The sequence below is a fragment of the Burkholderia sp. HI2500 genome (assembly GCF_002223055.1).
In the GTDB taxonomy this organism is placed as follows: domain Bacteria; phylum Pseudomonadota; class Gammaproteobacteria; order Burkholderiales; family Burkholderiaceae; genus Burkholderia.
Genome location: NZ_NKFL01000004.1, coordinates 797,659 through 855,329, shown reverse-complemented (window position 1 = coordinate 855,329; position 57,671 = coordinate 797,659). Strand labels below are relative to the sequence as shown.

Annotated in this window: 52 protein-coding genes and 1 pseudogene (1 of these 53 running past the window's edge); 22 read left to right on the top strand and 31 right to left on the bottom strand. The window is 66.9% G+C overall.

The window, feature by feature from the left end:
* The 5 genes from CFB45_RS06600 to CFB45_RS06580 all read left to right on the top strand — a co-directional run.
* On the top strand, positions 1–644 hold the 3' portion of the coding sequence (locus CFB45_RS06600; protein ID WP_089424973.1) for an MFS transporter. It extends 562 nt beyond the left edge of the window; the window shows 644 of its 1,206 coding nt (coding positions 563–1,206); its start codon lies beyond the left edge, outside the window; its stop codon occupies positions 642–644.
* A gap of 594 nt (positions 645–1,238) precedes the next feature.
* Positions 1,239–1,724, top strand: coding sequence for a Csu type fimbrial protein (locus CFB45_RS06595; RefSeq protein WP_373452675.1), 486 nt, complete (start codon positions 1,239–1,241; stop codon positions 1,722–1,724).
* 15 nt (positions 1,725–1,739) lie between these two features.
* Positions 1,740–2,459 (top strand): fimbrial biogenesis chaperone, encoded by a 720-nt coding sequence (locus CFB45_RS06590; RefSeq protein ID WP_089424971.1) that lies wholly within the window; start codon positions 1,740–1,742, stop codon positions 2,457–2,459.
* A gap of 7 nt (positions 2,460–2,466) precedes the next feature.
* Positions 2,467–4,851 (top strand): fimbria/pilus outer membrane usher protein, encoded by a 2,385-nt coding sequence (locus CFB45_RS06585; protein ID WP_089424970.1) that lies wholly within the window; start codon positions 2,467–2,469, stop codon positions 4,849–4,851.
* A complete protein-coding gene (locus tag CFB45_RS06580; RefSeq protein ID WP_089424969.1) occupies positions 4,848–5,810 on the top strand; it encodes a Csu type fimbrial protein in 963 nt (320 codons plus the stop codon). The genes CFB45_RS06585 and CFB45_RS06580 overlap by 4 nt, the downstream gene beginning before the upstream one ends.
* Before the next feature lie 35 nt (positions 5,811–5,845).
* Here the strand turns inward: CFB45_RS06580 and CFB45_RS06575 are convergent, their stop codons facing one another.
* The 4 genes from CFB45_RS06575 to CFB45_RS06560 form a co-directional block, all read right to left on the bottom strand.
* Positions 5,846–6,133 carry a hypothetical protein gene (locus CFB45_RS06575; RefSeq protein WP_144025167.1) on the bottom strand — a complete coding sequence of 96 codons (288 nt, stop codon included), beginning with the start codon at positions 6,131–6,133 and terminating at the stop codon, positions 5,846–5,848.
* 104 nt (positions 6,134–6,237) lie between these two features.
* Positions 6,238–7,260 (bottom strand): histone deacetylase family protein, encoded by a 1,023-nt coding sequence (locus tag CFB45_RS06570; protein WP_089424967.1) that lies wholly within the window; start codon positions 7,258–7,260, stop codon positions 6,238–6,240.
* Between the two features lie 40 nt (positions 7,261–7,300).
* Positions 7,301–8,572 (bottom strand): Zn-dependent hydrolase, encoded by a 1,272-nt coding sequence (locus CFB45_RS06565; RefSeq protein WP_089424966.1) that lies wholly within the window; start codon positions 8,570–8,572, stop codon positions 7,301–7,303.
* Between the two features lie 31 nt (positions 8,573–8,603).
* Entirely contained in the window at positions 8,604–9,914 is a 1,311-nt protein-coding gene (locus CFB45_RS06560; RefSeq protein WP_089424965.1) for an MFS transporter, read from the bottom strand.
* A 188-nt stretch (positions 9,915–10,102) separates the two neighbouring features.
* Between CFB45_RS06560 and CFB45_RS06555 the strand changes: the two genes are divergently transcribed.
* Entirely contained in the window at positions 10,103–11,059 is a 957-nt protein-coding gene (locus CFB45_RS06555) for a LysR family transcriptional regulator (RefSeq protein WP_069256256.1), read from the top strand.
* Between the two features lie 58 nt (positions 11,060–11,117).
* Here CFB45_RS06555 and CFB45_RS06550 read toward each other — a convergent pair whose 3' ends face one another.
* The 4 genes and pseudogenes from CFB45_RS06550 to CFB45_RS39350 all read right to left on the bottom strand — a co-directional run.
* A complete protein-coding gene (locus CFB45_RS06550; RefSeq protein ID WP_089424964.1) occupies positions 11,118–12,188 on the bottom strand; it encodes a porin in 1,071 nt (356 codons plus the stop codon).
* Between the two features lie 160 nt (positions 12,189–12,348).
* Positions 12,349–13,779, bottom strand: coding sequence for a purine-cytosine permease family protein (locus tag CFB45_RS06545; RefSeq protein ID WP_089424963.1), 1,431 nt, complete (start codon positions 13,777–13,779; stop codon positions 12,349–12,351).
* A 303-nt stretch (positions 13,780–14,082) separates the two neighbouring features.
* Positions 14,083–14,760 (bottom strand): SOS response-associated peptidase family protein, encoded by a 678-nt coding sequence (locus CFB45_RS06535; protein WP_089424962.1) that lies wholly within the window; start codon positions 14,758–14,760, stop codon positions 14,083–14,085.
* A 60-nt stretch (positions 14,761–14,820) separates the two neighbouring features.
* Positions 14,821–14,997 (bottom strand): annotated as a pseudogene (locus CFB45_RS39350) (GNAT family N-acetyltransferase); the annotation flags it as partial.
* On the opposite strand from CFB45_RS39350, the gene CFB45_RS06530 reads away from it, so the two are divergent.
* Positions 14,911–15,198 (top strand): hypothetical protein, encoded by a 288-nt coding sequence (locus CFB45_RS06530; RefSeq protein ID WP_256978222.1) that lies wholly within the window; start codon positions 14,911–14,913, stop codon positions 15,196–15,198. The pseudogene CFB45_RS39350 and the gene CFB45_RS06530 overlap by 87 nt on opposite strands.
* A 24-nt stretch (positions 15,199–15,222) precedes the next feature.
* On the opposite strand, the gene CFB45_RS06525 is transcribed toward CFB45_RS06530, so the two are convergent.
* Entirely contained in the window at positions 15,223–15,852 is a 630-nt protein-coding gene (locus CFB45_RS06525) for an NAD(P)H-binding protein (RefSeq protein ID WP_089424961.1), read from the bottom strand.
* Positions 15,853–15,978: 126 nt separating this feature from the next.
* The gene (locus CFB45_RS06520; protein ID WP_242808678.1) at positions 15,979–16,290 is read right to left on the bottom strand and encodes a helix-turn-helix transcriptional regulator; all 312 of its coding nucleotides are present in this window, start codon (positions 16,288–16,290) and stop codon (positions 15,979–15,981) included.
* 39 nt (positions 16,291–16,329) lie between these two features.
* Between CFB45_RS06520 and CFB45_RS06515 the strand changes: the two genes are divergently transcribed.
* Positions 16,330–16,899, top strand: coding sequence for an alpha/beta fold hydrolase (locus CFB45_RS06515; RefSeq protein WP_242808679.1), 570 nt, complete (start codon positions 16,330–16,332; stop codon positions 16,897–16,899).
* Between the two features lie 18 nt (positions 16,900–16,917).
* Here CFB45_RS06515 and CFB45_RS06510 read toward each other — a convergent pair whose 3' ends face one another.
* The 4 genes from CFB45_RS06510 to CFB45_RS06495 form a co-directional block, all read right to left on the bottom strand.
* Positions 16,918–17,982: a porin gene (locus CFB45_RS06510; protein WP_254600320.1), complete on the bottom strand. Its 1,065-nt coding sequence runs from the start codon at positions 17,980–17,982 to the stop codon at positions 16,918–16,920.
* Between the two features lie 238 nt (positions 17,983–18,220).
* Positions 18,221–19,672, bottom strand: coding sequence for an aldehyde dehydrogenase family protein (locus tag CFB45_RS06505; protein ID WP_089424958.1), 1,452 nt, complete (start codon positions 19,670–19,672; stop codon positions 18,221–18,223).
* 29 nt (positions 19,673–19,701) lie between these two features.
* A complete protein-coding gene (locus CFB45_RS06500; protein ID WP_089424957.1) occupies positions 19,702–20,493 on the bottom strand; it encodes a class II aldolase/adducin family protein in 792 nt (263 codons plus the stop codon).
* A gap of 143 nt (positions 20,494–20,636) precedes the next feature.
* Entirely contained in the window at positions 20,637–21,593 is a 957-nt protein-coding gene (locus tag CFB45_RS06495; protein ID WP_241025879.1) for a LysR family transcriptional regulator, read from the bottom strand.
* 211 nt (positions 21,594–21,804) lie between these two features.
* Here CFB45_RS06495 and CFB45_RS06490 point away from each other — a divergent pair, with 211 nt between their 5' ends.
* Entirely contained in the window at positions 21,805–23,475 is a 1,671-nt protein-coding gene (locus tag CFB45_RS06490) for a GMC family oxidoreductase (RefSeq protein WP_089424955.1), read from the top strand.
* A 67-nt stretch (positions 23,476–23,542) separates the two neighbouring features.
* Positions 23,543–24,490, top strand: a complete 948-nt coding sequence (locus CFB45_RS06485; protein ID WP_089424954.1) for an MBL fold metallo-hydrolase — start codon at positions 23,543–23,545, stop codon at positions 24,488–24,490.
* A 46-nt stretch (positions 24,491–24,536) separates the two neighbouring features.
* On the opposite strand, the gene CFB45_RS06480 is transcribed toward CFB45_RS06485, so the two are convergent.
* The 8 genes from CFB45_RS06480 to CFB45_RS06445 all read right to left on the bottom strand — a co-directional run bounded on the left by CFB45_RS06480 (position 24,537) and on the right by CFB45_RS06445 (position 30,886).
* Complete coding sequence (locus CFB45_RS06480; protein ID WP_089424953.1) at positions 24,537–25,100, bottom strand: DUF924 family protein; 564 nt, start codon at positions 25,098–25,100, stop codon at positions 24,537–24,539.
* Between the two features lie 83 nt (positions 25,101–25,183).
* Positions 25,184–25,453 (bottom strand): hypothetical protein, encoded by a 270-nt coding sequence (locus CFB45_RS06475; protein WP_089424952.1) that lies wholly within the window; start codon positions 25,451–25,453, stop codon positions 25,184–25,186.
* A gap of 11 nt (positions 25,454–25,464) precedes the next feature.
* Positions 25,465–26,841 carry an aldehyde dehydrogenase family protein gene (locus tag CFB45_RS06470; protein WP_089425878.1) on the bottom strand — a complete coding sequence of 459 codons (1,377 nt, stop codon included), beginning with the start codon at positions 26,839–26,841 and terminating at the stop codon, positions 25,465–25,467.
* 60 nt (positions 26,842–26,901) lie between these two features.
* The gene (locus CFB45_RS06465) at positions 26,902–27,219 is read right to left on the bottom strand and encodes a nuclear transport factor 2 family protein (RefSeq protein ID WP_069353673.1); all 318 of its coding nucleotides are present in this window, start codon (positions 27,217–27,219) and stop codon (positions 26,902–26,904) included.
* A gap of 99 nt (positions 27,220–27,318) precedes the next feature.
* The gene (locus CFB45_RS06460) at positions 27,319–28,092 is read right to left on the bottom strand and encodes an SDR family oxidoreductase (protein WP_089425877.1); all 774 of its coding nucleotides are present in this window, start codon (positions 28,090–28,092) and stop codon (positions 27,319–27,321) included.
* Positions 28,093–28,186: 94 nt separating this feature from the next.
* Positions 28,187–29,086 carry an SDR family oxidoreductase gene (locus CFB45_RS06455; protein ID WP_069353672.1) on the bottom strand — a complete coding sequence of 300 codons (900 nt, stop codon included), beginning with the start codon at positions 29,084–29,086 and terminating at the stop codon, positions 28,187–28,189.
* Positions 29,087–29,138: 52 nt separating this feature from the next.
* Positions 29,139–29,876, bottom strand: coding sequence for an SDR family oxidoreductase (locus CFB45_RS06450; protein ID WP_089424951.1), 738 nt, complete (start codon positions 29,874–29,876; stop codon positions 29,139–29,141).
* Positions 29,877–30,034: 158 nt separating this feature from the next.
* Positions 30,035–30,886 (bottom strand): oxidoreductase, encoded by an 852-nt coding sequence (locus tag CFB45_RS06445; RefSeq protein WP_174975752.1) that lies wholly within the window; start codon positions 30,884–30,886, stop codon positions 30,035–30,037.
* 388 nt (positions 30,887–31,274) lie between these two features.
* Between CFB45_RS06445 and CFB45_RS06440 the strand changes: the two genes are divergently transcribed.
* The gene (locus CFB45_RS06440; RefSeq protein WP_089424950.1) at positions 31,275–32,636 is read left to right on the top strand and encodes an AraC family transcriptional regulator; all 1,362 of its coding nucleotides are present in this window, start codon (positions 31,275–31,277) and stop codon (positions 32,634–32,636) included.
* Positions 32,637–32,766: 130 nt separating this feature from the next.
* Here CFB45_RS06440 and lpdA read toward each other — a convergent pair whose 3' ends face one another.
* The 5 genes from lpdA to CFB45_RS06415 form a co-directional block, all read right to left on the bottom strand.
* The gene (gene lpdA / locus CFB45_RS06435) at positions 32,767–34,158 is read right to left on the bottom strand and encodes a dihydrolipoyl dehydrogenase (RefSeq protein WP_089424949.1); all 1,392 of its coding nucleotides are present in this window, start codon (positions 34,156–34,158) and stop codon (positions 32,767–32,769) included.
* Between the two features lie 7 nt (positions 34,159–34,165).
* The gene (locus CFB45_RS06430; protein WP_089424948.1) at positions 34,166–35,494 is read right to left on the bottom strand and encodes a dihydrolipoamide acetyltransferase family protein; all 1,329 of its coding nucleotides are present in this window, start codon (positions 35,492–35,494) and stop codon (positions 34,166–34,168) included.
* 1 nt (position 35,495) lies between these two features.
* A complete protein-coding gene (locus CFB45_RS06425) occupies positions 35,496–36,536 on the bottom strand; it encodes an alpha-ketoacid dehydrogenase subunit beta (protein WP_034197866.1) in 1,041 nt (346 codons plus the stop codon).
* 2 nt (positions 36,537–36,538) lie between these two features.
* A complete protein-coding gene (locus CFB45_RS06420; protein ID WP_089424947.1) occupies positions 36,539–37,771 on the bottom strand; it encodes a 3-methyl-2-oxobutanoate dehydrogenase (2-methylpropanoyl-transferring) subunit alpha in 1,233 nt (410 codons plus the stop codon).
* Positions 37,772–38,254: 483 nt separating this feature from the next.
* The gene (locus CFB45_RS06415; protein WP_179255041.1) at positions 38,255–39,286 is read right to left on the bottom strand and encodes an alcohol dehydrogenase catalytic domain-containing protein; all 1,032 of its coding nucleotides are present in this window, start codon (positions 39,284–39,286) and stop codon (positions 38,255–38,257) included.
* Between the two features lie 84 nt (positions 39,287–39,370).
* Between CFB45_RS06415 and CFB45_RS06410 the strand changes: the two genes are divergently transcribed.
* On the top strand, positions 39,371–40,324 hold the full coding sequence (locus CFB45_RS06410) for a LysR family transcriptional regulator (protein WP_089424946.1): 954 nt from the start codon (positions 39,371–39,373) through the stop codon (positions 40,322–40,324).
* Between the two features lie 28 nt (positions 40,325–40,352).
* Here CFB45_RS06410 and CFB45_RS06405 read toward each other — a convergent pair whose 3' ends face one another.
* The gene (locus CFB45_RS06405) at positions 40,353–40,847 is read right to left on the bottom strand and encodes a hypothetical protein (protein WP_089424945.1); all 495 of its coding nucleotides are present in this window, start codon (positions 40,845–40,847) and stop codon (positions 40,353–40,355) included.
* A 248-nt stretch (positions 40,848–41,095) separates the two neighbouring features.
* Here CFB45_RS06405 and CFB45_RS06400 point away from each other — a divergent pair, with 248 nt between their 5' ends.
* Positions 41,096–42,568: an HD domain-containing phosphohydrolase gene (locus tag CFB45_RS06400; protein ID WP_089424944.1), complete on the top strand. Its 1,473-nt coding sequence runs from the start codon at positions 41,096–41,098 to the stop codon at positions 42,566–42,568.
* A gap of 61 nt (positions 42,569–42,629) precedes the next feature.
* Here CFB45_RS06400 and CFB45_RS06395 read toward each other — a convergent pair whose 3' ends face one another.
* The gene (locus CFB45_RS06395) at positions 42,630–43,340 is read right to left on the bottom strand and encodes a response regulator (protein ID WP_197523792.1); all 711 of its coding nucleotides are present in this window, start codon (positions 43,338–43,340) and stop codon (positions 42,630–42,632) included.
* Between the two features lie 373 nt (positions 43,341–43,713).
* On the opposite strand from CFB45_RS06395, the gene CFB45_RS06390 reads away from it, so the two are divergent.
* The 7 genes from CFB45_RS06390 to CFB45_RS06360 are packed head-to-tail and all read left to right on the top strand — an operon-like array spanning position 43,714 to position 50,187.
* Positions 43,714–44,352, top strand: a complete 639-nt coding sequence (locus tag CFB45_RS06390; RefSeq protein ID WP_089424943.1) for an energy transducer TonB — start codon at positions 43,714–43,716, stop codon at positions 44,350–44,352.
* 56 nt (positions 44,353–44,408) lie between these two features.
* Positions 44,409–45,197, top strand: a complete 789-nt coding sequence (locus CFB45_RS06385) for a MotA/TolQ/ExbB proton channel family protein (RefSeq protein ID WP_089424942.1) — start codon at positions 44,409–44,411, stop codon at positions 45,195–45,197.
* A 3-nt stretch (positions 45,198–45,200) separates the two neighbouring features.
* Entirely contained in the window at positions 45,201–45,632 is a 432-nt protein-coding gene (locus CFB45_RS06380; protein WP_089424941.1) for an ExbD/TolR family protein, read from the top strand.
* Between the two features lie 28 nt (positions 45,633–45,660).
* Positions 45,661–46,089, top strand: a complete 429-nt coding sequence (locus CFB45_RS06375; RefSeq protein ID WP_089424940.1) for an ExbD/TolR family protein — start codon at positions 45,661–45,663, stop codon at positions 46,087–46,089.
* 24 nt (positions 46,090–46,113) lie between these two features.
* Positions 46,114–47,475: an MFS transporter gene (locus tag CFB45_RS06370; protein ID WP_089424939.1), complete on the top strand. Its 1,362-nt coding sequence runs from the start codon at positions 46,114–46,116 to the stop codon at positions 47,473–47,475.
* Entirely contained in the window at positions 47,468–48,529 is a 1,062-nt protein-coding gene (locus CFB45_RS06365; RefSeq protein ID WP_089424938.1) for a dipeptide epimerase, read from the top strand. The genes CFB45_RS06370 and CFB45_RS06365 overlap by 8 nt, the downstream gene beginning before the upstream one ends.
* Entirely contained in the window at positions 48,526–50,187 is a 1,662-nt protein-coding gene (locus CFB45_RS06360; RefSeq protein WP_089424937.1) for a serine hydrolase domain-containing protein, read from the top strand. Before CFB45_RS06365 ends, CFB45_RS06360 begins: the two co-directional genes overlap by 4 nt.
* Before the next feature lie 33 nt (positions 50,188–50,220).
* Here CFB45_RS06360 and CFB45_RS06355 read toward each other — a convergent pair whose 3' ends face one another.
* Positions 50,221–51,687, bottom strand: coding sequence for a M81 family metallopeptidase (locus CFB45_RS06355; protein WP_089424936.1), 1,467 nt, complete (start codon positions 51,685–51,687; stop codon positions 50,221–50,223).
* A gap of 127 nt (positions 51,688–51,814) precedes the next feature.
* Complete coding sequence (locus CFB45_RS06350; protein WP_089424935.1) at positions 51,815–52,807, bottom strand: ATP-binding protein; 993 nt, start codon at positions 52,805–52,807, stop codon at positions 51,815–51,817.
* Positions 52,808–53,191: 384 nt separating this feature from the next.
* On the opposite strand from CFB45_RS06350, the gene CFB45_RS06345 reads away from it, so the two are divergent.
* Positions 53,192–55,438: a TonB-dependent receptor gene (locus tag CFB45_RS06345; protein ID WP_256978218.1), complete on the top strand. Its 2,247-nt coding sequence runs from the start codon at positions 53,192–53,194 to the stop codon at positions 55,436–55,438.
* An 18-nt stretch (positions 55,439–55,456) separates the two neighbouring features.
* The gene (locus CFB45_RS06340; RefSeq protein ID WP_089424933.1) at positions 55,457–57,100 is read left to right on the top strand and encodes a serine hydrolase domain-containing protein; all 1,644 of its coding nucleotides are present in this window, start codon (positions 55,457–55,459) and stop codon (positions 57,098–57,100) included.
* The last annotated feature ends 571 nt before the right edge of the window (positions 57,101–57,671 follow it).

Genomic DNA, 57,671 nt, shown 5'->3' with positions numbered 1-57,671 from the left:
TGTTCGCCGCGCTGCCGAAGGGCGAAGCCGGCAAGATGCCCGACCTGCGCGCCGAACTCTCGGTGCTGACGCGCCCCGTCGTGCTCGGCGCGCTCGGGACGACCGTGCTCGGCGCCGGCGCGATGTTCACGCTCTACACGTATGTCGCGCCGACGCTCGAACACCTGACCGGCGCGACGCCCGGCTTCGTGACCGCGATGCTGGTGCTGATCGGCGTCGGCTTCTCGATCGGCAACATCGCGGGCGGGCGCCTCGCCGACCGCTCGCTCGACGGCACGCTGATCGGGTTCCTGCTGTTGCTGATCGCGACGATGGCCGCGTTCCCGGTGCTCGCCCGCACGCATGCGGGCGCCGCCGTCACGCTGCTCGTGTGGGGTGTCGCGACGTTCGCGGTCGTGCCGCCGCTGCAGATGCGCGTGATGCGGGCAGCCCACGAAGCGCCGGGCCTCGCGTCGGCCGTCAACATCGGCGCGTTCAACCTCGGCAACGCGCTCGGCGCCGCGGCCGGCGGCGCGGCGCTCTCGGCGGGCTTCGGCTATGCGGCCGTGCCGCTCGTCGGCGGACTGATCGCCGCGGCCGGGCTCGCACTCGTGTTCGTGCAGATCGCGCAGCAGCGCCGCGCACCGGCCGCCGCGAATTCGTAATCGCGACTCGTCGCGCCGGTCATGCGCGACGGGCAGCCGCCCGTGGGGCGAACACACTCACGGCCGCGCAATGCGGCCGTCTTCGTTTTCACTCGTCAATGCCGATTCACCGATTCGCCAATCATAAAAATCGGGAAATTCGGCACATCTTGCATCGCTGCAAAATCCGATTCATTAACGGAAAACTGAAAACGATCCAATCTGCCTGAACGATTCAATGCCTGCCTATTTCGCTTCACCGGGCATTTCAGTCAACCATTCCGCATCGGCCGTTTCAATCCACTGCGTCAATCGGAAAAATCGCTTCGCACCCCGCCAAAGCCGCGAAACTATTGCCGCATCGCAGGAAAATCTTTCGCTCGCACCGCACGAGAGAAAATCGAAAACCGTAATGTTTTCCGGCTTTATTCCATCGCCCCCGGCTTTACTGTAACAAAATGAAACAGCCCGGACATTGCGATTGAAAGACTCATCAATTCGTATCAGCATTCGCAATGCCGTGGCATGCGAAGCGCGGCATAAATCCAATGAAAAACCGCTCGATGAGGGATCCGTGTGAAAGTCGCCATCGCTTCCACGACATTGTCGCTCGCGCTGTCAATCGGCCTGTCGACACCTGCCGCCGACGCAGCCACGTATTCGAACGGCACTGCGACCGCCACCTTCAACGTCACGCTGACACTGCAGCCGAACTGCACGATCGCCGCGAACCCGCTGGCCTTCGGCACCAACGGGGTGCTGGCCACGGCAATCAACCAGCAGACGACCGTCAGCGTCACCTGTACCAACACGACGCCGTACAACGTCGGCCTCGACGCGGGCTCGGTCACGGGTTCGAGCGTCGCGAGCCGCCTGATGGCCGGCACGTCGACCGGCAACACGACGACGACCGTCGGCTTCCAGCTCTACCAGGACGCCGGGCGCACGACGATCTGGGGCAACACGCAAGGCACGAACACCGTGGCCGGCACCGGCACGGGCGCCGCGCAGGCGTTGACCGTCTACGGCCAGGTGCCCGCGCAGGCGACGCCGAAGCCGGATACCTATCAGACGACCGTCACCGCAACCGTCTACTTCTGACCGGCGCAGCAACGCATGACCGCATTACGTCGAACGCTCGCCGCGCTGCTGTGCGCGGCCGGCACCGCGCACGCCGCGTCGCTGCAGATTTCCCCCGTCACGATCGAATTCGGCACCGACGACACGGCCACCGGCATCACGCTGCGCAATCCGGGCGAGCGCCCGGTGTACGGGCAGGTGCGCGTGTTCCGCTGGGACCAGGCCGACGGCCAGGACACGCTGACGCCCACCCAGGATCTGGTCGCGAGCCCGCCGCTGATCGAGGTCGGCATGCAGTCCGAGCAGCTGATCCGCGTCGTGCGCGCGGCGCGCACGCCTTCCGGCATCGAGCAGAGCTACCGGCTGCTGATCGACGAGCTGCCGCAGCCCGGCGAAGCGCCGACCAACGGCGTGTCGATCCGGCTGCGCTATTCGATTCCGGTGTTCGTCGAGCCCGCGGCCAACGGCGCGCCGCAGCTCGACTGGGCGCTGCTGCGCAGCAACGGCGGCTGGGTGCTGCGGGTGCGCAACGGCGGCGCGCGCCGCGCGCAGCTCGCGTCGGTCGAGCTCGTGACCGGCGACGGCCACGCGTACCCGCTCACGCGCGGATTGCTCGGCTACGCGCTCGCGGGCCGCACGGGCCAGTGGAGCGTGCCGCTGCCGGCCGGCGTCACGCTCGGCGGCAAGGTCACGGTGCGGGCGGCCGTCAATTCGCAGCCGGCCAGCGCGGTCGTCACGGTGGAGCCGCCGGGCTAGACCGCCGGTGCGCCGCCCGGCCTCGCCCCCTTCGCCACGCGCCGGCAGGTTCCCCGCCAACGGACGCGAAACGCCGCGCCGCTCGCCGCGCGCCGCGCTTGCGGCCATCGTGGCCGGCAGCCTGCTCGTGATCGGCTCGGCCCGCGCGGACGAACCCGCGGCACTCGTGATGACCGACAGCACGCACGACGTGGTCCTCGAAGTCAGTGTCAACGGCGAAAGCACGGCGCTGCTCGCGCACCTCCGCGAGCGCGACGGCCATCTGTCGGCGAGCGGCGCCGACCTGCGCACGATCGGCTTCGCGACCGACCGGCTCGGCATCGCCGATGCGGCGACCGTCGATCTCGACACGATTCCCGGCCTGCGCTACCGCTACGACGCGGCACGCCAGAGCGTCGACCTGCAGCTGCCCGACGCGCTGCGCCGCCCGTACGCGGTCGACAGCCGCGCGTTGCCGGCCACGCAGGAGGCCAGCGCGTCGCGCGGCCTCGCGATCAACTACGAGGCGTACGCGCAGACGATCGGCGACCGGCAGTTCTCGCTCTATACCGGCGTGCGCTACTTCGACCCGAACGGCGTGTTCAACACGACGGGCACCGCGTATTTCTACAACGGCCAGCGGCGCTATACGCGCTTCGATACGTCGTGGAGCCGCTCGGACCCGGCACGGCCGAGCACGACGCAGATCGGCGACGCGATCTCGGGATCGCTCGCGTGGACGCGCTCGGTGCGCCTCGGCGGCTTCCAGTGGCGCAGCAACTTCGCGCTGCGGCCCGACCTCGTGACGTTCCCGATTCCGTCGCTCGCGGGCTCCGCCGCCGTGCCGTCGGCGGTCGACCTGTACATCAACAACGTGCGCCAGTACACCGGCAACGTGCCGAGCGGCCCGTTCATCATCCACGACGTGCCGGGCATCACGGGCGCCGGCCAGGCGACCGTCATCACGCGCGACGCGCTCGGGCGCACCGTCGCGACGTCGGTGCCGCTCTACGTCGATACGCGCATGCTGTCCGCCGGGCTGTCGAGCTATTCGTTCGAAGCCGGCTTCCTGCGCCGCAACTACGGGCTGCAGTCGTTCGACTACGACGCGCGGCCGGCCGTCAGCGGCTCGATGCGGCGCGGCGTGACCGATGCGCTGACCATCGAGGGGCATGCGGAAGCAACCGGCGGCATGGTCAACGCCGGCGTCGGCGCCCTGATGCGGCTCGGCTACGCGGGCGTCGTGAGCGGCGCGGTCGCGGGCAGCGCCGGACGCTATCCGGGCACGCAGGTAAGCGTCGGCTACCAGGTGATCGAACCGCGCTTCTCGATCAACGCGCAGACGATCCGCGCGTTCGGCCGCTACGGCGACCTCGCGTCGCGCGACGGCTCGCCGGTGCCGTCGGCGACCGACCAGGCCACGCTCGCGCTGCCGTTCATGCACCGCCAGACGCTGTCGCTCAGCTATATCGGCTTCCGGCTGCCGCAAGGCCCGAGCGCGCGAATCGGCACGGTGTCGTACACGCTGAGCTTCGGCGATCTCGCGTCGGTGAGCGTGAGTGCGTACCGCGACTTCGCGCAGCAGGGTGCGAACGGCGCGTTCGTCTCGCTGAACATCGGGCTCGGCCGCAACACGTCGATCAATACGACCGTCGGCCGGCAGCGCGGCCAGTCGAGCTACACCGTCGACGCGAGCCGCCCGCCCGACTACGACGGCGGCTGGGGCTGGGGCGTGCAGACCGGCGGCACGGGCGCGGTGCCGTACCGGCAAGCGCAACTGCGCTATCTGGGCCACGCGGGCGAAGTCATCGCGGCCGCGCAGAACATCGACCGCCAGACCGGCGCGTCGCTCGACGTCAGCGGCGCGCTCGTGTTCATGGACCGCAGCCTGCAGATGTCACGCCGCATCGACGACGGCTTCGCGCTCGTGTCGACCGACGGCGTCGCGGGCATTCCGGTGCTGCACGAGAACCGCGTGATCGGCACGACGGATCGCGCGGGACACCTGCTCGTGCCCGACCTGAACGCGTACCAGAACAACCAGATCGCGATCGACTCGATGAAGCTGCCCGCCGATGCGCGGATCGCCCGGACCTCGATGACGGTCGTGCCGCAGACGCAATCGGGCGTCGTCGCGCATTTCGGCGTGTCGCGCTATCGCGCGGCGTCGGTCATCCTGCACGACGCGGCCGGCCGCCCGCTGCCGGCCGGCGCGCACGTGCATCACGCGGAAAGCGGCGCGGACACGATCGTCGGCTACGACGGGCTCACGTTCATCGACGGACTGAAGGAGGACAACCATCTCGTGATCGATTACGGCACGCAGCGCTGCGTCGCGACATTCGCGTTCACGGCGCCCGGCAACGGCACGCTGCCGACCCTCGGCCCGCTCACCTGCCGGCCCGCGCCATGAAGTTCGCACTGCTCCTCTTCGTCGCGTTCGCCATGTGGTGCGGCGTGCCGCACGATGCGCAGGCCGAGACGTGCACGGCCACCGCGTCGACGGTGAGCTTCGGCTCGGTCAGCCCGATCTCGCGCGCGTCGGTCGCCGCGACCGGCACCGTCAGCATCACCTGCACGTGGTCGGCCGTCACGCTGACGCCGAACGTGCTCGTGTGCCTGAGTCTCGGCGGCACGAGCCCGCGCAGCCTCGTCAACGGCACCAACGCGATGCAGTACGACCTCTATCTCGATGCCGGGCATTCGGTCGCGTGGGGCTCCATTTACTCCGGCACGACGCCGGCATCGGTGACGCTCGTCAAACCCGCGCTCGGCACGAGCGCGAGCGCCACGGTCACGATCTACGGGCAGATCACCGCGAACCAGCCGACCGTGCCGACGACCGGCAACAGCACGACCCCCTACTCGCAGACGTTCGGCGGCAACACGACATCGATCAACGCGGGGTTCTACCTGCTCGGTGCGCCCACTTGCGCGTCGCTGACGGCGTCGAACGGCACCTTCCCGTTCAGCGCGACCGCCAACGTCATCAACAACTGCAACATCAGCGCGACCAACGTCAGCTTCGGCACCGCGAGCGTGCTGTCGGGCGCGCTCACCGCGACCGGTTCGATCACCGCGCAATGCACCAACGGCGACGCGTGGAAGATCGCGCTGAGCGGCGGCAGCAGCGGCAACGTGACGGCGCGCCAGATGCAACGCAGCGGCGGAGGCGGCACGATCGGCTACGGGCTTTACACCGATGCCGCGCGTTCGATCGCGTGGGGCGACGGCACGGGCGGCAGCTCGACGGTCACGGGCGTCGGCACGGGCACGTCGCAGGCCGTGACCGTGTACGGCGCGGTGCCGGCGCAAACGACGCCCGCGCCCGGCAACTACAGCGACACGATCACCGCGACGATCAGTTTCTAGCGCTCAGTGGCATGGGCGAGCGGCCGCGCGAGCGCTCAGAACGTGACGGTCCAGGTGGGGAGCACGCCCGCGCCGATGCTGCGCGGCGCCGATCGCACGTCGGGCGGCGGCGCGTGACTGAGCACGAACGGCGTACCGTGCGCGCAACTGACGCTCGGCATGTCGGCATCGACGGCCTGCGGCACGCCGGGGCCGATCGTGCAGATTTCGGGAATGGTGAGACTGACGCGCAGCGGGATCGACGGATCGGCCGCGCTGGCGAGCGACCCGACGCCCAGCGCCGCGAGCGCGATCGCACTGCGTCTGATTTGGCCGGCTGTCATCGTTCGGCCCTCCTTCGTGCATCCATCCAGCATATGCGCGAATTATCGGCAGGCGTGCGGAAATCTTGAGTCCGCACGCCTGCGATCGGGCCCCGCGATGACGGTCAGCGCGCGGCGGCGAATCCGCCGAAAAATGCACGCGCGTTCGCGTCGAGGCTGTCGAGGTGATAGCCGCCTTCCTGCACGATCACCGTCGGCAACCCGAGCGCGCCGATCGCGCCGCCGAGCCGGCCGAAGCCGTCGGTCGTGACGGCCACCTGCGATTGCGGATCGTCCTTGTAGATATCGAAGCCGAGCGCGAGCACGAGTGCATCGGGCTGGAACCGCGCGAGCGCGCGCAGCGCGTCGTCGAGCCGCTCGAAGAACGCCGACTCCGGCGCACCGTGCGGCATCGGCAGGTTGAGGTTGAAGCCGTCGCCGGCCCCGGTGCCCGTCTCTTCCTCGTAGCCCGCGACGACCGGGTAGAAATTGGTCGGGTCGCCGTGGATCGACACGTACAGCACGTCGTCACGGCCGTAGAAGATCTCCTGCACGCCCTGCCCGTGATGCATGTCGGTGTCGAGGATCGCGACCCGGCGATGGCGGCCGAGCAGCGACTGCGCGGCGATCGCCGCATTGTTCAGGTAGCAGAAGCCGCCGGCCGCGTCGCGGCGTGCGTGATGGCCGGGCGGCCGGCACAGCGCGTAGGCCTCGTGCGCGCCGTCGTTGACGTCGGCCGCGGCCGCCAGCGCGCCCTGCGCGGACCAGTACGCGGCGCGCCACGTGTTCGCGCCGACCGGGCAGCTGCCGTCGGCGAGGTAGCGCGCGGCTTTCGCGAGCACGCCGCGCAGCGGGTTCGGGTCGCGCACGAACACGTTCGACATCACTTCGTCGCCCCAGTCGTCGGGCATCTGCTTCCAGTCGCGATGCGCCTCTTCCAGGAAGCGCAGGTAGTTCATGTCGTGCACGGCCGCGATCGGCGCGGTGCCGCGGTCGGCCGGCTCGCGCACGTCGAAGTCGAGCGAGCGCACGGCCGCGACGAGCCGCGCCGCGCGCTCGGGTACTTCCTGCGGCTCACGCATCTGGCCGCGCGACAGGTAGCTGCGCGGATGGTGCAGCAACTGCTCGGGATGGAAATAGGTTTTCATCGTTCGCCCTCGTCGGTTTTCGAATTATCGGTTCGCCGCGTCATGCGTGCTGCGCGGCGGCCGTCACGGCAACGCCCGCCGCGACGCCGGCGCGCGCGAGCACCGCATGAAGCAGCACGTTCGTGCCGCGCGTCACGTCATCCGGCAGCGCATCCTCGGCTTCGTTGTGCGACAGGCCGTCGACGCACGGGATGAACACCATCGCGGTCGGCACGCAACGCGCGAGCAGGATCGCGTCGTGCCCGGCGCCGCTGACGATCCGCTCGTTCGTATAGCCGAACGCGGCGGCCGCCTGCGCGACCTGTTCGACGCAGTCGCGGTCGAACGGCGTCGCCGGGCTGCGCCAGCAGGTCTCAATCGCGACCTGCACGCCACGCGCGGCGGCGACACGCGTGCACGCCTCGCGCAAGTCGCGCTCCATCGCATCGACTTGCGCATCGTCGTGATGGCGGAGGTCGACCGTGAACGTCACGTCGCCCGCAATGGTGTTGCGCGATGCGTTGCGGATGCCGACCTGGCCGATCGTCGCGAGCCCGCGCGGTGCATGACCGGCGACGATCCGTTCGAGTTCGAGCGCCATCTGCGCGCTCGCGAAAGTCGCGTCCTTGCGATACGGCATCGGCGTCGTGCCCGCATGCGCGGCCACGCCCGTCACCGTCACGTCGAGCCAGCGGATCGCCTGTCCGCCCGTGACGATGCCGATCGTCGTGCCGTTCGCCTCGAGCACGGGGCCCTGTTCGATATGCGCCTCAAAGTACGCATCGACCGCGCCGCCCGCCGCACGCGCGCCGCGATAGCCGCATGCGTCGAGCGCCACGCCGAGCGTGACGCCGTCGGCGTCCTGCTTCGCGAGCGCTTCGTCGAGCGGCAACGCGCCCGTGAACACGGCCGAGCCGAGCATCGCCGGCGCGAAGCGCGCGCCCTCCTCGTTGGTCCAAGACACGATCTCCAGCGGCTTGTCGGTCGCGATGCCGGCGTCGTTCAGCGTGCGCACGAGTTCGAGCGCGGCGAGCACGCCATAGACGCCATCGAAGCGGCCGCCTTCGGGCTGCGTGTCGAGATGGCTGCCGATCAGCACCGGCGCTGCCTGCGCATCGATGCCGTCGCGCCGCGCGAACAGGTTGCCGACGGCGTCGACGCTCACCGTCATCCCCGCGTCGCGACACCACTGCGCGAACAGGTCGCGCCCGCGACGATCGTCGTCGGTGAGCGCGAGGCGTCGCACGCCGCCGCGCGGCGTCGCGCCGACACGCGCCATGTCCGCCAGGCTCTGCCACAAACGGGCGCCGTCGATTTCCAGCAGGTCTTTCATGTGCACTCCGGATGAATTCGTTCGTTGAGGGTCACTGCGAGCCGAGCGCTTCGGCGGCGGCCGGCCGTGCCGCGCGGCGTGCGTCGAGCGCGACGATGCACAGCAGCGAGATGCCGGCGAGACACGTGTAGAACACCGCGAGCGGCCACCACTGGCCCGCGAAGCGATGCGCGAGCCACGTGCCGACGAGCGGCGTCAGCCCGCCCGCGATCGCACCGCAAACCTGGTAGGCGAGCGAGATCGCCGAATAGCGCACGTGCGCGGGGAACACGTCGCTGACGAAACCCGCGATCACCGAATAGAAGCCGGCCATGCAGACGACCGCGAGCGCGATGCCCGCGATCAGCGACGCGGACGTGCCGCCCTGCACGAGCATGAACATCGGATACGGCGACAGCATCGCGAGCAGCGCCGCGAGCTTCAGGAAGCGCGCGCCGCCGATGCGCTCGGCGATCCATGCGGCGATCGGCTGCGCGACGAACTGGATGATCGCGACCGCGAACAGGCTGTCGAGGATCAGCGAGCGCGACACGCCGACGTACTGCGTCGTGTACGCGATCATGAACGTGTTCGTGAAATAGACGCCCGCGATGCCGATCGTGTTCGCGCCGATGCAGAGCGCCACGAGCCCCGACGCGGAGCGGAACACTTCCGCGACCGGCAGCTTCACCGTGCGGTGGGCTTCCTTTACACGCGCGAATTCCGGCGACTCGTTCACGCCGAGCCGGATCAGGATACCGACCACGAGCAGCACCGAACTCGCGAGAAACGGCAGACGCCAGCCCCACGCGAGGAAGTCGGCCTTGTCCATCGACGTGACCGCGCGGAACGCGATCAGCGACAGGATCAGCCCAGCCGGGCTGCCGAGCTGCGCGAACGACGCGAAGAACGTGCGACGCCCCTGCGGCGCATGCTCGCCCGCCATCAGCACCGCACCGCCCCATTCGCCGCCGACCGCGATCCCCTGCACCACGCGCAGCGCGACGAGCAGCACCGGCGCGAGCATGCCGACCTTCGAATAGTCGGGCAGCAGCCCGACGCAGACGGTCGCGACGCCCATCATCATCAGCGTCGTCATCAACGCCTTCTTGCGGCCGATTCGATCGCCGAGATGGCCGAAGATCACGCCGCCGAGCGGCCGGGCGAAGAAGCCGACCGCGAACGTCGCGAACGACGCCATCGTGCTGACGAAGCGGTCATGCGACGGGAAATAGAGTTCGCCGAACACGAGCGCGGCGGCGGTCGCGTAGATGTAGAAGTCGTACCACTCGATCATCGTGCCGATGAATGCGGCCGTCGCGGCGCGCGCCGGCTGGCGGGCGGAAGAAAGGGACTGGGTCATGCGGGCTCCTAATGCGCGCCGCTGCGGGCGACGCACAATTCGTGTGACGGCCGTCTGTCGCGGCCTTGCGCCGCACGCTGCGGCACCCCTCCTTTATCGGTGACCGCAAATCATTAGTCAAATTTCAAGTTATTATTCGCCGTATAAATTCAGCTAATACCCACCTTGACGGCTCGCCCGGAGACCCGATGCGCCCCGACCTCGCCCCGTTCCTGAACGACCGCCTCGACTGGAACCTGTTGCGCACCTATCTCGTGATCATCCAGGAGCGCAGCGTGAGCCGCGCGGCCGCGCGCCTGCACGTCACGCAGCCTGCGGTAAGCCAGGCCTTGCGGCGGCTCGAGGACACGCTCGAGCGCAAGCTGATCGAGCGGCGCGGCACGCACTTCGCGCCGACGCCTGCCGGCGAAGCCGTCTACCGGATCGCGAGCGACATCTACGGCGGCATCTCACGCCTCGAGACCGAAATCGACGACAGCACCGCCGACCTGACCGGATCGATCCGGCTGCTAACGGTGAGCCGCATCGAGTCGCCCGTCTACGATGAATTCCTCGCGGACTTCCATCGTGCGTACCCGCGCATCGATCTGCAGATCGAAGTGATGCGCTCGTCGGACATTCTGTCTTCGCTGCTGCAGAAAACGGCCACGGCCGGGCTCGGCCTGTGCCGCACGCCGCACGACAAGCTGGAGATGCGCTGCTTCCTGCGCCAGCGCTATGCGATCTACTGCGGCCGCCATCACCGGCTGTTCGGGCAGACGCAACTGCGGATGGACGACCTGCTCGCCGAGAATTTCGTGTCGTTCACGAGCGACCAGATCGGCGACAGCCTGTCGCCGCTCACCGTGTTTCGCGACCAGCGGGGCTTCACGGGGCGCATCGTCGCGTCGTCACCAAGCCTCGAGGAAGTGCGGCGGCTGATCTTCGCCGGCTACGGGATCGGCTGCCTGCCCGAGCACATCGTGCGCGACGACATCGCCCAGCAGCGACTGTGGCGGCTGCCGCCCGACGACGGGCTCGTCGATGTCGACGTGTTCCTGCTGTGGCATCGCGATCGCAAGATGAACGCGGCGGAGCACGCGTTTCTCGACGCGATGGAGCGCTGCATGCAGCGCTATTCGCTGGCGGAGCGGTTGGGGAAGTAGCCGCGCGAACGCGCCCGCGAAATGCACGGGGCGCGCACGGCCATGCGCGTCGGCCTCGTCAGAACCGATGCACGATCCCCAGCTGCACACCCCGTGCATTCGCCCCCGGATACGCGAGCGGCAGGCCGGGGTTCGCCGCGCCGGCGAGCGTATAGCCGGCCTGGTTGCGGTTGCGCAGGTACGACAGCGCACCGTAGAAGCTCGTGCGCTTCGACAGGTCGTACTCGTACATCAGCCCGACCTGGTCCGCATGGTTGCCCTGCGACGACTGGTCGTGCAGATACGCGTAGCCGAGCGCCACGTAGTTCGCCGGATTGAACTGGTATTTGACCGACAGCCCGTACACGCGCGAATCGATGCCGAGATCGGCCCACTTCACCGCGGAGAAGCCGCCGTACACGGTGGCCTTGCCGATCTCGTACGACGCGCCAGCCATGATCGTGCGATCGGTGGTGGTCGCCGTCGCGTTCTTCAGCCACTGGCCCGCGACGAACGCGCCGAACGGCCCGTGTTCGTAGGTCAGGTCGAACTGCTGGCTCGAGCCTGCCGAGCGCACGCCGCCCGCATCGCCGAACCCGAAATACAGCCCACCCTGGAAGCCGGCGATCTCCGGGCTCTGGTACGACAGCGTATTGCTGGTGCGGAACGCGAACACGGTCAGGTTGTCCATGCCGGACGCCTGCGTGACGCCGCCGAACGCATCCTGTCCGCCCTGGTCGTTGAACAGCGGCGAATTCTGGCGGCCCGCGCGCACCTTGCCCCACTGCCCCGCGATGCCGACCCATGCCTGCCGGTTGAACAGGCTGCCCGCACTCGCGAGCGAACCGTTGTTCGGATTGAAGCCGTTCTCCAGCGCGAACTCGATCTTCTGCCCACCGCCGAGATCCTCGCCGCCCTTCAGCCCGAACCGGCTGCCCCACTGGCCGCCCGAATTGATCGCCGCCGTGTAGCCGTTGCCCGTATTCACGTACTGCGCGAATTCGTCGATCACGCCGTACAGCGTGACGCCGTCCTGCGCGAACGCGGCGCCCGGTCCGGCGACGCACGCCACCGCGACCGTCATGCGAAGACCGGCGTGCACCATCCGCGCCCGGGAATCGCTTCCGCGCGCTATCGTTTGTTTAGTCATACTATTCAATGGTCAGAGAATGAAACGACACCGGGCGCGGCAGTCGCGCCGCACCGGCATCGCGGAAAAGAAAACGTGGGGAAGAACCGGGCGCAGGCGGCGCCCGGCTCGCGCGACAGTCAGGCCGGCAACCGGCCGGCCCGAGGCGCGTGACGTGTCGTCAGTGGTGAACTTCGCCGCGTTCGAGCGGCAGGATCAGGCGCTCGGGAATGCTGCGGCGCGATGCGCGTGCGCCGATGTAGTACAGCACGGCCGGCACGACCAGGCCGAGGATCCACGAGATGTCGGTGCCGCCGAGCGCGTCGACGAGCGGCCCCGTGTAGATGTGCGTCGACATGAACGGCAACTGCACGAGGATGCCGACCACGTAGATCGTGATCGCCATCACGTTCCAGCGGCCGTAGCGGCCGTCCGGATCGGACAGCGCCGGCACGTCGTAGCGCGAGCGCGTGAAGCAGTAGTAATCGACCAGGTTGATCGCGCTCCACGGCGTGAAGAACGCGAGCAGGAACAGGATGAACGCGGTGAATTCCTTCAGGAACGAATGGCGGCCCGCGAGCGCGATGAGCGTGGATACGCAGATCATCCCGAAGATGTAGACGAGGCGGCTGCGCGACGACACGGCGTGCTTGCCGCGAAAGCCGCTGACGATCGTCGCCATCGACATGAAGCTGCCGTACGCGTTGAGCGCCGTCACCGTCACCTTGCCGAACGCGATGCTGAAGTACAGCAGCGCGGCCACGGCGCCCGTCGAGCCGAGACCGACGATATACGCGACCTCATGGTGCGCGAACTGGCCGCCGGCCAGCGCGGCCGCAAACACGCCGAACACCATCGCCGCCTGCGCGCCGATCACCGAGCCGAGGCCGACCGCCACGAACGTCGCGACCGACGACGTCGAGCGCGGCAGGTAGCGCGAATAGTCGGCGACATACGGGCCGAACGCGATCTGCCACGACGCGGACAGCGACATCGACAGCAGGAAGCTCGCGAGCGAGAAATGCTTGTTCGCGAGCAGCGCGCCGATGTCGTGGTTCGCGAACAGCTGCGTGAACATGTAGACGAACGCGGCGATGCCGACCACGCTGGCGATCCGGCCGACGGCGTGGATCGCGCGATAGCCGAACACGGTCAGCACGACGATCACGGCCGCGAACAGCAGGATGCCGGCCGCGTCGTCGATGTGCAGCAGTTGCGCGACGGCCTGCCCGGCCAGCACCGAGCCGCTCGCGGAAAAGCCGATGTACATCAGGCACACGAGCACGATCGGGATCATCGCGCCATAGACGCCGAACTGCACGCGGCTCGAGATCATCTGCGGCAGCCCGAGCTGCGGCCCCTGCGCGCCATGCAGCGCCATCACCGCGCCGCCGATGAACTGGCCGAGCAGCAGCGCGACCAGCGACCAGAACACGTCGCCGCCGAGCACGACCGCGAGTGCGCCCGTGACGATGGCCGTGATCTGCATGTTCGCCGACAGCCACAGCGTGAACTGGCTCAGCAAGCCGCCGTGGCGCTCGGCGTCGGGAATGAAGTCGATCGAACGGACTTCGATCAGGCCGCCGGCTTTTCCACTGGGATTCGTTGACACGGGGAAATCTCCAAAATACTCAGGATCACAAATGGTTGGAACGAGACGGGAAGCTGCGAGCCGCCCTTTCGGCTCGGCGGGTGCGGGGCGCCGTGGATCGCCGGCATGCGCCACGCACGCATGGTCTGCGCACTGGCGCGCAAGCGGCACGATGTGTGCCGACATTGCCAGCGGATGATCTTGTATATACAACTTGCGAGGTATCGGTGATTACCCGGAATCCGCCGATTTTCGAAAATGTCCGAATCATCGGGCCACGTTCGGCCTGTCCAGTCGAAAGATGAATGTCGGAATAATGAAAGCTCAGGCGCGTGCGGGCGATGCCTGATCGGGCTCGGCCGTCATGTCGGCGGCGGGAAGGAGATTCAGCATGCGCCGGGCGGCCTCGATGTCGCGCACGTGCAGCCATTCGTCGTAGTCGTCGCGACGCAGCATCACGACGCCCCGCTTCTCTTCGCCGGGCCGATGCATCCGCGCGAACAGCGGGTGCGTGTCCGCGTTGACCGTGAGCATCGCCATGCCCACGCGCTCGCGGCCGTCGTCACCTTCGTAGCGCCGCCAGATGCCGGCGACGCAGTACGGCTGCCAGCCGTCGACGCCGATCCGCTGCCACACGTTGCGGCCGGTTTCGTAGCAGGGTTCGAAGATCCAGCGCACCGGGATCAGGCAGCGCTGGCCGTTGCGCCACGCGTTGCCGTAGAGCCGCGACGAGCCGACCGTTTCCGCGCGCGCGTTCACCGTGTCGAGCTTCTTCTTTTTACGGCCGTTCTCGTCGAGCCGCTCCGGCTGCATGAATTTCGGCCAGAAGCCGAACACGGCCGCGACGACTGCGAGGCCGTCGCCGGCGGCACGCGCGATCGGCGCCGCGTAGTCGGGATACACGTCTGGGGCCCACGGGTCGCGGCGATACAGATCGCCGATGCCGATCTTCAGTTCGCTGATGCCCGGGTCTTCGTCGGGGGCGCGGTAGTGAGTGCACACGGCTCGGCGGACGATGGATGCAATGTTTCCATCGTAGGTCAGTGCAGGGCCGCGGTCGCGCTATTGTTTGGTATGACGAAACAGTTTTACGAATCGATGATGCGCCGGGAGCGACCCGGTCGGCGTCCAGCCCAGATGCCGGTAGAAGCCATGCGAGCGCGACGCGGGATCGGTCGAGCATCCCAGAAACAACGACGTGAAACCATTCGCCGCGAACGCGTCGATCACCTGCCGCATGTCGGCTTCCTGCACGGCCATGTCGCGGCGCCGTGGGTAGCCGCAGGCAAGCTGCGCCGGCTGCTCGCGAGCAAGTTGAGCCATACGGTCGAATTCCAGCTCGCGACGCCAAGGAACTGCGACGGCAGCGAAGCGCTGGCGGCGTTCACGGCGGCGCTTGCCGAACAGTTCGGCGGGCTCGACGGCTTCGCGGATCAGTGACCGGCGCGCGCCGCCCGCTTTGCGTCAGACGAGTTGGTCCGACGCAATGACCTGCACGCCCGGCCGCGCGTCGATTGCCGCGTCGAGCATCGCGCGGGCGATCCGCGACGCGGGATTCACGCGCCACTTCGCCGGCAGCACGGGCCGGGCCACGTTCAACACGGACACCAGCAGCCGCTCGCCGAACCTGAATTCGTCGCGGCTGCCGCCGATCAGGCCGGGCCGCACGTAAGTGAGCGCCGCGAACCCGACGCCGGCGAGCGCCTGCTCGACCTCGCCCTTCACGCGGTTGTAGAAGATGCGCGACGCCGGATCCGCGCCGAGTGCGGAATTCAGCACGTAAGCCGGTGTGCCGTGGCGGTGTGCGAGCCGCGCGACCGCGAGCGGATAGTCGTGGTCGACGCGCCGGAATGCCGCCTGGGAGCCCGCGGCGCGCATCGTGGTGCCGAGCGTGCAGATCACGGCGTCGGCGTGCCACCAGTCGGCCGTGTCGGGCAGATGATCGAAATCGACCTCGAGCGCGCGCATCTTCGGGTGCGGCGACAACGGGCGGCGCGCGACGACGATCACCTGATCGACCCGCGCATCGGCGAGCGCGACTTCGAGGACGTGACGCCCGACGAGTCCGGTCGCGCCGACGAGCAGCAATTTCATGTCCGATCCTTGCGTGTAGAGCCTGCGTTGGCGAGCCGGGAACGGCCCGGCTTACGGCTTCCCCCATGATCGTCGGCCGACTCGGCGCCGACAACCCTCCAACATCTCCAAAAGTTACAGGGTGCGCTACAAACCCGCCGCCTGTCGCGACACGCTCGGCGCGACACCCGTCCAGCGCTTGTACGCCTGCGAGAACGACGACATGTCGCTGAATCCCAGTTCCTGCGCGATTTCCTTGATCGACAGCCGCCCTTCTGCGATCAGCGCCTGCGCGCGGGTCTTGCGCACCGCGCTCGAAATGTCCCGGAAGCACGCGCCCTCCTCCTGCAGCCGGCACTTCAACGTGCGCTCGCTGGTGTTGAGCAGCGTCGCGATGTCCTTCAGCTTCGGCGGCCGGTCGAACGGGCGCGTGGCCAGGTACTCGTTCAGGAACGACACGAGGTCGACGCGGAGCGCGCGAAGGACGGCCGGCCGATCGTGCTCTACGGACTCAGCGCCGGCGGCATGCTCACGTATCACGTGGCTGCGCTGAACGGCAAGGTCAAGGGCATCGTCGGGATGACCTTCCTCGACCAGCGCCTTCAGCAGGTGCGCGATGAAACCGCGCGCAACGTGTTCGTGAGCCGCGTCGGCGGCCCGATGATGCATCTCACCGCGATGACCCCGCTGAAATCGATGCGCGTGCCGGTGACGCTCGCCAGCAAGATGTCCGCGCTCGTCAACGATCGGGACGCGCTGAAGGTGTGGCTGTCCGATCGCACCTCCGCCGGCAACGCGATGACGATCGCGTTTCTCGATTCCTACATGTCGTACCGGCCGGCGGTCGAGCCGGAGGATTTCGCCGTGTGCCCGATCCTGCTCACGCAACCGGCCGCGGACCGCTGGACGCCGTTGCACCTGAGCGAACCGTTCCTGCAGCGCGTGCGGAAAGTGCCGGTGAAGGTCGTCATGCTGGACAATGCGGGCCACTATCCGCTCGAACAGCCGGGGCTGTCGCAGATGGTCGAGGCGATCGATGCGTTCTATCGGGAGGTGACGGCAAAGTGAATGCCGGGCGCGGATCGCCTAGAACACCGTTCGAACGCCGACCCGCAACACGCCCTGCCGCGCGCCCGACGATGCGGTGAACGTACCGCACACCGATGCGATCACGTCCTCGCCGCCGCTCGCCTGTTGATACACGGCACTCATGTAGACGTCGGTCTTCTTCGACAACAGGTAATCGAGCGTGATGCCGGCCTGGTTCGAATGATTGCCGGTCAGTTGCCGGTTGCCCTTCGCGTACAGGTAGTTCGCATACGCGAAGAAATCCGGCGCGAACCGGTACAGCCCGCCGATCTCGTAGGTGTCGACGTGCGCGCCCGTCAGCGTGTTGCGCGTATTCACGTACAGCGCGTCGAGCGCGAAGTCGCCGAATGTATAGCGTCCGCCCGCGCCGGCATTGCGGATGCCGACGTGCCCGTTGTCGATTCCCTCTTCTTTCGAATACGTGTACGCCGCATCCAGCCGCAACGGCCCGTTGTCGTAGGACACGCCGAAGCTCGACAGGCTGTTGCTGCCGGTCTGCCCGGCGATGTTGCTGAAGCCATACAACGCGCCGAACCGGAACCCGCCGTAATACGCGGACGTGAACTTGATCGCGTTCGGTGTTGCGCCCCCGCCCGCCGTACGCGTGTAGTCGAAGGTGCCGAGCGCCGCGCCCAGTTTCGAGAACGGGCCGCCCGGCAGCTGGTACAGGCTGACATACGAAATCTCGTGCCCCCAGCGATGCAGCGACAGGTTGTCGAACATGTAGTCGAACTGCCTGCCAAGCGTCACGGTGCCGTACGGCGTGACGATGCCGACATAGGACTCGCGTCCGGACAGTGCGCCGCCGCGCACCGTGCCGCTGTTGATATCGGGCTGCGACGCCATGAAGACGAGCGCCTGGAACCCGCCGCCGAGATCCTCGACCGTGCGGATCCCGATCAGGTTGGGCGCCTGGATGCCGGACATCGCCTGAACCAGCGCCTTGCCGCCCGAATTGCTCACGTACGAAATGCCGTTGTCGACCAGACCGAACAGCGTGACCGAACTCTGCGCGTGCACGTGGCACGACACCATCGCCAGCGCGACGGCCATTGTCTTCATTCTCACGGATGCTGTCTCCAAACCGTCAGTGTCCGACGCACCGTTCGCATACGAGCGAACCGCACGTCGGACTGTCATTTTTATTAGTAAAACTATCTAATTGGCGCGTGCGGGATATGTGTTCCCCGCTCGATGCGCCGCCGTGGGCCGGGTTACCCGGCGTCGACTGATGGATCGCGCGCGCCGTCGCCGGCCGAACCCGTCGATGACGGGAACGACCGGCGGCGAGTCGCGCGTGTTACAGCATCACGTTGATGACCTTCTTCTCGACATAGCTATACATTTCCTCGATCCCCTCTTCCCGGTCGACGCCGCTGTTCTTGAAGCCGCCCCATGGCACGCCGAGGAAGTGCGTGTTGCTGCCGTTGACGAACACGCTGCCCGCACGGATGCGACGCGCGGTGTTGAGCGCCTGCCGGATGTCGTTGGTCCAGATCGCGGCCGAGAGCCCGTATTCCGTGTCGTTGGCCATCGCGACCACTTCGTCGACATCACGCCATCGTGCGACCGACAGAATCGGGCCGAAGACTTCCTCGCGCCACAGCCGCATCTCGGGCGTGACATCGGCATAGACGGTCGGCTCGACCCAGAAGCCTTTTTCGAAAGCGTGCCCGGGCGGGCGGCGGCCGCCCGTCATCAGCCGCGCGCCATGCGTCTGCGCCGGGTCGAGAAAGCTCATCACGTGTTCGTAGCTCTTGCGCGAATTGATCGGGCCCATGCCCGTGTCGGGCAACATCGGATCGCCGACGCGGATCGCGGCCACGCGCTCGACGACACGCGCGAGCACGTCGTCGTAAATGTCGTCGTACACCAGCAGCCGCGAATTGGATCCGCACGACTGGCCTTGCCATGAGAAATTCATCCCGCGCACCGCGCTCTCGGCGGCCGCGTCCGGATCCGCGTCCGGAAACACGATCATCGGATTCTTGCCGCCCAGCTCGAGCGTCACGTGCTTGACGCCCACCTCCGCCGCGCTGCGCTGGATCGCCTGCCCGGTCGGCACGGACCCGATCAGCGCAAGACGCTTCACGTCCGGATGGCGCACCAACGCATCGCCGACTTCCGCGCCCGTTCCGTTGACGATGTTGAACACGCCGGCCGGCAATGTCTCGCGCGCGACCTCACCGAGCACGAGCACGGACAACGGCGACGTTTCGGGCGGCTTCACCACCACCGTGTTGCCGGTCACGAGCGCGGATGCGGTACGCGCCGCGGAGAACATCGCCGGATGATTGAACGCGGCAATCCGGCCGACGACGCCATACGGCTCGTACACGGTCATGTGCAGATGGCGGCCGGTGGCCGGGATCGTCTCGCCGTGCAGCCCGTGCACGAGCCCCGCGTAATAGCGCAGGCTGCGCACCGTCTCGTGCATGCTCGCAAGCGTCGGCACGTAGGTGTTGCCTGAATCGAGCACCTCGATGCGTGACAACGCCTCCGCGCGTTCGAGCAAGCGCTCGCCAAACCCGCGCAACAGTTCGCCGCGCTCCTCGCCGGTGCGTTCGGCCCACGCGGGCCACGCGCGCTGGGCCGCATCCACGGCCCGCGCGACGTCCTTGCGCGAGCCGGCTGGCGCGCGGCCGATCACTTCCTCGGTAGCCGGGTTGATCGACGCCGCCCACTCGCCGGTCTCGCTTTCCACCAGTTCGCCGTCGATCAGCAAACGGCCGGTTATCCACTGCTCGTCCATACTCGTCTCCTCGATGATTCGATCGCCGGTCAACGCGCGCCCGTGTGTTGCTCGTGCTGCACGCGCCGCTTCCACAGCGCCCACGGGCGCTCGACCTGCGTTTCGATGTTCGCGCACGCGGTTGCGGCTTCCTGCTCGCTCAGATAAACCACGTCACCCAGTTGCAGCGCCTCGATCTGCATCCGCGCGTTCACTTCCGCGTAGACCGCGCGATACACGGCCTGCTTGAGCGTCGGCGCGACCACGGTCGAACCGTGACCGCGCATCAGTACGAACGCCGCACTGCCGAGCCGCTGCGCCAGCGCCGCGCCGAGCGCGTTGTCGCGCACGAGCAGGTCCGTCGCATCGCCGGCGGTATCGCGAATCTCGAACACCGGCGTACCCGCGCCGAGAAATCCGCTCATGTGGCACACCGGCCGCAGCGGCGTGCGTTGCGTCACGCTGAACGGCAGCACGGTCGGCGAATGGCTGTGGACGATCGCCTGCACGTCCGGACGCGCTTTATAGATCTCGCCGTGGATGAAACGCTCCAGATAGACGGCGCGCCCGCCGGCATTGACCGGCACGCCGTCCAGCGTGAATTCGACGATGTCGTCGATGCCGACGGTGCCCGGCGCCATGTTGCGCGCCAGCAGGAAGCGCTGCGGATCCTTGTCGTGACGGACGCTGACGTGACCGAAGGCATCGACGATGCCCTGGTCGAACAGGATGCGGTTCGCGCAGACGAGATCCTCGACGAGCGCGGGATCCGGCGCATCGGCGGGACGCCCGGCATCGTCCGCATACGCGGCGCGCCGCCGGATTGAAGATGAAGAGTACACATGGGTCGGCCTGTTTTCGGGTTGACTGGCAGTGCGCACGCCCGCTTCGCGTCGCGAGGCGGACCGTCAAGCACCCGGCCAGCTTAGGACCGCGCCGACCATAGGTCTATTAGCTATTGATCGCCAAACAGATAGCCCGATAACTATGAATTCGGGACGCCCGCTGCCGCGCCCGGCGACGCGGAATCGACGATGAACTGCACGAGTTCGGCCTGGAACGCCGAGAAGCGCTTGTCGTCGCGATGCACGAGATAGATCGGCACCTTCATCGACAGCTCCGGGCGATCGAGCACGACCAGCTCGCCGCGCTCGACCTCCGCACGCACCGCCGACGCGAACATGAAGCTCACGCCGAGGTTCTCGCGCACCACGTGTTTCATCGCCTCCGGATGCCCGAGTTCCATCACGACCTTGCGCTGTTCGAGGCCGCGCTCGCGCAGCAGCGCCTCTTCGAGCTCGCGGCGCGGCTGGTTGCGCGGCGTGCTCACGAACGGCACGCGGCGCAGGTCGAGATCGCCGGCCGGCTGCGCGGCCCACGGGCTCGACGCGCCGCACACGAGCAGCAGTTCGTCCTCCCACACGGGAATGGTCGCCAACCCTTCGAGATCCTGATTGGCCGCGATCAGGATGACCGCGAAATCGCAACCGCCGACACGGGTCGCATCGACGGCCGCCTGCGGCGTCAGGATCTGCACGGTCACGAGCCCGTCGGGCTGCCGCCGGTGGAACTCGGCGAACAGCGGCGGCAACGCGTACGAGCCGATCGACATCGACGTCGCCACCACCGCGGTGCCCATTTCGCCCTGTTCGAGACCGGCGAGTTCGCGCTCGACCTCGCGAGTGCGCGTGATCACCTCGGTCGCCCAGCGATAGATGCGCTCGCCGGCTTCCGTGAGTGCGATGTTGCGGCCGGCGCGCTTCACGAGCGCGTAGCCGAGCCGCTTCTCCATGCTGCGCACGTGCGCAGTCACGACCGGCTGCGCGATGCACAGGCGGTCGGCCGCGCGCGTGACGCTGCCGAGCTCGACCACCGTGCAGAACACCTCGAGCTTCTGAAAAGTGAGATACGAATCGAATCCGCGCACAGTCCCCTCGCCCATAGCCATCCGGGTATCGGATGGCACCGTAATACGTATTGGAAGATATGTTTCAGGTTACGCACAATCGAATGAACCCACAACCGAGAGGCCTGCATTCAGGCCCACCTGGAGACATCATGGTTCGTTCGACGTCTGTTCCGGCCGGTCGCCGCGCCCCGCGTTCGCGGGTCGCGCCGGCCTGCCCTGCCGCCCGGCACCGCGAGGTGCGTCGATGAAAACCGATACGTACGACTACGTGATCGTCGGCGCCGGCTCGGCCGGTTGCGCACTCGCCTACCGGCTCGGCGAGGACCCGAACGTCCGCATCCTCGTGATCGAGGCCGGCGAGCAGGATCGCTCGCCGTACATCAAGGTGCCGCTGACGTGGGGCCAGATCCTGAAGAACCGGCTGTTCGACTGGGGCTATTTCACCGAGCCGGAAGCCGGCATGGACGGCCGCCGGATCGAATGCGCGCGCGGCAAGGTAGTGGGCGGCTCGTCGTCGATCAACGGCATGGCCTACGCACGCGGCGCGCGGGAAGACTACGAAGGCTGGGCCGACGAATTCGGCCTGACCGACTGGTCCTACGACGCGGTGCTGCCGTACTTCAAGCGCTCCGAATCGTGGGAGCGCGGCGAATCGGCGCTGCGCGGCGGCCGCGGCCCGCTCACCGTGATCCGGCTCGACTATCGCGACCCGTTGGTGGGTGGCTTCCTCGACGCGACACGTGCCTGCGGCTATCCCGAGAACGACGACTACAACGGCGCATCCGTCGAAGGCTTCGGGCCGATGCAGGCCACGATCCGCAACGGCCTGCGCTGCAGCGCCGCGGTCGCCTACCTGCGCCCGGCGCTCGCGCGCGGCAACGTCACGCTGGTGACGGGCGCCCTCGCGAAGCGCATCGTGCTCGATACCGACCGGGGTGCGCCGCGCGCCATCGCGATCGAGTATCGCCGGGGCGAATCCGACTACCGCGCCGATGCGCGCCGCGAAGTCATCCTCTGCGGCGGCGTGATCAATTCGCCGCAACTGCTGATGCTCTCCGGCATCGGCGCGGCCGACAGCCTGCGCACGCACGGCATCGCGTCGACGGTCGAATTGCCCGGCGTGGGCACGAACCTTCACGATCACATCGTGTTCGACCTGCGCTGGAGCCGCAAGGAACCCGGCCCGCTGCACCGGATGATGCGTGCCGATCGCATCGCGTTCGACGTCGTGCGCACGTTTGCCGGCGGCAACGGCTTCTCGAGCACGATCCCCGCCGCCGCGCTTGGCCTGGTCAGGAGCCAGCCTCACCTGCCGCTGCCGGACGTGCAGCTGATCCTCGCGGCCGGCGCGATGAACGCCGCGCCGTATTTCGAGCCGTTCAAGCATGCGTATGCCGATTCGTTCGCGATCAAGGGCATTTTCCTCACGCCCGAAAGTCGCGGACGCGTGTCGCTGAAGTCGGCCGATCCGGCCGAGCATGCGCGGATCGAACAAAACTTCCTCGCCACCGAGAATGATCGCATCGCTGCGCGGGAGATGTTCCGGCGCATGCGGGAAATCGGCGCGCAGGCCGGACTGCGCCCGTTCATCGACGCAGAGATCGCACCGGGCCCGCAAGTCCAGAGCGATGCAGATGTCGACGCGTTCATTCGTCGCATCGCGATCACCCTTCATCACCCGGTCGGCACGTGCCGCATGGGCCGCGACGACGATCCGGCGGCCGTGGTGGATACGCAGATGCGCGTGCGCGGCGTGGCCGGCTTGCGGGTGGTCGACGGCTCCGCGATCCCGCGCATCATCCGCGGGCCGACCAACGCGCTGATCATGATGATGGCCGAACGCGCGGCGGATTTCATGACCGGGAAAGCCGTGCCGGTGCCGCAGGCGCAGGCACGCGCCACGGCACGGATATAGACAGTCGCGCGCGGGGCAGCGCACCACGCCCCGCTTCGATTCATTCCAATTCATTCAGGAGACACCGATGACCCATTCCTGCGGGCATGCGCATTGCCATGCGCACATCACGAATGCCGAACCGCATGCTTTTTCCCTCGCGCTCGGCAACGTCGAAATCATCCGGCTGTACGACACGACGCTGCTTGGCGAAACCGCGCAGAGCTGGCTGCCGGACTTCGACCGCGCACGCGTGGCGGAACACGAGCACTGGCTCGCGCCGACACACTACGATCCCGAAAGCGGCCGCATCCCCATGCCCGTGCACAGCTGGATCGTGCGGACCGGCCGGCATACGGTGCTGATCGACAGTTGTATCGGCAACCACAAGGAGCGGCCGGGGCTGCCGGAAATGCACCGGCTGTCGACGCGCTATCTCGACCGGATGCGCGCACTCGGCATCCAGCCCGAGGAAATCGACTACGTGATGTGCAGCCACCTTCACGCCGATCACGTCGGCTGGAACACGCAGCTCGTCAATGGTGTGTGGGTGCCGACCTTCCCGAACGCGCGCTACGTGATCTCGCAGGTCGAGCACGATCACCTGGTCCGCGCGATCCGGGGCGAAGGCCCCGCCGGCCCCGCGTGGTTCAGCCCGATGTACAACGACAGCGTGCTGCCCGTGATCGAGGCCGGCCAGGCCACGATGTTCGACGACACCTACGAGCTCGACGACACGTTCCTGATCCGCCACGCGCCGGGCCATTCTCCGGGTCACGTGCGCATCGAGCTGACATCGCTAGGCTCGCGCGGCGTGTTCAGCGGCGACATGCTGCACTCGCCGATCCAGATCCCGTTCTGGCAATGGAGCAGCAAGGTCTGCGACGATCGCACGCTCGCCGCGAAGAGCCGCTTCGAGCTGCTCGCGCATTGCGTCGAGCACGGCGCACTGCTGCTGCCCGGTCATTTCGAGGCACCGCACGCGGGGCATATCGTCGATACGGCCGGCACGTTCGGCATCGAGTTCCTGCGCTGACGCACGCATGGCCGCCGCGGCGGCCATGCCGCGCGAACCGGTGGGCTCATCCGGCGAAGCCGCCGGATGCGAGAAAGCGCGCTTCGTCGCGCGTCGTCTCGCGGCCGAGCAGCGCGTTGCGATGCGGGAAGCGGCCGAAGCGCGCGACGATCTCCCGGTGCCCGATCGCATGCGACAGCCACGGCTGGCCGAGCCTGCCGTTCAGTTCGACGGAAATCCGCTGGTCGTCGAGGTCTTCGGAATGGGCGAACGGCAAACAGAAGAACAGGCGCAGCGGCCGCTCGACCTGCGCCATCTGATCGTGCTCGTACGCGTGCATCGCGAACTGCCGTGCGAGCGCGTCGGTCGCATACATGCGCGCGGTGCCGCGAAACGCATTGCGCGGAAACTGGTCGGTGAGCAACAGCAGCGCGAGCGTCCCGTATGGCGTCGACAACCAGCCGTCCAGCTCGCGCCTTGCAGCGGCCAGGTGCGTATCGAGAAAGCGCTCGCGAAAGCGGCGATCGAAATCGGGATGTTTTGCGAACCATTGCGCGGGCCCGGCATCGATCCAGAACGTGATGACGGCCTGCGCCGGCGGCGCGGCAAACAATGGCATATCGATCTTCATGGCGAAGAGATGAACGACGGGTGAATGGAAGCGGCACGTCGACGACGGCCGTGCCCGCACCCGGCCCGTCGTCCTCCTGCGATTCAGGTGCGTTGGAACAGCAGCGTGGCAGCCACCGCAACCACGGCCGGCACGCCGAATACGATCGCGAGGATCGGCAGCTCCTCGCGTACGCCGTAGCCGGCCCGATGCACGCCAACCCACAGGTTGGCCAGCGAGACAACGAGCCAGACCGGCACGAACGCCTGGGCGGCAAACGCCAGCGATGCCGCGTGCGTGCCCCACAATTGTCCGAACAACAGGAACACGGCCAGCAACAGCACGCCGGCGACGATCGTCCAAAGTGTATGCATCGTGCCCCCGGTTACGCGAAGACGCCGAGCATCTTGCCGATGTCCTTTCCCGCATACGGCGGGAACACGTCGAGCACCGCGTCGGGATTGCCGATCAGCATCGCTTTGGTATTGCTCAACGCGTCGAAGCCGGCCTTGCCGTAGTACTTCCCCATCCCGCTGTTGCCGACGCCGCCGAACGGCAAACTGTCGATCCAGCAATGCAGGTTGGTCTGGTTCACGCATCCGCCGCCGAACGACAGGCTGTTGAGCACGCAGTCGATGCTCGCCTGCCGCTTGCTGAACACGTAGCACGCGAGCGGCTTCGGCTTGCGCTTCATGATGCCGACGATCTCGCGCAGGTCGCGGTACGGCAGCACGGGCAGCACCGGGCCGAACACTTCCTGTTGCATCGCCGGATCGTCCCAGGTCGACGGGTACAGCACGGTCGGCTCGACATAGCGTGCCGCGATGTCGTGGCGGCCGCCGTGCACGACCTTGTCGGCGACGATGTAAGACGCGACGCGTTCGGCATCGTGTTCGCTGATCATTCGCGCGAAATCGGGGCTTTGTTGCGGATCGTCGCCGTACATCGCGGTGATCGACGCCTTGAGCTTCGCGATGAAGGCCTCGGCCACCGATTCATGCACGTACACATAGCCGGGCGCGATGCACCATTGTCCCGAGATCGCGTTGTGCCCCCACGCGACACGGTCAGCCGCGATGTCGAGATTCGCGGTTTCGTCGACGATGCACGGGTTCTGCCCGCCGAGTTCCAGCAAGACCGGTGTCAAATGCTCGGCGGCGGCGCGCATCACGACCTTGCCGACCGCCGAGCTGCCGGTGAAGAAGATGAAGTCGAACGGCAACTCCAGCAATGCGCCGATTTCCTGGCGACCGCCCGTGACGACGGCGACGTCCTCCGGTGAGAAGTACTGCGGCACGAGCCGGCTCAGCAGCGCGGCCGTCGCGGGCGTGGTGTTCGCCGGCTTCAGCACCACCGTATTGCCGGCTGCCAATGCCGCGATCGCCGGATCCAGCAGCAACAGAATCGGCGCGTTGAACGGGCCGATCACGAGCGTCACGCCGTACGGCTCCTTGTAGATCATGCCGGCGTTGCCGGCCGCCTCCAGCGCCGGCGGAATCGCCACTGTCTGCGGCGCCATCAGTTCGTGCAGATGCTCGCGGTAGTAGCGGATGACACCGGTCGGCACGGAGATTTCGAACAGTTGCTCGAACGGCGGCTTGCCGAAATCCTCGTACAGCGCCGCGCACAGCGCGTCCTGGTGATCGTGCAGCATCCGCTCCATCCGGTCGAGCTGCGCGATGCGCCATGCAAGGGTTTTCGTGACGTCCGAGTCGAAACGCGCACGTTGCGCGTCGAGCACGGACTGGTAGGGGTTCGACATGGTCGCGTTCTCCTTGGGGAAGCCGCCGGCCGGAGCGGCAACGGGCGGCATGCGGACGGCTCAGGCCTGCCCGATGTCGAGCCGGGTAATCCGGCCATCGGCGTCGACCCGGAACTTGAAGTACGTACGGAACGTGCCCCAGCGATCCGAATGAAACCGGCCGTGGATCTCGAGCCCGTCGTTGTCGACGCGATCGATCGTCGTGAAGCGCTCGGTCCCGATCGCGTCCCGGTTGAATGCGTGCAGGTCTCGTGGCCGGCCGTCGTCGTACAGCGTCGCATCGGGCGCGAACAGCGCGGCCCATGCCGCGCCATCGCCTTGCTGGAGCGCGTCGATCGCGCGCCGCACGACCGGATGGTGGAGTATGTCGGTGTTCACGATGCCGATCCTCGATGAAAGACGGCCGCCCGTCGTCCTGCCCCGACGCGTGACGGGCAGGCAACGCGTGCCGGGCAAAACACGGGCAGCCGAGGTGTGTTACTTGGTCGTATAGCCGCCGTTGATCAGGATCGTCTGGCCGGTGATCCACCAGCCGTCGCTGACCAGGTGACGAATGAACGGCACGACGTCCTCGATGTCGGTCAGCCCCGTCTTCGAATACTTCGACAGCGCGGCGGCCGTCTTGTGATACGCGACCGCGTCCGCCCCCTCCTCCGGATAGAAGAACGGCGTGTCCATCGGGCCGGGCCCCACTGCCGTCACCGAAATGCCGCGCTCACCGAACTCCTTCGCCGCCGCGCGCGTGTAGTGCTCGACGGGCGCCTTCGTACCCGCATACGCGGCGTAATAAGGCGTGAATGCGCCGAGCAGCGCCGTAACCAGCGAGACGATCTTGCCGTTGTCGTTCACGTGCCGCCCCGCTTCGCGCAGGAAAAAGAACGCCGACTTCGCGTTCACCGCGCTCATCTGGTCGTATTCCGCTTCGCTGATTTCGGTGAACGGCTTTTTCAGCACCTTGCCGACCGTGTTGATCGCGATGTCCGGGCGGCCGACCGCCGCAACCGCATCGGCGAACAGCTTCTCGACGGCCGCCGCGCTCGTCAGGTCCGCCTGGAATGCGACCGCCTCGGCGCCGGCCGCCTTGATCGCCGCGACCGTCGTCTCCGCGTCCGCCTTCGAGCCTGCGCTGTTGTAGTGAATCGCGACGGCCTTCGCGCCATGCGCGGCCAGATCGCGTGCGATCAGGCCACCCAGGTTCTTCGCGCCGCCGGCGATCAGTACGGTCTTGCCCTTGATTTCATGATTTGCCATTTCGCTCTCCTGATTCATTTCCTGTTCGATCCACGTCCGGGATGACGTTCCGGATCAATGGCCACGCGCCGGCTGCGGCCGGCCGCCCGGCGCGTCACGCATTCGCTTTCGGCTGCAGCAGGTCGGACAGGCCGACGCGATGCAGCATCTCCGCACGCACGCGGTCGAGCACCGCGAAGCCGACAGCCGCGCCGTCCTGCGTCGGATCGATGTGCACGCGGAACGGACGCTTGCCGAACGGCATGCCCACGATGTCGACGATCGCACGTGCCACCTCGCTTGCATCGGCGTCGGCCGGCACGATGTCCGCAAACGCCTTCAGCACCTGCTCGCCGAAGCCCGCATACGGCCCCGCATCGTATTCGGCCGCACGCGACGCGTCGGCCGGCGCGCCCGCATGCGCGAAATGGTTGGTGCCGCCGGTAAATGCGCCCGGCACGACGATCGACGTCTCGATGCCCCAGCGCGACAGCTCGCGCGCATACTGCACCGCGATCGCATCCATTGCGGCCTTCGCCGCGAAATACGGCGCCAGGTACGGCGGCGTGCCGCCCGCCGAGCTGCTGCTGGAGACCCAGAGCAGCAGGCCTCGGGCGCTTTTCCGCATATGCGGCAACACCGCGCGGTTCACGCGCTGCGTGCTCAGCACGTTCACGTCGTACAGGTGCGCATACTGCTCCGGCGTAAACGCTTCGGCGGGACCGAACACCATGTGCCCCGCGTTGTGCACCAGCACGTCGATGCGGCCGGCCTCGGCGATCACGCTGGCGACGCCGGCGTCGACGGAATCCTGCGACTGCACGTCGATCTCGACGGTGCGCAGATCGATGCCCTGCGCTTTCGACTGCGCGGCCATCTGCGCGACGACCGGCGCATTGCGTCCGGCCGTATCGCGCATCGACGCGAACACGGTGTGGCCGGCCGCCGCCAGCGCTTCGGCCGTCAGGCGGCCGAAGCCGCTCGACGCACCGGTAATGAGAATGGTTTTGCCCATGACGATGCTCCTTGATTGACGACTGCGATCCTTCGATACGAACCGTGCGGACTCAAACCATCCCGCCGTTGCTGCGCAGCACCTGCCCGTTGATCCAGCCGCCGTCCGGACCAACGAGGAACGCGACCGCGTTCGCGATATCGGCCGGTGTACCGAGACGCTCCAGCGGATTCATCTTCGACAGGCGCTCGATCAGCTCCGCCGACTTGCCGTTCAGGAACAGGTCGGTCGCGGTCGGCCCCGGCGCGACGGCGTTGACGGTGATCGAGCGACCGCGCAGCTCCTTGGACAGGATGCCCGTCATCGCTTCGACCGCTGCCTTGGTGGCCGTATAGACGCCGTACGTCTCGGGCCTCAGTCCGACCACGCTGCTCGACAGGTTGACGATGCGCCCGCCGTTGCGCAGCCGGCGCGCCGCCGCGCGCAGCGTGTTGAACGTCCCCTTCAGGTTGATGGCGATCTGCGTGTCGAACAGCGCGTCGTCGCTATCGACCAGTGGCGCCAGCTTCATGATTCCGGCGTTGTTCACCAGCACGTCGACGCCGCCGAACTTCGCTTCGGCCACATCGAACAGCCGCGCCACGGCAGCCGGATCGCTGACGTCCGCCTGGACCGCGACCGCCCGCCCGCCCTCGCCCGCGAGATCGCTCGCCAGTTCCTCGGCCTCGCTCGCCTTGCCTGCGTAATTGATGACGACGGCCAGCCCGTCGTCCACCAGGCGCCGCGCGATTGCCGCGCCGATACCTCGCGATGCGCCGGTCACGATCGCCACGCTTGTTCGATTGTTCATGTCTGCTTCTCCACGGTTTCGCGTCCAGCGCATCCGGACGCATGCCTGGCCCGCGCGATATCGATCGCGACGAGGGCCGATTCACGACGATTCCTTCCCGTTACTTAGCACACCGATACTATTGATCCGGACCTTACCCGAACGAACCGGATACCCGCTCAGTCGCGCTGAGTCGATCGCGACACGGTTTCCCATGCACGGATATCACGCTCGATCGATTCGGCTCGGCCGAGCATCGTTCCCACCGCATCGGCACCAAGCGCGAGATGGACCGGCGGCTTCTCCGCCTTGAGGATATCGACGATCGCTTGTGCGCCCTTTTCCGGCACATTGGGCTGCTTGCCTTGCAGTTGGCCGATGAATCCGCGGAACTGGCCGGCCGGCGTGTCCGCGTAGTCGTCGATCCGGTTCGACGTATACGCCAGCGAACGTCCGGCGAACTGGGTTTCGAAAATGCCGATCGTCAGCACCGTCACATGAATGCCGAGCGGTGCGAGCTCGCCGGCCAACGCCTCGCCGAGCACGCCGGTCGCGGCCTTGGCCGCGGCGTACACGCCCAGCCCCGGGTAGCCCGCGAACCCGGCGATCGACGAGAACTGCACGATGTGCCCCGAGCGCTGGCGGCGCATGGTGGGCAAGACCGCATGGATCAGGCGCAACCCGCCGAAAAAATTCACGTCGAAGATCTGCTGCGCATCGGCTTCGGTCGTCTCCTCGACCGCGCCGACCGTGCCGACGCCAGCATTGTTGGCGAGCACGTCGATCCGGCCGAACTGCTCGATCACACGCTGCACGCCCGCCGCTACCGTGTCGGGCTGCGTGATGTCCATCAGGACACCGAGCGCACGCCCGGGCGCAAGCCGTTCGAATTCGGCGACCTGCTCCGCTCCGCGTACGGTGCCCGCGACCCGCGCGCCTTCTGCGAGCAGCCGTTGCGCCAGTTCGCGACCGAGACCGGACGAGACGCCAGTGATCAATACGACCTTGTCTGCCATCGATGCTGTGTTCATTCGAAAACTCCGGATCACTGAAAATATTGGGATGGATCGAGTGTAGTCGAGCCGATGGCGCGAATGAACGGGGCGCGTCGAGATGCACTATCCACGATTGACTAACAATCGGTTCAACCATATTAGCGTTCCGACCGTGCCGGTTCTTTCAAGAATGCGTACCGGAAAAATGAAAATCCGGAAGCCGGCCGAGCGGACACATCGACGTTGCCGCGCGGTGTTTCATCAGACAACACGGGCCTTCCGCGTGCAGCCGCCCGTTTGACAATTCTTGACGCACGGTGCGCCGGCAAGGTGCAATAGTGGGCACGCACGCCGGTTGCGTGCGTCCCGTCACACCGCCGCCGGCATCGAGTCGCGCCGGCATCCGTTCGGAGTGGAAACCAGCATGAGCGACCCGCTTCGCAGGACGCACCGGTTTCACAGCGACGACCCCGACGAAGTGTCCGATTTCATCGGCACGATCTATGCCGACAACCAGTTCACGGCGCAGCACGCGGTTCGTCGGAATGTCAGCATGACGGGACATGAATGGAACGGCATCGGCGTCTACGACGTCGACTACCTGATGCCTTTTCACTTCCGCTCGAACGATGCGCGTCCGAACTACCTGTTCCTGTCCTGCCGTCGTGGCCACGCTCGTTACGAAAGCAACGGTGACGATGCGGCCTGCACGACGGGTGACGTCATGCCGATTTCGTCGACTGGCCACTCGTTCTGCACGACGGGGGGCGACGGATTCGGCCATCTGTCGGTCATCATCGATGCGGACCGGGTCAACCGCTTTCTCGCACAATGGATTGGCCGGCCGGGGCTCGAGCCGGTCGAGTTCGGGCTGACACCGGTCTCGCCCGAGCTGCGGATGCAATGGAATGCCGCGGCCGGTTGCCTGCGCCGGATGATCAGGATGTCGCCCATTCCCGGCGTCGCCGTCGACGCGTTGCTCGAACACATGCTGAAGATCATGGTGGCCGGCCACGCGAACAACCACGGCGCGCTGTTCGACCGCGACCATTGCACGCCCGAACACCAGACTCGCATGGCAATCCACATGCTCGAGGACGCGCCGCTGCGGTGGAAAACGCTCGGCGCGATCGCGCACGTGCTCGGCTGCGCGACCGAGGCGCTGGAGCACGGCATCCGCCGCCTGACAGGCCGGTCATCGACCGAGCTGCGCAACGAAGCGCGCTTTCGCCACGTGAACCGCGCGCTCGCGCGAGGCGACGGGCCGGATTTCGATGCGACGTTGCATGCGCATGGATTCTCGATCACGGCGCGCTTCATTCGGGAGTACTACCGTCGCTTCGGCGAACCGCCCGGCGCCACCTACCGGCGAAACCCGCACGCCGCCGATCAGCCGTTGACAGCCGACGCCGCCAGCGCGCCGCTGTGCGCACAGACGATCAACCGGTTCATCGATGCGTCGCTGGAAAGCCGTATCGACACGGCCGACCTCTGCCGACTGGTTGGCATGAGCGAGCGCGCGACGATCGACGCATTCAGGATGCAGTTTTCCCGCACGCCGGCGCAATACATCATCGAGCGGCGGCTGGAACGCGCACGCCTGCTGCTCGAACATACGTCGGACAGCATCCTGTCGATCGCACTGGACTGCGGATTCGGCACGCAAAGCTACCTGTCGACCGCGATTCGGCGGCACTTCGGCGTAACGCCGCGGGAATTGAGGATGCGGGCGGCATCCGCCGGCCGCAGCAGGACGGACGACGGTCAATACGATCCGGAGGACTAGGCGAAACCCGGAGCACCGGCATCGCAGCGTGCCGGATATCGAATGAACGTGTCTGCCGTCTACCTGTCGTAAATATCGCCGCGGATACGCGCGTTGCGCATCCGCGGCGCTTTTTCAGGAGGCTCGCCCGTCACACATGCACCGCGTGCCCAAGCGCACGCAGCGCGGCCTCCTGCAGCGCTTCGCCGAGCGTCGGGTGCGCATGGATCGTGCCGCCGATATCCTCCAGCCGCGCGCCCATCTCCAGCGACTGCGAGAACGCGGCAGCCAGCTCCGACACGCCGCGCCCGACCGCCTGCCAACCGACGATCAGGTGGTTGTCGCGCCGCGCGACGACACGCACGAAGCCGTCGGTCGCCTGCAGCGTCATCGCGCGCCCGTTCGCCGCGAACGGGAACGACGCGCTCACGCAGTCGACATCGGCCGCCCGCGCGTCGTCCGGCGACCAGCCGGCCGTGACGATCTCCGGATCGGTGAAGCACACGGCCGGGATCGATGCGGGCACGAACTTGCGGCGCTTGCCGGCGATCAGCTCGGCCACCATCTCGCCCTGCGCCATCGCGCGATGCGCGAGCATCGGCTCGCCGGCGACGTCGCCGATCGCCCAGACGTTGCGCATCGACGTCCGGCACTCGTCGTCGATCCACAGCGCGCGGCCGTTGCGATCGAGCGGCAGCGACTCGAGCCCGAAGCCGTCGACGCGCGGCCGGCGGCCCACCGCCACCAGCACGCGGTCGGCCTGCAGCGTCTGCTCCGCGCCATCGGCGGCCTGCACGCGCACCGCGCCGTGCTCCGCGAGCCCGAGCACCTTGTGGCCGAGCAACAGCCGCACGCCCAGCCGCGCGAGCGAATCGGCAACCGGCCGCGCGAGTTCGGCATCGTACGCGGGCAACACGCGCTCCGCCGCTTCGACGACGCTCACGTCGACGCCGAGCTTGCGATAGACGATCCCGAGTTCGAGCCCGATATACCCGGCGCCGACGACGACCAGCCGCTTCGGCAACGTCTCGGGCGACAGCGCCTCGGTGGACGACACGACATGCCCGCCGAACGGCATCGACGGCAGCGCGACCGGCTCGGAGCCGGTCGCGAGCAACAGGTGCTCGCAGCTGATGCGCGTCGTATGGCCGCCGCCGACGACGTCGACGGTCTTGCCGTCGACCACCTGCGCATCGCCGTGCAGCACGCGCACGCCGTTCTTCTTGAGCAGCGCGCCGACCCCGCGCGTCAGCCGGTCGACGATGCCGTCCTTCCAGGCGACGCTTTTCGCGATGTCGATCTCGGGCGTGCGCACGCGGATCCCGAGTGCGCCCTCGCCCGCGTGGCCGCGGGCCTGTTCGAATGCATCGGCCACGTGGATCAGCGCCTTCGACGGAATGCAGCCGATGTTCAGGCACGTGCCGCCGAGCCGGTCGCGCTCGACGAGCACGGTCGGAATGCCGAGCTGGCCGGCGCGAATCGCGGCGACGTAGCCGCCCGGGCCGCCGCCGATCACGAGCAGCGTGGTGTGTTCGTTCTTCATTGCGTGATCACTCCACGAACAGCAGTGCCGGGCGCTCGAGCACCGCGCGCACGGCCTGGATGAATTCGGCCGCATCCGCGCCATCGACGACGCGATGGTCGAACGACGACGACAGGTTCATCATCTTGCGCGCGACGACCGCGCCGTCGCGGATCATCGGCCGCTCGACGATGCGGTTCACGCCGACGATGCCCACTTCGGGATGATTGATGACCGGTGTCGACACGATGCCGCCGAGCGCGCCGAGGCTCGAGATCGTGATCGTCGAGCCGCTCAGCTCGTCGCGCTGCGCGCGGTTCGCGCGCACTGCGTCGGCAAGCCGCGCGATCTCGGCGGAAATCGACCACACGTCGCGCGCTTCCGCATGACGCAGCACGGGCACCGTGAGGCCGCCGTCCGTCTGTGTCGCGACGCCCATGTGCACCGCGCCGTAGCGCGTGACGACACCCGCTTCGTCGTCGAAACGCGCGTTGATCTGCGGGAAGTCGCGCAACGCGATCACCATCGCGCGGATCAGCAGCGGCAGCGGCGTGAGCTTGCCGCGCGTGTCGCCGTGGCGGCGATTCAGTTCCGTGCGCAACGATTCGAGCTCGGTGACGTCGATCTCCTCGACGTAGCTGAAGTGCGGAATGCGGCGCTTCGCTTCCTGCATCTTGCGCGCGATCGCGCGCCGCAGGCCGATCACCGGCACGTCGGTTTCGTCGTTGCGTTCGGCGTAGCCATGCGCGTGCGAACCACGCGCCGCACCGCTGCCGGTGCCCGCATACGCATCGAGGTCCGCGTGCAGGATCCGCCCTGCTTCACCGGTGCCGCGCACATAGCGCAGCTCGATGCCCATGTCCCATGCGCGCTGGCGCACGGCCGGCGACGCGAGCGGCCGTTCGCCCGGCGCGAGCGCCGCGCGCGGCGGTTCCACTTTCTCCGCATGCCCGGCATGCTTCGCACGACGCGGCTCTGCCGGTGCGTGCTTCGCGGCCGGCTTGGCGGACGATTCGGCCGGCGCCTCGACCACCGACTTCGACGGCGCCGAAGCGACCGGTGCGGTTGCTACCTTTGATTCCCGCACCGGTGCGCCGGCCTTCAGGTTGCCGTCGCCTTCGACCTCGAGGCGGATCAGCTCGCTGCCGACCGCCATCATCTCGCCGATCCGGCCGCCGAGCTCGATCACCTTGCCCGTCACCGGCGACGGAATCTCGACCGCCGCCTTGTCGGTCATCACATCGGCGAGCGGCTGGTCTTCCTTGATCGTCTGCCCGACTTCCACGTGCCAGGCCACCAGCTCGACCTCGGCAATCCCTTCGCCGATATCCGGCATCTTGATGACATGAATCCCCATCTCACGCCTCCATCACGCGTCGCAACGCTTCACCGACCCGGGCCGGGCCCGGAAAGTACGCCCACTCCTGCGCATGCGGATACGGCGTATCCCAGCCCGTCGTGCGCTCGACCGGTGCCTCGAGGTGGTAGAAGCAATGTTCCTGGACCAGCGACACCAGTTCCGCACCGTAACCGCAGGTGCGCGTCGCCTCGTGCACCACGACGCAGCGCCCGGTCTTGCGCACCGACGCGACGATCGTGTCGAGGTCGAGCGGCCACAGCGTGCGCAGGTCGATCACCTCCGCGTCGATGCCCGTCTCCTCGGCCGCGGCGAGCGACACGTGCACCGTCGTGCCGTAGGTCAGCACCGTCACGTCGTTGCCTGGCCGCACCACGGCGGCCGTATCGAGCGGCACCGTGTAGTAGCCTTCGGGCACCGCGCTGGCCGGATGCTTGAGCCACGACGTGACCGGCCGGTCGTGATGGCCGTCGAACGGCCCGTTGTACAGCCGTTTCGGCTCGAGGAAGATCACCGGATCGTCGTTCTCGATCGAGGCGATCAGCAGCCCCTTCGCGTCGTACGGATTCGACGGCATCACCGTGCGCAGCCCGCACACCTGCGTGAACATCGCCTCCGGGCTCTGGCTGTGCGTCTGGCCGCCGTAGATGCCGCCGCCGCAGGGCATGCGGATCGTCATCGGCGCGATGAACTGGCCGGCCGAGCGATAGCGCAGCCGCGCACCTTCCGACACGATCTGGTCGGACGCCGGGTAGAAATAGTCGGCGAACTGGATCTCGCACACCGGGCGCAGCCCGTATGCGCCCATCCCCACCGCCGCGCCGACGATCCCGCTTTCGGAGATCGGCGCGTCGAACACGCGCGACTTGCCGTATTTGTTCTGCAGTCCTTCGGTACAGCGGAACACGCCGCCGAAATAACCGACGTCCTGCCCGAACACGACCACGTCGCTGTCGCGCCCGAGCATCACGTCCATCGCCGAGCGCAGCGCCTGGATCATCGTCATCGGCTGCGTTGCCGTGCCTGTCTCGTGTTGCGCCATGATCACGCTCCCAGTTCCTGGCGCTGACGGCGCAGGTGCGCGGGCAGCTCCTTGTACACGTCGTCGAACATCGACGCCGGCGACGGAATCCGGTCGTCGGCCAGCGTGCCGAATTTCTCCGCTTCCTTCTGCGCGGCGATCACCTCGGCCTCGAGCTCGGCCGTCAACGCTTCGTGCGCGCTGTCGGACCAGATGCCCTTGACGATCAGGTGGCGCTTGAAGCGTTCGATCGGATCGCCGAGCGGGAAATGGGACCAGTCGTCGCTCGGCCGGTACTTGGTCGGGTCGTCGGACGTCGAATGCGCGCCCGCACGGTAGGTCACCCACTCGATCAGCGTCGGGCCGAGATTGCGGCGCGCGCGTTCGGCCGCCCAGCTCGACGCCGCGTAGATCGCGAGGAAGTCGTTGCCGTCGACGCGCAGCGACGCGATCCCGCAGCCGACGCCGCGCCCGGCGAAGGTCGTGCCTTCGCCGCCCGCGATCGCCTGGAACGTCGAGATCGCCCACTGGTTGTTGACGACGTTCAGCACGACCGGCGCGCGGTACACGTGCGCGAACGTGAGCGCGGTATGGAAGTCGGATTCGGCCGTCGCGCCGTCACCGATCCACGCGGACGCGATCTTCGTGTCGCCCTTGATCGCCGACGCCATCGCCCAGCCGACCGCCTGGATGAACTGCGTCGCGAGGTTGCCGGAGATGGAGAAGAAGCCCGCGTCGCGATCCGAGTACATCACGGGGAGCTGGCGGCCTTTCAGCGGGTCGCCTTCGTTCGACATCAGCTGGCAGATCATCCGTTCGAGCGGGACGTCGCGCGTGATCAGGATGCTCTGCTGCCGGTAGGTCGGGAAGCACATGTCGCCGTCGCGCAGCGCCATCGTGTGCGCGGTGCCGATCGCCTCTTCGCCGAGGCTCAACATGTAGAAGGAGATTTTCTTCTGACGCTGCGCGATCATCATGCGCGCGTCGAAAATGCGGGTCTTGAGCATCGCGCGCAGGCCGGCGATCAGCCGCGCATCGTCGAGATCCGGTGCCCACGGGCCGACGGCCTTGCCGCTGTCGTCGAGCACGCGCACGAGGCTGCGGGCGAGATCGGCGGTGTCCGCCGCGGCAACGTCGATCGGCGGGCGGCGAACGGCGCCGGCCGGCGATAGATGCAGATAGGAAAAGTCCGTCTTGCAGCCCGGGCGCCCGGTGGGCTCCGGCACATGCAGACGCAATGGCTCTGACAGGCTCATCGTGTCGTCTCCACGCTCGATTGTGTCTCACGCTGTTTGGGAACGCGCGGCCGGTTGCCGGCCTGCGCGCGAGCTGGCGTGCGGATAGGCACGTCAACCTTGGAAATCTATGCCTTGCGGCGGCGGACGTCGATGCCCAAGCCGCTCGATTGCGGTGAGCAGATTTGCCATGTCGGGTGCGGGAGGGCCGCCGGGCGGGCATGGGCCGGTGGTCTGGCGTCGCCGTGCCGGCGCAAAGCAGGGCCTGACGGGAAATCGCGGATGTCGCTACGACCGATGCCGGGCGAGGACCGGATGCGCCGGACAACATCGCCACGCCGCGCCCGATCGGGCGGCAGTCGATGTCAGCGGAACGGCGATCGCGGACGAACGCCGCCGATCGGTGTGGCCAATTCGATCACTGCGCGAATGCGAAGTGCGGCGAGCCAGCCCCGCTCGCGTGCCGGGAGATACGTCCCCTGCATCCCCCGGCACGCTCGAGCGTCAGTGGTTTTGCGCGGGCGTGAACACGCCGCGAAAGCGCATCTTCCCGGACGCGAGGCGGTCATAGGCGTCGGTCGCCTGGTCCAGCGAGAACGTCTCGACGATCGGCTTGACCTTGCCTCTGGCGGCGAGGTCCAGCACCTCGCTCAGGTAGCGCAAGCCGCCATGCGTGGAGCCGATGACCTGCTGGCGCATCATGTGAAACGGCTTGCGCTGCGACGCGATCGAGAACGGCTTGCTGAAGTCGAGCCCGCACAGGATCACCCGGCCGTCGACCCGCACGCCCGTCATCGCTTCCTCTGCAGTACTGAACTCGTTGGTCGTGACCAGCAGGACATCCGCGCCGCCCAGATCGCGCAGTTCCGCACCGTTCGCGACGACCCGGTCCGCGCCCAGCCCGATCGCGAGATCGCGCTTGTCGGCCGAATGCGTGATCGCGATGGTCTCGAAGCCGCACGCGCGGGACAGCTGCAGCGCCACGTGCCCCAGCCCGCCGATGCCGAGCACGGCCACCTTCTCGTGCGGTTGCGGGGCCGCATCGCGCAAGCCGCTCCACGTCGTGTAGCCCGCGCACATCATCGGCGCGGCATCGACATAGGCCAGCCCGTCGGGCAACAGCACCGTGCCCTCGGCCGCGACGGCGATGTACTCCGCATGGCCGCCCTGCGATGCGAACCCGGTGGTCCGCGGCGCATCGCAGTTCACGGCCGTCTGGCCGGAAAGCGGGCGATGTTCGCGGCAGTACGGGCAGCGCCCGCACGCGGACTGCACCCACGTCGTGCCGATCCGGTCGCCCACCCGTCGCGCCTGCACGCCCGCGCCCACGTCGACGATTTCACCGACCACCTCGTGGCCCGGTGTCTGCGGATAGATGTCGCCACCGTAGCCCTGCGTGGCCCACACGTCGGTGTAGCACATCCCGGACGCATGCACCTTCACCAGCACCTGCCCCGGCCCGGCTACCGGCATCGGCACTTCCTGCACTTCCCAGGGCCGGTTGGCCCCCGTCATCACGATCGCCTTCATCTTCATTGCCTGCTCCTTGTTCAACCGAACGCAGGGCCTAGTCTAGAAAAGGCGCATTATCATGACAATCTCGCCAATCTTTATGTCACGATGAAATCAGCTCATCAATTGAAAAGCGGCGATCTCTTCTCGCTCAATGTGTTCCTCGCGGCGGCCACGCACCTCAGCTTCCGCACGGCATCGGTCGAGCTCGACGTCACGCCGTCGGCGATCAGTCATTCGATCAAGAGCCTCGAGCAGCGCCTGGGCGTTCGCCTGTTCAATCGCACCACGCGCAGCGTGTCGCTGACGGACGCCGGCGAGCGGCTCGCCGACAAGCTCCGCCCGGCAATCTCGTCGGTCGCGGAGGCGATGCTCGCAGTCGACGGGATGCGCGACACGCCCAGCGGCACCGTCCGCATCAACGCCAGCGAAGGGGCGATCCGCCTCGTGCTGAAGCCGGTGCTCGCGCGCTTCCTGCGCGACTACCCGCAGGTCCACCTCGACATCGTGACCGACGGCAAGCTCGGCGACATCGTCGCCGGTGGCTTCGACGCGGGAATCCGGCTGGCCGAAGCCGTGCCGCAGGACATGATCGCGGTGCGCGTGTCCGATCCGGTGCGGTTCGCCGCCGTCGCGTCGCCGGCCTATTTCGCCGCGCGCGGCCGCCCCGACGTGCCGCAGGATCTGGGCCGGCACGACTGCATCCGCTTTCGCTTCGATAGCGGTGCGCTCTACCGCTGGGAATTCGAGCGCCGCGGTGTCGTCGAAACGGTGAACGTCAGCGGCCCGCTCACGCTGACCGACCAGCCGTTGATGGTCGACGCAGCGATCGACGGGATCGGGATCGCCTTCGTGCCCGACCATCTCGTTCGCGATGCGCTGGCCGATGGGCGTCTCGAACGCGTGCTGGCAGACTGGTGCCCGGTCATGCCGGGGCTGTGCCTGTACTACCCCGGTCATCGCCATGTTTCGGGCGGGCTGCGGGCGTTGATCGACATGGTGCGAGTGCGGCCAACACGTACCGACTCGAAAAGCGGCACGGCCGGGCCCGCCGGGCGATGAAGCAATTTAGCGCCCTCGTTCCGCACGTTCAGGCGCGGCTACGATACGACCGAAGCCGCACCAGCTGCACCACCGATCCAAGCACGAAGATGCCCAGCCACGCGGCGAGCGAGCCGCGCACGACGGGGGACGCGGGGCCATTGGCAAGCGGGTGACCGATCGGCAGCCGCGTCAGCGTCTCGTTGATCCCGGGAACCAGCAACAGAAAGAAGCTGAACGAGAATGCGAACTGGGCCAGGTACCGCCGTGCACGCCCCAGCGCTTCGATGCGCGGCACGAGGAGCCCGCCCGATGTCGCGATCAGCGCCAGGATGCCGAGTGCATGCCCGGCATTGAAACCGCCGGTACTGGACAAGCCGAACGACGTGAACACGGATATCACCATGCCTGCGACGTAAATCCTGGCGGACCGGGTCGCGCTGTCGATCTTCTGATACCGGGCAAAGCTGTAGAGCCCCGCGGCGAACGTCACCAGGCTGACGAGGGTGTGACCGGCACCCAAGGCGGAAATGGGATGAGGCATAAGACGACGACTCCTTCTGACAAGGTGGGCCCCGGTCGCCACGACTCCGGCGACTCCAAAGGCGCAAGGAAGCATTCATGCGGCATGGCATGTCGCTTGCCCCACTTGCAGCCAGATTGTCCCGATCGTTCGGGCCGTCCGGGATCGGTCAAATGACCGACCCCGGACAGCATCACGCAACGGGGCGCACGCACCCGCGTCGCGTATGATCGTTCGCTCGTCCCTGCGTTTTTTCCAAGCCGAGCCCGATGTTCGACGCCGACGCCAGCCACGCCACACTGCGCATCTTCGATTCCGTGAGGGCGATCGCCTTCATCGGCGATCTGAGCATGGGACAGCCGACCGACCATTCGCTTCGCACCGCATGGCTGGGTGTACGACTCGCAGGCGCGGCCGGACTGGGCGCGTCCGCGTGCGATACGGTTCGCGAGGTGTCGCTGCTTCGCTGGTCGGGCTGTACGGCGAACGCAGCCGGGTTCGCGCAGGCGTTCGGCGACGACATCGCGATCCGCACGGCGATGCTCGAGAACCGGCCCGGTATAGCCGAGGCCATCGGAGGCGCCGCCGCGTCGATGACGCAACTCGCACGGATTCACTGCGAAGTCGCCGGCGAGGTCGCGCGGATACTCGGGCTGTCGACGGCGACCGAAACGGCGCTGCGTCACATTTTCGAAGCCTGGGACGGCAGCGGCTTCCCGGCGCAGCTCGCACGCGAACACGTGCCCGCCGCCGTGCCGGTCGTCGCGCTTGCCGGCGATCTGGAAGTGCTGGGTCGCACGTATGGCGTCGAGCGGGCCCTGGGACTGATCGAACAGCGCGCCGACACGCGATATCCGGCGCACCTCGTCGCGACGACGCTACGTCACGCGCACGCCTGGCTGACGGAACTGGAACGCACGTCGCCGGCCGAGTTCGACATCGCACTGGCGACCTCCGACATGCAACGGATGACTTCCGCCGAACTGATCGCCGACATCGTCGACCTGAAAGTGCCGTGGATGACGGGTTTTTCGCGTGCGGTCGCCGTGACGGCGGCCGGGTGTCACGCGCGGCTCAAGGCGGATGACGCCGGGCGTTCGCTCGTCTACCAGGCCGGACTGATTCACGGCATCGGCAGGGCCGCCGTACCCAACGACATCTGGAACCTGCCCACGGCGTTGCCCGCAAGCGCGTGGGAGAAGGTGCGGCTGGTACCGTACTGGACGGAGCGCGCCGGCAAACAGTCCGGCGCGCTGCGCCATGCGGCGCTGCTGGCATCGCATGCTTACGAACGGCTGGACGGTTCGGGGTATTTTCGCGGCGCACATGCGCCTGCGCTGACACTGGAAGCACGCGTGCTGGCGGCATCCGTCGCGTGGGTCGCATTGCGATCGCCGCGCCCCTGGCGTGCCGCGATGACCGACGACGCGGCCGCCCGTCTGTTGCAGGACGAGGTCGCACACGGCCGGTTGTGCGGCGAAGCGGTCGGTGTGCTGACGTCGGCAGGCAGCCCCGTCGCCAGACGCGTCTCCCGAAGTGCATCCTCCGGCGCCGGCCTGTCCGAGCGGGAGATCGACGTGCTGCGTGTGATCTCGCGCGGCGCGAGCAACAAGGAGGCCGCGCGGGAACTGACCATCAGCCCGAGCACGGTGCGCACGCACATCGAAAGCGTGTTCCGCAAGCTCGGATGTTCGACACGCGCGGCAGCGACGCTCAAGGCGTCGGCAATGGGCCTGATCTGAATGACGCATCAGGCGTCGTGCCTGAACCGTACTCGGTCCGTGCAATCAGCCGCACGCACACCTAACGATGACCGACATCCAGCATGTACCCTTCCCCGCGAATCGTGCGAATCAGGCGCGGCTCCTTGATGTCCTCGCGCAACTTCTGACGCAAGCGTGATATCTGCACGTCGATGCTGCGGTCGAACGTGTCGATCGACTTGCCGCGCGCGGTATCCATCAGGTATTCGCGGCTCAGTACTCGCCCCGGCGCGGCGAGGAACGCATTGAGCAGGCGAAATTCCGCGTTCGACAACGGAATGACCGTGTTGTCGGCCGCAATCAGGTGGCGGCCGATCTGGTGAAGCCGCCATCCGGCGAAGCGGCTTTCCTCCTGCGCCCGCGTCCGGCCCTGCGTTTGCGCACGCACGCGGCGCAGGATCGTCTGGATGCGCGCGACCAGTTCACGCGGCTCGAACGGCTTGACGATGTAGTCGTCGGCACCGAGTTCCAGCCCGACGATCCGGTCGGTCATCTCGCCGCGCGCGGTCAGGATGATCAACGGAATCTCCGAGGTCGCACGAATCTCGCGGCAGAGATTGAGGCCGTCGTCGTCCGGCAGCATCAGGTCGAGCACCACGAGATCGAAGCCGCCCTCGCCGAGCGCGTGATGCATTTCCGCGCCGCTGCCGGCTTGCGCGGTCGTCATGCCGAAGTCTGCCAGGCAGTCGCACAACAGGCTGCGAATCTGCGAGTCGTCGTCGACGACGAGAATACGAATCGCTTTGTTCACGGCGTCTTGTCTCCGATGTTGCGGCGGTGAGATGTGCCCCACACTCATTATTGCCCGTCAATATAAGGGCTTTTTGCACGAATTGTTGCAGCGTTGAAATAATTGCCCCGCACCTTGCCCCACAAGGTCGTCCGGAACGATCGGGATGCCTGACGAGCGCTCACGTCATGGATAACCCGCCCGGTATTTTCCCGAAGAAACGCCGCTCGGCATCGTCCGCCTTCGCCGCTCCGTCTGGCTTCTCGACTCCTGCCGCGACATGGCCCATCCGGAAGGACTTTGTGTCAGCGCCGATACAAAGCCGATATGAACCAGAAATGCCCGGGTTTTAACGTAGCTCCCAAGTCATATCGACGCAGGAGACACGCGGGACATGAACTACGCACAACCCAAGCCGCCTGTCCGGCGCATTGGCGGCATCGCCTTCGTGGTCGGATTGCATGCGGTGATCGTCTACGCACTGCTCACCGGTCTCGCGACGAAAGTCGTGGACGTGATCCGCCAGCCGATCGAGACGCGCATCATCGAAGAGATCAAGCCGCCGCCCCCTCCCCCCCCACCGCCGAAGCACATCGCACCGCCGCCGCCGAAGCACGTCGCGCCCCCGCCGCCGTTCGTGCCGCCCCCGGAAGTGCGCGTCGCGGCACCGCCGTCGCCGAACGCGATCGCCGCGCAATCGACCACGCCCGCGCCGTTGGCCCCCATCGCGCCGCCCGCGCCGCCCGCCGCTGCGGCGCCGGTGTCGACGAGCGTCGGCGTGGTGTGTCCCAACTCGACGCAGGTTCGCGCCGCCATTCGCTATCCGCGTGAAGCGCTCAAGGACAACCTGACCGGCGACGTCGTCGTGACGTTCGTGGTCGGCACCGACGGCAACGTCAAGGACCTGAGCGTGACCCGGTCGGCCGCGCCCGTTCTCGACCGGGCCGCGGAAAACGCCGTGCGGCAGTTCCACTGCGTCGCACAGGGCGAGGAAGTCCGCGTGCAGGTGCCCTTCTCTTTCAAGCTCGATTGAGGCTGCCCTCGACAGCCGTTCCCTTTCCACTTGGCAACGCATTTCAGGAGACGTTCATGCTCAACCGAACCCGCAAGGCCGCCCTCGCGACGGCACTGTTCCTCGCGGCCAGCGCCGCCCACGCCGCCACCGACACGGTGACGAATCCCTACGGTCTCGATGCGCTCTGGAAAGGCGGGGATTTCGTTGCACGCGGCACGCTGCTCATCCTGGTCGTCATGTCCATGGGTAGCTGGTACATCATCGTCGCGAAACTGCTCGAGCAAACGCGTGTGCTGCGCCGCGCGAAGGCAGCGGAGGCGGGATTCTGGAAAGCAGGCAGTCTCAGCGAAGGCACGAAAAAGCTGGACGCCGGCAGCCCGTTCCGCTTCATCGCCGAAACTGGTCTCGCGGCGTTCGACCATCACGAAGGCGCGCTGGTCGAACAGGTCGACCTCAACCAGTGGGTCGCGGCGGCCATCGAGCGGGCGACCACATCCGTCTCGAGCCGCCTGCAGGACGGCCTCGCGTTTCTCGGCACCGTCGGTTCGACCGCGCCGTTCATTGGCCTGTTCGGCACGGTGTGGGGCATCTATCACGCGCTGACGGCGATCGGCATCGCGGGCCAGGCCTCCATCGACAAGGTCGCGGGGCCGGTCGGCGAGGCGCTGATCATGACCGCGATCGGCCTGGCCGTCGCCGTGCCCGCCGTGCTCGGCTACAACTGGCTCGTGCGCCGCAACAAGGCGGTGATGGAGCGCGTGCGCGGGTTTTCGACGGAACTGCACATCGTCATCCTGACCGGCACGACCACGGCCGGGGCCGCCGCCGCGACCAAGGCCGCCGCCCTCACCCGCGTGGGGTGAGCCATGGCCATGACCGTAGGCCCCCGCGACGGCGCCGAGCACGACGAGACCATGTCGTCCATCAACACGACGCCGCTGGTCGACGTGATGCTGGTGCTGCTGATCATCTTCCTCATCACGATTCCGGTGGTGTCGCACACCGTGCCGGTCACGCTGCCCAAGGAGGCCGTGCAGCCGCTGCAAACGACGCCGCAGAACGTGATTCTCGCCGTGACGAAAGAAGGCGACGTGTTCTGGGACGAACGGCGCGTGCCCGATGCCGCCACGCTCGTCGAGAAACTCAAGGCGGTTGCCGTGCAGTCGCCGCAACCCGAAGTCCACATCCGTGGCGACCTCGATGCACGCTACGCCGCCATCGGCCGGGTCGTGTCTGCCTGCCAGCGGGCGGGCATCGTCAAGGTCGACTTCATCACCGAACCGCCGCCGCGCCAATGATCCCTTCATACCGACCAGGAGACCCGACATGGCCATGACGATGCCAACCGGCAACGCCGACGAAGCCGACGTGATGATCGAGATCAACACCACGCCGCTCATCGACGTGATGCTGGTCCTGCTCATCATGCTGATCCTCACCATTCCGATCCAGACGAACGCGGTCAAGCTGGACATGCCGACCGGCGCGCCGCCGTCGCAACCGCGGACACCGCCGGTGGTGCAGATCGATATCGCGGCCGACGGTGCCATCGCGTGGAACGGCGAAACGCTGCGTTCGCGCGAGCAACTGGAAACGCGCTTGCACGACGTCGCCGTCGATCCCGCGCCGACCGAACTGCATTTGCGGCCCGACAAGGCGGCGCCTTACCGCGCCGTCGCCATGGTCATGGCGTCCGCGCAGCGGCTCGGCGCGAACCGCATCGGGCTCGTGGGCAACGAGCAGTTCATGCAGTAACCGCCTTCTCATCACGGAGCCCTCATGTTCGACTCCAACCCCGACGTGCTCGCCCCCGTGGCGGCCTCGAGCCCGCCATCGGATTCACCGGCCGGGCCACGCGCATGGTTCGGTCTCGCGATACTCGTGATCGTGGCGTTCTTCGCGTTCGTCGATCGTCAGATGCTGATCCTGCTGACGGAACCCATCCGCCACGATTTCGGGCTGACCGACACGCAAATCGGCCTGATGCAAGGCGCAGGCATCGCCCTGTTCGCCGGCGTGGCATCGTTGCCGATCGGCTGGGTCGCCGATCGCGTGGACCGCCGTGTCGTGCTGGTTGCGTGCGTCCTCGTCTGGAGCGCCGCCACCGCGATCTGCGGCATGACCACCCACTTCTGGCAGTTGTTCATCGCCACCGTCGGGCTGGGGATCGGCGAAGCCGGACTGGTGCCGGTGATCTACGGCCTGATTCCCGATCTGTTCCCTGCGCGCCAGCGCGTGCTCGCCAATGCGATCTTCGCGCTCGCCAACCTGTTGGGCTCGGGGGCGGGGATGGCGCTCGGCGGCGCACTGATGCACGGCATCGCAGCGGCGCACGGCGCGTGGCCGGCGGGACTCGCCGATCTCGAACCGTGGCGGCTCGCGTTCTTTGCCGTTGCGTTGCCCGCCCCCGTGCTGGCCGTGCTGGTTCTGCTGATTCGCCCCGGCCAGCACGGCGATACGGAAGCAGCCACCGCGCGTCACCGGACTTCCGCGCCGCTGCCGTCCGCACCGGTCTACTTCCGGCGCGAAGCCCTCATGATGCTCAAGTTCTTCGGCGCCATCGGGCTGGTCAACCTGTCGTTCGGCGGTGTCGCGACATGGATGCCGGTCGTGGCGGTGCGCACCTTCGGCGCGACACCGGCTGAAGCCGGCGGCGGCATGGGCGTGGCGGCAATGGCCGGCGGCATCGCGGGTTGCGTGCTCAGCGGACTCGTTGCCGGCCGCATGCGAGCGCGCTTCGGCGTGCTCGCGCCATTGCGTGTGTGTGAATGTGGCGCGCTGGTCGCCGGCGGCCTATCCTTCCTCTATCTGGCCGTGGGCTCGCTCACGCCGGTCTACGCGCTCTTCGGCGCACAGCTCGCCTGCATGGTCGCGGGCATGGTGCTGTTTCCCACCCTCATGCAGAACATCTGCCCTGCCCACCTGCGCTCGCGCGTGGCGGCGATCGGCGCCCTGACGTCGATCGTCGTGCAGTCCGGCAGCCCCGTGTTCATCGGGTTCATGTCGGATCGTCTGCATGCGTTCAGCCAGGGCTTGCTGTGGTCGATCGTCTGCGTGGCGGCGTTCGGCTTCTTTGCCGCCTGCCTGTTGATGCGCGCGGCGGGCCGCGGTGTGCGCGACGCAATCGAACGCTATGCGTGATTCCCTTCGTCCTTCCGCTCCCATGTCACCCTGCCCGCTCTCGCTCTCGCTGCGTATCGAACGTTGGCCGTTGGCCGCTCCGTTCCATATCACCGGCCACGTCATCGACGCCGCTCGCCTCGTGAGCGTGACCGTCGACGACGGGCACCACGCCGGCAACGGTGAAGCCTCCGGGGTCTTTTACTTCGGTGAAACGCCGGAATCCATCGCCGCGCAAATCGAGCGCGTCCGACCATCGATCGAAGCGGGCATCACGCGAGAGCGATTGCTCGACGTATTGCCGCCCGGCGGCGCACGCAATGCAGTCGATGCGGCATTGTGGGCGCTCGAATCTCAACGGCAAGCGATGCCTGTCTGGCGCATCGCGGGCCTCTCCGAGCCACGCCCGTTGCGGACCACGATGACGATCGGCGTGGATACGCCGAGTGCCATGGCCGGGGCCGCGCAGAGATTGCGCCACGCGCGGGCGCTGAAGGTCAAGCTGGACGGCAGCGCCGCCGACGCCGCGCGCCTCTTCGCCATCCGTGACGTGCGCCCGGAAATACCGCTCGCCGTCGACGCGAATCAGGGCTGGTCGCGCGCGCACTTCGACACGATGCTCCCCGTGCTGCAACAGCTTGAAGTCGGCATGCTCGAACAGCCGTTTGCGATCGGTGCGGACGCCTGTCTCGAAGCAATCGATTGTCCGGTCCCGCTCGCGGCCGACGAATCGTTTCAGGATCTCGGCGACCTGTCCGCCGTCGCGCGCCGTTATGACATCGTCAACCTCAAGCTCGACAAATGCGGTGGCCTGACGCGCGCGTTCGACCTTGCCGCGCGGGTACGCGAAGCGGGCTTGTCCGTGATGGTCGGTTGCATGGCAGGCACCTCGCTGGCGATCGCCCCCGCGTTTCTGCTCGGGCAACTGTGCGATCACGTCGATCTCGACGGACCGATCTTCCTCGCACGCGATCGCGAGCCGGGTGTCGCGTACATCGACGGCCTGCTGCACTGCCCGTCCAACGTCTGGGGCCACGCTGCCCCCCTGCCTCCTCTCGCTGAGCCATCGACATGACATCCGACTCATCCACCACGACGACGCAGCTCGACGCGCTGTTCGCGCATTATCACCGCGCCGATGCACCCGGATTGATCGCCGGCATCGTCCATCGCGACCAACTGCTGTATCGGCGCGGTTTCGGCATGGCCAGCCTCGAACACGGCATCGCCAACACGCCGGCCACGCGCATGCGCATCGGCTCGGTCAGCAAGCATGTCACTTGCCTCGCCGTGCTGCTCCTGTGCGAGCGCGGCGCGCTCGACGCCGATGCCCCCATCGGCACGTATCTGCCGGAGCTGCCGCCGGCCGCCGGCCGACCGACGCTGCGGCAGTTGATGTCGCATCGCGGCGGGCAGCGATGCGCGCTGGACCTTGCGCTCCTGACGCAGGGTCTCGCGATGTCACCGCCTGGCGCGTACCTCGCATCGCAGCAACGTCAACACGACGAAAATTTTCCGCCGGGAGAACGCATGATGTATTCGAACGGCGGCTATCACCTGCTTTCGCTTGCCGTCGAACGTGCGAGCGGAATGGCGTTCGACGCGTTTCTCGCGACCCAGCTCTTCGCGCCCCTGCTCATGCATGACACCGCGTGCGTGCCCAACGACATGACGATCGAGCACGGCATCGCGACGATGCATGTGCCTGACAGCATGGGCGGATTCCGGCGCGGCATCTTTCCGACGTGGGAACTGCTCGGCGAAGGCTCGATCGTCTCGACCGTCGACGACATGCTGCGATGGACCGCGCACCTGCGATGCAGCGAGAAGATCGTCGGCAACGCCGACACCTGGCGCCAGATGCTGGCGTTGCCCGCATTCTCCAGCGGTCTGCGTAGTCAATACTCGCTCGGTCTCACGCAGAGCACCTATCGCGGTGTCGAGCTGATACAGCATTCCGGTGGCGTCGTAGGTGGAACTTGCCAGATGCTGGTATCGGTAGCACATGGGCTCGACGTCGTATTGCTCAGCAACGGCGCGCTCGACGCACCGCTCGAACTGTCGAAGCGTGTGGTCGATATCGTGCTGGCGGACGAGCTGGATGGCGATGGCCCGCCTGTCGCGGCGCGCGCCGCAGATCACGCAGCACGCCTCGGCCGCTACCGGTCGGCCCGCAGCGGCGCCGTGTATGCACTGGAGGATCACGAAGGCGCGCTGGTGTTGGCGGGCCCCATTTGCCCCAGACGCTCGATGACGCTCTACGACAGCGCCGATGAACTGAACGACGTCCAGGTCGAAGCGAGCGGCGACGGTCTGTTGGCGCTGCGGTGGGGATCATCCTGCACACCGAACGATCTCTCGAGCCTGCGCATCGTGCATTGCGGCCATGTCGACACGTTCGCACGCGTCGGCGAAGCGCCCGCGATGACGCCGGATCTCGTCGCCGCGATGTCCGGCGTATTCGCAAGCCACGACGCCGATGCCCACGCGATCATTCGGCTCGACAACGAAGCCCTCATTCTTCGCCTGCACGGCGCGGTGGGCCGTTGCGACTACCGCCTCACGCCATTGGCCCACGATGCTTTCGAACTGGTGCCGATCGATCCGGTGAACATCACGACCGGAATGCTTACGTTGACGCGCGACGCAACGCGCGGCGACATGACCGGCTTTCGCGTCGATACGCCGCGCACCCGGCATCTGGCCTTCACACGGGTACACGCCGACGCCTGACGCTGGCCGGCGTCGGTTGACGCCGGCACGTATTCACTTCGCCGACGCAAACGGATTCGACACGCGCGGCCAGTAGTTGAGGTCACGAAGCCGATAGTCCAGTTCGGCGAAGTTCATCGAGAGCGCCCCTGGCGCGGCGATATGGAAGACGGCCTTCGAACGCGGCGCGAAGTCGGTCTGGAAATGCTGCGTCGATTTCACGACCACCAGCTTCTTGCCGGCGAAGTCGATGCCAAGGCCGGTGAATGCGTCCACGCCGAGCACCTGGGTGCGAACCGATATCAGCGCGATGTCGAGCCCGTTGTCCGCTTCCACCCACACCGCCCGGCCGAGCGGTTGCTCGAGGCCCATGATGCTTTGCGTATGCCGCTCGACCACGTTGCGGACGGTGACGCGCAGGTCCACCGGTTCTCCGGAGTACACACTGCATTTGCCGCCGATGCGCAGATTCAGCGTGGCCCCGACACCCGCGTCCTTGCAGATCTGGATAGCACCGAGATCCCAGAAACACCCGATCGCAACATTCGCAATCTGTCGCTCGACCACGCGACGCAGAATGAACGTGCTGTCACACGGCGCGCCACCGCCGGGATTGTCAGCGACATCCGCCAGCACGACCGGGCCGCCCTCGACCGCCAGCGCGCGATCCAGCCCGGCATCGATATCGAGCCATGCAGGGCGTGTCGCGTCGCGCAACGCCCAGAACTCGCGCGCCAGTTGCGCCGCCAGCGCGTCGGCCTTGGCGAGATCGTCGTCCGTCACCACCCAGAGTTTCGCGCCGGCTTCCGGCACGTCGCCCCACGGAAACCCATGGCCGAGCGACACCGACAGCACGCCGTCGCGCCCTTCGAACGACTGCATACGCCGGACGAACCCCGCCATCGGTTCGCTGGTGGTGTGCCAGGCACCGACCATTCGGCAATCGAACACGCCGATCGTCGGGCGGATGCGTCCGGCAGCCATATCGAGCGTCAGTCGATAGGCGTCGCGCGCCCGCTCGACGGCGTCGATATGCGGATACTCCTTGTAAGCGATCAGGACATCGGCCGACGCCTTCATCAATTGCGTGAAATGACAATGCGGGTCGAGCGTGACCGAGATCGGAACGTCGGGGCCAACAATGGCGCGCACGCCGGCGAGCAGGTCGCCTTCGCAATCGTCGTAGCCTTCCGCCACCATCGCGCCGTGCAGCAGCAGAATCACGGCATCCAGCGGCAAGGCGGCCTTTACGCCATCGAGCATTTCGTCCCTCAGGGACTCGTAGACCGCGCGAATCGTGCGGCCTGACGGCTGGGCTTCGGCACACAGGCCTTCGACGATGTCGTGACCGTCGGCCTGCGCGAGGCGCCGCACTTCCGCGAGCACATGCCCCACGCCGTCGGGCTCGCGCACACTCGCGTCGCCGTGAAAGATCGTGTTCTCTTCGAAGCCGCCCCATCCGGTCGGGCACGGGGCAAAGGTATTGGTTTCCGTCGAAAGCTGAGCCGTGAATATTTTCATGACGAGGTCTGCCGAATGGGATTGAAGGGTGTGAAACGACTATAAGCACCCGCCATTTCCGCTTTGTGAGCAGTCTGTATCAAGCGTGAAACAGAGCAGTGCAAACGGTCGATCCGGGCCGTTATCCCTATCGACGCGGCAACGTGACCTGTGCGACCAGCCCGCCTTCCGGAGCGTTGCGCAACACCAGCTCCCCGCCGTGACGCTTCACGACGTCGTTCGCGATGGCGAGGCCCAGCCCCGTCCCGCCCGTGTTCCGGTTGCGCGAACTTTCCACCCGGTAGAACGGCTCCAGCGCGCGCTCCAGTTGCGACTCCGGGATGCCCGGGCCGTGATCGACGATCTGGATCCGCACGCACGACGGTGCGTCGATCAGGCGGATGTGCGCGTCTTCACCGTATCGAATCGCGTTGGCGACCAGATTCGTCAGACAGCGCTTGAGGCCCAGCGGTTGCGCCGAGATCGGCGGCACCTCACCACTGATCGTCACTTTTTGACCGTGTTCGGCCGCATCTTCCGCGATGGCATCCACCAGTGCATTGATATCGACCGGACTGAATTCCTCGACCACCTCTTCATTGCGCAGGAACGACAGGGTGGCTTCCAGAAGCTGCGTCATCTCGTCGATGTCGTCCCTGATTCGTTCGCTCAATTCGGCATCCTGAGCGGAGCGAAGACGTAGCTTCATGCGCGTCAGCGGCGTGCGCAAATCGTGCGATACGGCGGCGAGGAAGCGGTTGCGCTCACTCATTTGCCGCCGCAGCGAGGCCTGCATCGTGTTGAACACGCTGGCGGCCTGACGTGCCTCGACAGGACCGATTTCCCGGATGGGCGGCGCATCGATATTCCTCGACAGTTCGGCGGCCCCCACGGCCAGCGTTCGGAACGGGGCGGCCAGCATGCGCGCGCCGATCCAGGACGAGATCAGCGCGGGCATCACCTGGATCATCACCGCGGCGCCCCACTGCAACGCCGCGCTCATCCCCGGCGGCGGCTTGAAGGGCGCGGTGCTGTAGAGCTTGAAGAGCAGCAGGCCGGCACTGATCTGCATCACGAGGATGATCGAGATCATCACGAAGAACAGGCGATAGAAAGCCGAATCGAAGCGGGGTTTGTGCATGGTCCTGGCCGACGGCGAGCGATGGCGTCGATTATCGCCCGTGAATGTAGGGGCCATGTGAGCCCTTTATTGCAAACCTGAAACAAGTCTTCGTCCCGGTTCTGCACCGCGTCGGCCGGCGTGGCGGCCCCGCTCCGTCATCGATCGTTTGTATCAGCACCGATACAAACGCCACATGAACCAGAAATAACCGGCACTTACCGTTCACCCTGAGTTGCGCTACACGGCATCGCGTTCAGTCGATTGCAAAACCAGGAGGAGACGATGGTGAAGATGAAAAACCGGACGAAGCGCGCGGCGGGCTCGGCAACGTTACCGCTGCGACACGGCGGGCGTTACGCCCCCCTCTTCGTCGGCCCCGTATTCGGGTTGGCATCGTTGGGCGTGCACGCGCAGGAACACGCGCAAACGCCCGCGACGACGCAGCAGGTCGCCGCGCCTGATGCGGCGTCCAACGCGACGCCTGCCGCCGCTGCGCCGAATACCCCTCCGGCCGAGGTGACGAAGGCGCAAGGCAAGGGTGGCGCGACGCTCAATACCGTCGTCGTGACCGCGACACGCCGACGCGAACCGGCTCGCGAAGTCCCTATGCAGGTCAATGTATTGTCGGCCGACGAACTGCAGAAGAGCGGCGCGAAAACGATGTCCGACTTCCTGTCCTCGGAGCCGGGCGTCGACTTGAACGCCAGCGGCGGCAGCGGGTCGGGGCAAGTCAGTATTCGCGGCGTGACGACCGGTGTTCAGACGGGGCCGACCGTCGGCATGTATGTCGACGACGTCGCGTTCGGCGGCAGCACGCTGTTCTCCCAAAGCGCGACGTTCTCGCTCGACATGAGCCTGCTCGACCTCAACCACGTCGAAATCCTGCGAGGTCCGCAGGGCACGTTGTATGGCGCGGGTGCGATGGGCGGCTTGCTGAAATACGTGACCAACGAACCGGACCCGAGTCAGTTTTCCGGGCAGGTCGGCACCGGCGTATCGGGAACGGCGCATGGCGGGGTGAGCGGGACGGCCAACGCGGCGTTGAATATCCCGCTGAAGACCGACGTTGCCGCACTGCGCGTCTCCGTGTTCGGGCAGCACGATGGCGGGTATGTCGACGCAGTGGGCCCCAAGGCGGACACCCACATCGATCGCGGCGACACCTACGGTGCTCGCGCGTCGCTGCTGCTGACGCCCACCCGCGATCTGACGGTCCGGCTGACCGCGCTCTCGCAGAACATCAATCGCAACGATCCGAACTACGTTGAATATGGCGCCGACGGCAAGCCGGTCTGGGGGGACCTGACCACGCGACAGTTCGCCCCGCAGCCCTTTCATCAAAACATCCAGCTCTATTCGGCCGGGATCGAATACGAGCTCGGCTGGGCGCGCCTGAACTCGATCACGTCGTATCAAAGGATCAACACGAGTGCGCCGCAGGACCTGACCGGTGTCTACGGGCCGCTATTTGCCGCCCAGGGGCTGAACCTGGGTTCGGTGGTCGCCAAGGATGTGGCCACCACGAACAAGGTGACCCAGGAGTTTCGCCTGACTTCGCCGGGCAACCAGCGACTCGAATGGCTGGCCGGCCTCTTCTATACGCACGAGCGCAGCCATTCGAGCGAGGGCTTTCTGACGACCTTGCCCGATGGCTCGCCCGGCCCGGACCTGTCGGAGCTCCAGGCGCCCAGCACGTACAACGAGTACGCGGCATACGGCGACCTGACTTATCACCTGACGCCGCGCCTTTCGCTGACCGGCGGCGTGCGGATCGCCCACAATACCCAGACCTACGAACAGACGACCTACGGCACGCTCGCCGGCCCGACACAGACCATCTCGGCACCGTCGTCGGACACCAGCAAGACCTACATGTTCACCGCGCGCTATGCGCTGACCGCCAACAGCAATGCGTATGTCCGCATCGCCAGCGGATACCGGCCCGGTGGCCCGAATGCCCTGCTGATCGATCCGCTCACCGGCATGCGCGCAGCGGGCAGCCCGACCTTCGCACCCGACACGCTGTGGAGCTATGAGGCGGGCTACAAGGCCGACCTGCTCGACAAGCGGCTGTCGCTGGAAACGTCGGTCTACGACATCGAGTGGAAGAACATCCAGCAGCTCGGCACGGTCGATGGCGTCAATCAGGTCATCAACGCCGGCAACGCGCGCATCAAGGGCCTGGAGTTCTCCGGCACGTTCCGCCCCACCCCGCACTGGAACTTCAGCGCGAACCTGTCGCTCATCGACGCCAGCCTGACGAGCGGCAACGCTAACGCGGGGACGACGGCGGGCGCGCCGTTGCCGAACTCGGCCAAGGTCGCCGCCACGCTCTCGGGCACCTATCTGTTCACCGCGCAAGGGTATCCGTCGTATGCGGGTGTGACCCAACGTTTCGTCGGCCGACGTCATAGCGGGTTCGACGCCAGCTCGGGCCGGCCGGATTATCCGTTGCCGGGCTACGCGATCACGGATCTGCAGGCGGGCGTGGATTTCAGGAAGTTCAGCCTGGCGTTCTATGTTCGCAACCTGTTCGACCGGCGCGCGTTGATCGCGGCCGGCACGTCGCTGATACCGATGGGCGGCCCGGCGCTCGTCAGCGTGATTCAGCCCCGCACGATCGGCGCGGCGCTGACCGTTCCGTTCTAAACCATAGGGATACCTAAAATGACTCAAGCATCGCGCGACATCGTCGAGCAACTGGATACCCTTTTCGAACGCTTCAACAAGAGCGATGAACCCGGCCTCGTCGTGGCCGTCGCGCATCGAGGCGAAGTGCTCTACCGACGAGGCTTCGGCATGGCAAGCCTGGAACACGGCGTCGCCAATACGCCGGCCACGCGCTTGCGCATCGGCTCGACGAGCAAACACTTCACGTGCCTTGCCGCCCTCCTGCTCGCCGAAGACGGCAAGCTCGACGTCGACGCCGGGATCCGCACGTACCTGCCCGAGCTGCCGCTGCTCGCAGGCGACCCCAGCCTGCGGCAGTTGATGACGCATACGGGCGGCTACCGCTGCTATCTCGATCTCACGCTGCTCGCGCAAGGCGTCGCGACGTTGCCGCGTGGCGGCGTGCTGGCGGCGCAAGTCCGGCAACGCGACGTCAATTTTCCGCCGGGCGAGCGGATGATCTACTGCAACGGCGGATATCACCTGCTGTCGCTCGCGATCGAGCGGGTCAGCGGCATTCCCTTCGAGACCTTTCTGAAGGCGCGCATCTTCGACGTGATGGGCATGGTCGACACGGAATCGGTCGCCGACGACATGCGCATTCGCCCGCGCATGGCGACCCAGCATGTGCCGGATGGAAAAGGCGGATTCATGCGCGGCCTCTTTCCGACGTGGGAAGTGCTCGGCGAAGGCGGGATCGTGTCGACGGTCGACGACATGCTGCGCTGGCTCGCGCATCTGCGCGGCCCCAGGCGGGTCGGCAGCGAAGCAAGCTGGCGCCAGATGCTGACCCGACCGCACTATTCGAGCGGCGCGGAGGGCGTCTACGCGCTCGGGCTGATGCTCACGCCGCATCGCGACGTGGAGGTGCTGCATCATGCCGGCGGGGTGTTCGGTGGATCTTGCCAGATGTTGACCGTGGCCGGGCACGCGCTGGACGTCATCATTCTCACGAACGGCGCGGCAGTCAATCCGGTTGAAGTGGCCACGCAGATAGTCGATATCGTTCTGGGCGATGCCGTCCTCGGCGCGAAGCCCGCCGCACCGTTGCCGACGGCAGGGCACGAAACCTTGCTCGGCAGGTACCACTCGCGTGCGTCCGGGACGTATTGCGTGATCGGCGATCGCAACGGGCAGCTCGACGCGAGCTTTCAGAACGTCCAGCAGATGCCCCAACCGCTCATCGAGACGGAGGCTGGATTGCGGGTTGACGACGGGACAGGCAGAGCGCTGCTGATCAAACCTCGAGCGCCGACGGCGGCGGCTCGCGTGACGGCGATCGAGCTGGTGGACTGCGGTCACGCGGAGACGCTCGAGCGCTTGCCCGATCACGCGCCGTCGCTCTCCGATGCGTCGGCGGGCCTGGCGGGCACGTATCACGGTCACGATGCCGCGGCACGTGCGACGATCGCCGTGACGAACGGTGAACTCACCCTCACCATGACCGGCGCCGCCGGCAGCGCCGGCTACCGGCTGGAACCGGTGGCCGACGACATTTTCACGTTCGACCCTGCCGGTCAGATGGCCGTCATGCACGGCGTCTTGACGGTGGAACGCTCGGGTCACGAGGTGACGCGCTTTCGCATCGACACGGCGCGCACGCGCAACCTGGCCTTCGTGCGCGAGGGGTGTGATTCGTAGGGATCGCGTCGCTGATGGCGGTGGCGTTACCGTTCGGTCGTCGTCAATCACCACCGATGCCACGCCACAAAAACAAAAAACCCGCGAGCGCAGGGCTTCTCGCGGGCTTTCGTCCCTTCATCGAATCGCGATGAAGCGATCGTGGTGCCGGGGACCGGACTCGAACCGGCAAGCCAGTTAAGGCGGCGGATTTTCGTCACACTGCTTTTTTCAAAGCCGGCGTCGCGTGCGCGATGCCGTTCGTGCGCTGGACTATGCCTTCGCCGTCGCGCGCGGGCTTTACCTGCTGCCCATGCGCCTTAGGCGCCCCCCGTCTAGTCTCTACACCTTCCTCGCGGATGCCGCGAGGCTTGGCTCGGCGTTGCCTCGATGCGCGCATCAGGGGTTTCGCCGAATTTGAAGGGTTCTGCACCGACCGTTTCCGACCGGGCACTCAATCGTTTAAGTCCGCTATGTTTACCAATTTCATCACCCCGGCAAGAGGGGCGGACGCGATTCTACCATTGCTTGCGCATGCGTTCCCTTATTCCGCGGCGCCGCATCAAGGCGCCCCCACGGATTCATCCGTTGT

What these genes read in the sequence shown, in the direction of transcription:
- CFB45_RS06590 (WP_089424971.1), top strand. Translation starts at nt 1,740, where the DNA reads ATGACCGCATTACGTCGAACGCTCGCCGCGCTGCTGTGCGCGGCCGGC.
- CFB45_RS06580 (WP_089424969.1), top strand. Translation starts at nt 4,848, where the DNA reads ATGAAGTTCGCACTGCTCCTCTTCGTCGCGTTCGCCATGTGGTGCGGC.
- CFB45_RS06575 (WP_144025167.1), bottom strand. Translation starts at nt 6,133, where the DNA reads ATGACAGCCGGCCAAATCAGACGCAGTGCGATCGCGCTCGCGGCGCTG.
- CFB45_RS06570 (WP_089424967.1), bottom strand. Translation starts at nt 7,260, where the DNA reads ATGAAAACCTATTTCCATCCCGAGCAGTTGCTGCACCATCCGCGCAGC.
- CFB45_RS06565 (WP_089424966.1), bottom strand. Translation starts at nt 8,572, where the DNA reads ATGAAAGACCTGCTGGAAATCGACGGCGCCCGTTTGTGGCAGAGCCTG.
- CFB45_RS06560 (WP_089424965.1), bottom strand. Translation starts at nt 9,914, where the DNA reads ATGACCCAGTCCCTTTCTTCCGCCCGCCAGCCGGCGCGCGCCGCGACG.
- CFB45_RS06555 (WP_069256256.1), top strand. Translation starts at nt 10,103, where the DNA reads ATGCGCCCCGACCTCGCCCCGTTCCTGAACGACCGCCTCGACTGGAAC.
- CFB45_RS06550 (WP_089424964.1), bottom strand. Translation starts at nt 12,188, where the DNA reads ATGACTAAACAAACGATAGCGCGCGGAAGCGATTCCCGGGCGCGGATG.
- CFB45_RS06530 (WP_256978222.1), top strand. Translation starts at nt 14,911, where the DNA reads ATGCGAGCGCGACGCGGGATCGGTCGAGCATCCCAGAAACAACGACGT.
- CFB45_RS06525 (WP_089424961.1), bottom strand. Translation starts at nt 15,852, where the DNA reads ATGAAATTGCTGCTCGTCGGCGCGACCGGACTCGTCGGGCGTCACGTC.
- CFB45_RS06510 (WP_254600320.1), bottom strand. Translation starts at nt 17,982, where the DNA reads ATGAAGACAATGGCCGTCGCGCTGGCGATGGTGTCGTGCCACGTGCAC.
- CFB45_RS06505 (WP_089424958.1), bottom strand. Translation starts at nt 19,672, where the DNA reads ATGGACGAGCAGTGGATAACCGGCCGTTTGCTGATCGACGGCGAACTG.
- CFB45_RS06495 (WP_241025879.1), bottom strand. Translation starts at nt 21,593, where the DNA reads ATGGGCGAGGGGACTGTGCGCGGATTCGATTCGTATCTCACTTTTCAG.
- CFB45_RS06490 (WP_089424955.1), top strand. Translation starts at nt 21,805, where the DNA reads ATGAAAACCGATACGTACGACTACGTGATCGTCGGCGCCGGCTCGGCC.
- CFB45_RS06485 (WP_089424954.1), top strand. Translation starts at nt 23,543, where the DNA reads ATGACCCATTCCTGCGGGCATGCGCATTGCCATGCGCACATCACGAAT.
- CFB45_RS06480 (WP_089424953.1), bottom strand. Translation starts at nt 25,100, where the DNA reads ATGAAGATCGATATGCCATTGTTTGCCGCGCCGCCGGCGCAGGCCGTC.
- CFB45_RS06475 (WP_089424952.1), bottom strand. Translation starts at nt 25,453, where the DNA reads ATGCATACACTTTGGACGATCGTCGCCGGCGTGCTGTTGCTGGCCGTG.
- CFB45_RS06470 (WP_089425878.1), bottom strand. Translation starts at nt 26,841, where the DNA reads ATGTCGAACCCCTACCAGTCCGTGCTCGACGCGCAACGTGCGCGTTTC.
- CFB45_RS06460 (WP_089425877.1), bottom strand. Translation starts at nt 28,092, where the DNA reads ATGGCAAATCATGAAATCAAGGGCAAGACCGTACTGATCGCCGGCGGC.
- CFB45_RS06455 (WP_069353672.1), bottom strand. Translation starts at nt 29,086, where the DNA reads ATGGGCAAAACCATTCTCATTACCGGTGCGTCGAGCGGCTTCGGCCGC.
- CFB45_RS06450 (WP_089424951.1), bottom strand. Translation starts at nt 29,876, where the DNA reads ATGAACAATCGAACAAGCGTGGCGATCGTGACCGGCGCATCGCGAGGT.
- CFB45_RS06445 (WP_174975752.1), bottom strand. Translation starts at nt 30,886, where the DNA reads ATGAACACAGCATCGATGGCAGACAAGGTCGTATTGATCACTGGCGTC.
- CFB45_RS06440 (WP_089424950.1), top strand. Translation starts at nt 31,275, where the DNA reads ATGAGCGACCCGCTTCGCAGGACGCACCGGTTTCACAGCGACGACCCC.
- lpdA (WP_089424949.1), bottom strand. Translation starts at nt 34,158, where the DNA reads ATGAAGAACGAACACACCACGCTGCTCGTGATCGGCGGCGGCCCGGGC.
- CFB45_RS06430 (WP_089424948.1), bottom strand. Translation starts at nt 35,494, where the DNA reads ATGGGGATTCATGTCATCAAGATGCCGGATATCGGCGAAGGGATTGCC.
- CFB45_RS06425 (WP_034197866.1), bottom strand. Translation starts at nt 36,536, where the DNA reads ATGGCGCAACACGAGACAGGCACGGCAACGCAGCCGATGACGATGATC.
- CFB45_RS06420 (WP_089424947.1), bottom strand. Translation starts at nt 37,771, where the DNA reads ATGAGCCTGTCAGAGCCATTGCGTCTGCATGTGCCGGAGCCCACCGGG.
- CFB45_RS06415 (WP_179255041.1), bottom strand. Translation starts at nt 39,286, where the DNA reads ATGAAGATGAAGGCGATCGTGATGACGGGGGCCAACCGGCCCTGGGAA.
- CFB45_RS06410 (WP_089424946.1), top strand. Translation starts at nt 39,371, where the DNA reads ATGAAATCAGCTCATCAATTGAAAAGCGGCGATCTCTTCTCGCTCAAT.
- CFB45_RS06405 (WP_089424945.1), bottom strand. Translation starts at nt 40,847, where the DNA reads ATGCCTCATCCCATTTCCGCCTTGGGTGCCGGTCACACCCTCGTCAGC.
- CFB45_RS06400 (WP_089424944.1), top strand. Translation starts at nt 41,096, where the DNA reads ATGTTCGACGCCGACGCCAGCCACGCCACACTGCGCATCTTCGATTCC.
- CFB45_RS06390 (WP_089424943.1), top strand. Translation starts at nt 43,714, where the DNA reads ATGAACTACGCACAACCCAAGCCGCCTGTCCGGCGCATTGGCGGCATC.
- CFB45_RS06385 (WP_089424942.1), top strand. Translation starts at nt 44,409, where the DNA reads ATGCTCAACCGAACCCGCAAGGCCGCCCTCGCGACGGCACTGTTCCTC.
- CFB45_RS06380 (WP_089424941.1), top strand. Translation starts at nt 45,201, where the DNA reads ATGGCCATGACCGTAGGCCCCCGCGACGGCGCCGAGCACGACGAGACC.
- CFB45_RS06375 (WP_089424940.1), top strand. Translation starts at nt 45,661, where the DNA reads ATGGCCATGACGATGCCAACCGGCAACGCCGACGAAGCCGACGTGATG.
- CFB45_RS06370 (WP_089424939.1), top strand. Translation starts at nt 46,114, where the DNA reads ATGTTCGACTCCAACCCCGACGTGCTCGCCCCCGTGGCGGCCTCGAGC.
- CFB45_RS06365 (WP_089424938.1), top strand. Translation starts at nt 47,468, where the DNA reads ATGCGTGATTCCCTTCGTCCTTCCGCTCCCATGTCACCCTGCCCGCTC.
- CFB45_RS06360 (WP_089424937.1), top strand. Translation starts at nt 48,526, where the DNA reads ATGACATCCGACTCATCCACCACGACGACGCAGCTCGACGCGCTGTTC.
- CFB45_RS06355 (WP_089424936.1), bottom strand. Translation starts at nt 51,687, where the DNA reads ATGAAAATATTCACGGCTCAGCTTTCGACGGAAACCAATACCTTTGCC.
- CFB45_RS06350 (WP_089424935.1), bottom strand. Translation starts at nt 52,807, where the DNA reads ATGCACAAACCCCGCTTCGATTCGGCTTTCTATCGCCTGTTCTTCGTG.
- CFB45_RS06340 (WP_089424933.1), top strand. Translation starts at nt 55,457, where the DNA reads ATGACTCAAGCATCGCGCGACATCGTCGAGCAACTGGATACCCTTTTC.